Source organism: Saccharibacillus sp. JS10 (assembly GCF_024436065.1).
GTDB lineage: Bacteria > Bacillota > Bacilli > Paenibacillales > Paenibacillaceae > Saccharibacillus.
In genome coordinates this window covers 1-51,917 of sequence record NZ_JANFNS010000011.1, presented here as the reverse complement: position 1 = coordinate 51,917, position 51,917 = coordinate 1, and the positions used below count along the sequence as shown (strand labels likewise).

At 47.0% G+C, this 51,917-nt stretch carries 52 protein-coding genes and 1 riboswitch; of the genes, 5 read left to right on the top strand and 47 right to left on the bottom strand.

Annotation, left to right across the window (positions count from 1 at the left end; translation table 11 throughout):
• Window positions 1–350: 350 nt before the first annotated feature.
• Complete coding sequence (locus NOM90_RS19150) at window positions 351–893, bottom strand: hypothetical protein (protein WP_255944351.1); 543 nt, start codon at window positions 891–893, stop codon at window positions 351–353.
• A gap of 101 nt (window positions 894–994) precedes the next feature.
• Between NOM90_RS19150 and NOM90_RS19145 the strand changes: the two genes are divergently transcribed.
• Window positions 995–1,594 (top strand): TetR/AcrR family transcriptional regulator, encoded by a 600-nt coding sequence (locus tag NOM90_RS19145; protein WP_255944350.1) that lies wholly within the window; start codon window positions 995–997, stop codon window positions 1,592–1,594.
• Between the two features lie 82 nt (window positions 1,595–1,676).
• On the opposite strand, the gene lysS is transcribed toward NOM90_RS19145, so the two are convergent.
• From lysS to cysK, 10 genes are all read right to left on the bottom strand, one after another.
• Entirely contained in the window at window positions 1,677–3,188 is a 1,512-nt protein-coding gene (gene lysS, locus NOM90_RS19140) for a lysine--tRNA ligase (protein ID WP_255944348.1), read from the bottom strand.
• 253 nt (window positions 3,189–3,441) lie between these two features.
• A complete protein-coding gene (gene greA / locus NOM90_RS19135; protein WP_255944347.1) occupies window positions 3,442–3,918 on the bottom strand; it encodes a transcription elongation factor GreA in 477 nt (158 codons plus the stop codon).
• Between the two features lie 497 nt (window positions 3,919–4,415).
• Window positions 4,416–5,408: a tRNA dihydrouridine synthase DusB gene (gene dusB / locus NOM90_RS19130; protein ID WP_255944346.1), complete on the bottom strand. Its 993-nt coding sequence runs from the start codon at window positions 5,406–5,408 to the stop codon at window positions 4,416–4,418.
• Between the two features lie 32 nt (window positions 5,409–5,440).
• Window positions 5,441–5,977, bottom strand: a complete 537-nt coding sequence (gene folK / locus NOM90_RS19125) for a 2-amino-4-hydroxy-6-hydroxymethyldihydropteridine diphosphokinase (RefSeq protein ID WP_255944344.1) — start codon at window positions 5,975–5,977, stop codon at window positions 5,441–5,443.
• Window positions 5,974–6,348, bottom strand: coding sequence for a dihydroneopterin aldolase (gene folB / locus NOM90_RS19120; RefSeq protein WP_255944342.1), 375 nt, complete (start codon window positions 6,346–6,348; stop codon window positions 5,974–5,976). Before folB ends, folK begins: the two co-directional genes overlap by 4 nt.
• Window positions 6,349–6,378: 30 nt before the next feature.
• Window positions 6,379–7,242, bottom strand: a complete 864-nt coding sequence (folP, locus tag NOM90_RS19115; RefSeq protein ID WP_255944340.1) for a dihydropteroate synthase — start codon at window positions 7,240–7,242, stop codon at window positions 6,379–6,381.
• Window positions 7,239–8,132, bottom strand: a complete 894-nt coding sequence (locus NOM90_RS19110; protein WP_255944338.1) for an aminotransferase class IV — start codon at window positions 8,130–8,132, stop codon at window positions 7,239–7,241. The genes folP and NOM90_RS19110 overlap by 4 nt, the downstream gene beginning before the upstream one ends.
• Entirely contained in the window at window positions 8,129–8,728 is a 600-nt protein-coding gene (gene pabA / locus NOM90_RS19105; protein ID WP_255944337.1) for an aminodeoxychorismate/anthranilate synthase component II, read from the bottom strand. Before pabA ends, NOM90_RS19110 begins: the two co-directional genes overlap by 4 nt.
• Window positions 8,725–10,308 carry an anthranilate synthase component I family protein gene (locus NOM90_RS19100; RefSeq protein WP_255944335.1) on the bottom strand — a complete coding sequence of 528 codons (1,584 nt, stop codon included), beginning with the start codon at window positions 10,306–10,308 and terminating at the stop codon, window positions 8,725–8,727. Before NOM90_RS19100 ends, pabA begins: the two co-directional genes overlap by 4 nt.
• Before the next feature lie 158 nt (window positions 10,309–10,466).
• Window positions 10,467–11,405 carry a cysteine synthase A gene (gene cysK / locus NOM90_RS19095; RefSeq protein ID WP_255944333.1) on the bottom strand — a complete coding sequence of 313 codons (939 nt, stop codon included), beginning with the start codon at window positions 11,403–11,405 and terminating at the stop codon, window positions 10,467–10,469.
• A 278-nt stretch (window positions 11,406–11,683) separates the two neighbouring features.
• On the opposite strand from cysK, the gene NOM90_RS19090 reads away from it, so the two are divergent.
• Window positions 11,684–11,836 (top strand): hypothetical protein, encoded by a 153-nt coding sequence (locus NOM90_RS19090; protein WP_255944331.1) that lies wholly within the window; start codon window positions 11,684–11,686, stop codon window positions 11,834–11,836.
• A gap of 105 nt (window positions 11,837–11,941) precedes the next feature.
• On the opposite strand, the gene hslO is transcribed toward NOM90_RS19090, so the two are convergent.
• The 15 genes from hslO to pth all read right to left on the bottom strand — a co-directional run bounded on the left by hslO (window position 11,942) and on the right by pth (window position 29,953).
• On the bottom strand, window positions 11,942–12,823 hold the full coding sequence (hslO, locus tag NOM90_RS19085) for an Hsp33 family molecular chaperone HslO (protein WP_370866647.1): 882 nt from the start codon (window positions 12,821–12,823) through the stop codon (window positions 11,942–11,944).
• 48 nt (window positions 12,824–12,871) lie between these two features.
• Window positions 12,872–13,648, bottom strand: coding sequence for a type III pantothenate kinase (locus NOM90_RS19080; protein ID WP_255944327.1), 777 nt, complete (start codon window positions 13,646–13,648; stop codon window positions 12,872–12,874).
• A gap of 104 nt (window positions 13,649–13,752) precedes the next feature.
• Window positions 13,753–15,783 (bottom strand): ATP-dependent zinc metalloprotease FtsH, encoded by a 2,031-nt coding sequence (ftsH, locus tag NOM90_RS19075; protein ID WP_255944325.1) that lies wholly within the window; start codon window positions 15,781–15,783, stop codon window positions 13,753–13,755.
• A 168-nt stretch (window positions 15,784–15,951) separates the two neighbouring features.
• Window positions 15,952–16,491 (bottom strand): hypoxanthine phosphoribosyltransferase, encoded by a 540-nt coding sequence (hpt, locus tag NOM90_RS19070; protein ID WP_255944324.1) that lies wholly within the window; start codon window positions 16,489–16,491, stop codon window positions 15,952–15,954.
• A 66-nt stretch (window positions 16,492–16,557) separates the two neighbouring features.
• Entirely contained in the window at window positions 16,558–17,988 is a 1,431-nt protein-coding gene (gene tilS, locus NOM90_RS19065) for a tRNA lysidine(34) synthetase TilS (RefSeq protein ID WP_255944322.1), read from the bottom strand.
• 35 nt (window positions 17,989–18,023) lie between these two features.
• Entirely contained in the window at window positions 18,024–18,947 is a 924-nt protein-coding gene (locus tag NOM90_RS19060; RefSeq protein WP_255944321.1) for a protein kinase domain-containing protein, read from the bottom strand.
• Window positions 18,948–19,147: 200 nt separating this feature from the next.
• The gene (locus NOM90_RS19055; protein ID WP_255944319.1) at window positions 19,148–19,702 is read right to left on the bottom strand and encodes a S1 domain-containing RNA-binding protein; all 555 of its coding nucleotides are present in this window, start codon (window positions 19,700–19,702) and stop codon (window positions 19,148–19,150) included.
• Between the two features lie 126 nt (window positions 19,703–19,828).
• On the bottom strand, window positions 19,829–20,221 hold the full coding sequence (locus NOM90_RS19050) for an FtsB family cell division protein (protein ID WP_255944317.1): 393 nt from the start codon (window positions 20,219–20,221) through the stop codon (window positions 19,829–19,831).
• Window positions 20,222–20,567: 346 nt separating this feature from the next.
• Window positions 20,568–20,846 (bottom strand): RNA-binding S4 domain-containing protein, encoded by a 279-nt coding sequence (locus tag NOM90_RS19045; RefSeq protein ID WP_037286016.1) that lies wholly within the window; start codon window positions 20,844–20,846, stop codon window positions 20,568–20,570.
• Window positions 20,847–20,848: 2 nt separating this feature from the next.
• Complete coding sequence (locus NOM90_RS19040) at window positions 20,849–21,121, bottom strand: HU family DNA-binding protein (RefSeq protein ID WP_255944315.1); 273 nt, start codon at window positions 21,119–21,121, stop codon at window positions 20,849–20,851.
• A 204-nt stretch (window positions 21,122–21,325) separates the two neighbouring features.
• On the bottom strand, window positions 21,326–22,819 hold the full coding sequence (yabN, locus tag NOM90_RS19035; RefSeq protein ID WP_255944313.1) for a bifunctional methyltransferase/pyrophosphohydrolase YabN: 1,494 nt from the start codon (window positions 22,817–22,819) through the stop codon (window positions 21,326–21,328).
• A gap of 105 nt (window positions 22,820–22,924) precedes the next feature.
• Window positions 22,925–24,556, bottom strand: coding sequence for a putative polysaccharide biosynthesis protein (locus NOM90_RS19030; protein ID WP_255944311.1), 1,632 nt, complete (start codon window positions 24,554–24,556; stop codon window positions 22,925–22,927).
• A 158-nt stretch (window positions 24,557–24,714) separates the two neighbouring features.
• Entirely contained in the window at window positions 24,715–25,848 is a 1,134-nt protein-coding gene (locus NOM90_RS19025; RefSeq protein WP_255944309.1) for a peptidylprolyl isomerase, read from the bottom strand.
• Window positions 25,829–29,362, bottom strand: a complete 3,534-nt coding sequence (mfd, locus tag NOM90_RS19020; protein ID WP_255944307.1) for a transcription-repair coupling factor — start codon at window positions 29,360–29,362, stop codon at window positions 25,829–25,831. The genes NOM90_RS19025 and mfd overlap by 20 nt, the downstream gene beginning before the upstream one ends.
• A 30-nt stretch (window positions 29,363–29,392) precedes the next feature.
• Window positions 29,393–29,953, bottom strand: a complete 561-nt coding sequence (pth, locus tag NOM90_RS19015; RefSeq protein ID WP_255944305.1) for an aminoacyl-tRNA hydrolase — start codon at window positions 29,951–29,953, stop codon at window positions 29,393–29,395.
• Between the two features lie 120 nt (window positions 29,954–30,073).
• On the opposite strand from pth, the gene NOM90_RS19010 reads away from it, so the two are divergent.
• Complete coding sequence (locus NOM90_RS19010; protein ID WP_255944303.1) at window positions 30,074–30,274, top strand: hypothetical protein; 201 nt, start codon at window positions 30,074–30,076, stop codon at window positions 30,272–30,274.
• 118 nt (window positions 30,275–30,392) lie between these two features.
• Here the strand turns inward: NOM90_RS19010 and NOM90_RS19005 are convergent, their stop codons facing one another.
• From NOM90_RS19005 to NOM90_RS18955, 11 genes are all read right to left on the bottom strand, one after another.
• Window positions 30,393–31,343, bottom strand: a complete 951-nt coding sequence (locus NOM90_RS19005; RefSeq protein ID WP_087801434.1) for a ribose-phosphate diphosphokinase — start codon at window positions 31,341–31,343, stop codon at window positions 30,393–30,395.
• A gap of 137 nt (window positions 31,344–31,480) precedes the next feature.
• Entirely contained in the window at window positions 31,481–32,872 is a 1,392-nt protein-coding gene (gene glmU, locus NOM90_RS19000; protein ID WP_255944352.1) for a bifunctional UDP-N-acetylglucosamine diphosphorylase/glucosamine-1-phosphate N-acetyltransferase GlmU, read from the bottom strand.
• 208 nt (window positions 32,873–33,080) lie between these two features.
• Window positions 33,081–33,377, bottom strand: coding sequence for a septation regulator SpoVG (gene spoVG, locus NOM90_RS18995; RefSeq protein ID WP_255944301.1), 297 nt, complete (start codon window positions 33,375–33,377; stop codon window positions 33,081–33,083).
• A 341-nt stretch (window positions 33,378–33,718) separates the two neighbouring features.
• Window positions 33,719–34,546 (bottom strand): pur operon repressor, encoded by an 828-nt coding sequence (gene purR / locus NOM90_RS18990; RefSeq protein ID WP_255944299.1) that lies wholly within the window; start codon window positions 34,544–34,546, stop codon window positions 33,719–33,721.
• 155 nt (window positions 34,547–34,701) lie between these two features.
• A complete protein-coding gene (gene ispE, locus NOM90_RS18985) occupies window positions 34,702–35,556 on the bottom strand; it encodes a 4-(cytidine 5'-diphospho)-2-C-methyl-D-erythritol kinase (RefSeq protein ID WP_255944297.1) in 855 nt (284 codons plus the stop codon).
• A 164-nt stretch (window positions 35,557–35,720) separates the two neighbouring features.
• On the bottom strand, window positions 35,721–35,999 hold the full coding sequence (locus NOM90_RS18980; RefSeq protein ID WP_255944295.1) for a Veg family protein: 279 nt from the start codon (window positions 35,997–35,999) through the stop codon (window positions 35,721–35,723).
• A 187-nt stretch (window positions 36,000–36,186) separates the two neighbouring features.
• Window positions 36,187–37,071, bottom strand: a complete 885-nt coding sequence (rsmA, locus tag NOM90_RS18975; protein WP_255944293.1) for a 16S rRNA (adenine(1518)-N(6)/adenine(1519)-N(6))-dimethyltransferase RsmA — start codon at window positions 37,069–37,071, stop codon at window positions 36,187–36,189.
• Between the two features lie 4 nt (window positions 37,072–37,075).
• Window positions 37,076–37,621 carry a ribonuclease M5 gene (rnmV, locus tag NOM90_RS18970; protein ID WP_255944291.1) on the bottom strand — a complete coding sequence of 182 codons (546 nt, stop codon included), beginning with the start codon at window positions 37,619–37,621 and terminating at the stop codon, window positions 37,076–37,078.
• A gap of 194 nt (window positions 37,622–37,815) precedes the next feature.
• Window positions 37,816–39,279 carry a ubiquitin-like domain-containing protein gene (locus tag NOM90_RS18965; protein WP_255944290.1) on the bottom strand — a complete coding sequence of 488 codons (1,464 nt, stop codon included), beginning with the start codon at window positions 39,277–39,279 and terminating at the stop codon, window positions 37,816–37,818.
• Window positions 39,280–39,647: 368 nt separating this feature from the next.
• A riboswitch (cyclic di-AMP (ydaO/yuaA leader) is annotated at window positions 39,648–39,885 on the bottom strand.
• Between the two features lie 201 nt (window positions 39,886–40,086).
• A complete protein-coding gene (locus tag NOM90_RS18960) occupies window positions 40,087–40,854 on the bottom strand; it encodes a TatD family hydrolase (RefSeq protein WP_255944289.1) in 768 nt (255 codons plus the stop codon).
• Window positions 40,855–40,993: 139 nt separating this feature from the next.
• Window positions 40,994–42,295: an HD domain-containing protein gene (locus NOM90_RS18955; RefSeq protein WP_255944287.1), complete on the bottom strand. Its 1,302-nt coding sequence runs from the start codon at window positions 42,293–42,295 to the stop codon at window positions 40,994–40,996.
• A 340-nt stretch (window positions 42,296–42,635) separates the two neighbouring features.
• Between NOM90_RS18955 and NOM90_RS18950 the strand changes: the two genes are divergently transcribed.
• A complete protein-coding gene (locus NOM90_RS18950) occupies window positions 42,636–42,890 on the top strand; it encodes an AbrB/MazE/SpoVT family DNA-binding domain-containing protein (RefSeq protein ID WP_018978467.1) in 255 nt (84 codons plus the stop codon).
• A 250-nt stretch (window positions 42,891–43,140) separates the two neighbouring features.
• Here the strand turns inward: NOM90_RS18950 and rsmI are convergent, their stop codons facing one another.
• The 9 genes from rsmI to NOM90_RS18905 form a co-directional block, all read right to left on the bottom strand.
• A complete protein-coding gene (rsmI, locus tag NOM90_RS18945) occupies window positions 43,141–44,019 on the bottom strand; it encodes a 16S rRNA (cytidine(1402)-2'-O)-methyltransferase (protein ID WP_255944283.1) in 879 nt (292 codons plus the stop codon).
• Window position 44,020: 1 nt separating this feature from the next.
• Window positions 44,021–44,788, bottom strand: a complete 768-nt coding sequence (locus NOM90_RS18940; protein WP_255944282.1) for a tRNA1(Val) (adenine(37)-N6)-methyltransferase — start codon at window positions 44,786–44,788, stop codon at window positions 44,021–44,023.
• A gap of 69 nt (window positions 44,789–44,857) precedes the next feature.
• Complete coding sequence (gene yabA / locus NOM90_RS18935) at window positions 44,858–45,226, bottom strand: DNA replication initiation control protein YabA (RefSeq protein WP_255944281.1); 369 nt, start codon at window positions 45,224–45,226, stop codon at window positions 44,858–44,860.
• A gap of 32 nt (window positions 45,227–45,258) precedes the next feature.
• Window positions 45,259–46,059, bottom strand: coding sequence for a PSP1 domain-containing protein (locus tag NOM90_RS18930; RefSeq protein ID WP_255944280.1), 801 nt, complete (start codon window positions 46,057–46,059; stop codon window positions 45,259–45,261).
• Between the two features lie 80 nt (window positions 46,060–46,139).
• Complete coding sequence (holB, locus tag NOM90_RS18925; protein WP_255944278.1) at window positions 46,140–47,120, bottom strand: DNA polymerase III subunit delta'; 981 nt, start codon at window positions 47,118–47,120, stop codon at window positions 46,140–46,142.
• A gap of 76 nt (window positions 47,121–47,196) precedes the next feature.
• On the bottom strand, window positions 47,197–47,640 hold the full coding sequence (locus NOM90_RS18920) for a YaaR family protein (RefSeq protein ID WP_255944276.1): 444 nt from the start codon (window positions 47,638–47,640) through the stop codon (window positions 47,197–47,199).
• Between the two features lie 130 nt (window positions 47,641–47,770).
• A complete protein-coding gene (locus NOM90_RS18915; RefSeq protein WP_018978459.1) occupies window positions 47,771–48,100 on the bottom strand; it encodes a cyclic-di-AMP receptor in 330 nt (109 codons plus the stop codon).
• Window positions 48,101–48,194: 94 nt separating this feature from the next.
• Window positions 48,195–48,848 (bottom strand): dTMP kinase, encoded by a 654-nt coding sequence (tmk, locus tag NOM90_RS18910; protein WP_255944273.1) that lies wholly within the window; start codon window positions 48,846–48,848, stop codon window positions 48,195–48,197.
• 33 nt (window positions 48,849–48,881) lie between these two features.
• On the bottom strand, window positions 48,882–50,393 hold the full coding sequence (locus NOM90_RS18905) for an aminotransferase class I/II-fold pyridoxal phosphate-dependent enzyme (RefSeq protein ID WP_255944271.1): 1,512 nt from the start codon (window positions 50,391–50,393) through the stop codon (window positions 48,882–48,884).
• 194 nt (window positions 50,394–50,587) lie between these two features.
• Here NOM90_RS18905 and NOM90_RS18900 point away from each other — a divergent pair, with 194 nt between their 5' ends.
• Window positions 50,588–51,118 carry a hypothetical protein gene (locus NOM90_RS18900; RefSeq protein ID WP_255944269.1) on the top strand — a complete coding sequence of 177 codons (531 nt, stop codon included), beginning with the start codon at window positions 50,588–50,590 and terminating at the stop codon, window positions 51,116–51,118.
• 83 nt (window positions 51,119–51,201) lie between these two features.
• Here NOM90_RS18900 and NOM90_RS18895 read toward each other — a convergent pair whose 3' ends face one another.
• Window positions 51,202–51,600, bottom strand: a complete 399-nt coding sequence (locus NOM90_RS18895; RefSeq protein ID WP_255944267.1) for a hypothetical protein — start codon at window positions 51,598–51,600, stop codon at window positions 51,202–51,204.
• Window positions 51,601–51,917: the final 317 nt, after the last annotated feature.

Genomic DNA, 51,917 nt, shown 5'->3' with positions numbered 1-51,917 from the left:
TGCATGATCGCGACTCACTTACTGTTCAGTTTTCAAGGAACAAACACTTGATTTTCGTTTCTGCCGCTCAATGTTTCTCTCGCAGCAGCAACTCTTATATATTAGCACGTTCGTTTTCGTTTTGCAAGTCTTTTTTTAAATCTTTTATTTCGCTTTTTTCAAAGCGCAATATCGATCTCAATTAGGCTGGCTCGAAAGTTCGAACGCCACGGTTGCTCTCGCAAGGCCGTTCTTAGAATATATCACGCTGGTTTCAAGAAAGCAAGCATTTTTTGTATAAAAGATTATACATACGCTAATTCCTTTCATTTCTTATCAATTGCATTACCAAATACGAGTTCTGATCTCTTCTACGAGTTAGACGTAGTAGACTTTCTTGGCCATAGCGTGTAGCTAAAGCTAATAACGAAGTCGATGGCTAAGATCAAGCTCCAACGATAAATCCATGACTCTAATGATTCAGACTTATTGGAATCTCCAATCAACCCAATCATTCCTACTAATAGAACAATACCGATTGTCCAAGCCAAAAGATGTCGATACCAATCCTGACGCTGTCTAGTAGCATGTGCTCGTCCGGTTTTAGGTTTTTCGATCGGCTTCGGCCCATTACCATATCGATAAGCAAAACGTTCGTCTGCCCATTTAATCATTCGATGCCCAAATGCTACGGTTGCTCCTAGATAAACGGCTGCTAGCCCGTGAACGAAAGTTGCTTCTCCGCCTTGTCTAATATCGATTACGGTTGCGGCAAGTAAAATAAGATCGACCACGGGAGTCATTAGCAACAAGATTGCTCCTGCTTTGTTTTTCTTCCATATATACCGAGTGAATAGACCCGACAATACAATCACCCAAAACCCGACCTCACAGGCGACAATCAACCACCCCATCTTAAACGCCTCCTTTTTAATACAGTTGTATTTTATAAAATTATAATAACACGATTGTATTAAAAAGAGAAGTATTATATTTATGATGCTATAATCGAGGTATGCCAAAAATTGTCGATCATGAACAACAAAAAATAAAAGTCGCTGAAGCGGCATGGCGAGTCATTCGCCGCGAAGGAATCGAAAACGCTTCGGTACGTAACGTTGCTCAAGAAGCTGGGATTTCGCCAGGATCCATGCGACATTACTTTTCTACTCAAGCAGAGTTGTTTTCTTTCTCTATGGGTTTAGTCTCTGAACGGGTAACGGCTCGGCTCTATTCGTTGTCTTTTGACCGCCCGATGATTGAGGTTGCGAAAGATATATTGAGAGAACTGGTTCCTTTACATGAAGACAGCCGTTCCGAGATGGAAGTGTGGCTCGCATTCGTCTCCAAATCATTATCTGAGCCTTCGCTGCGCGATCATGCCGACCGAGTCTATGAAGAATTACGTTCGGCAATGCTGCTGGTCACAAAAAGGCTGGTTGAACACGGTTACGCTTCGGAACGATTGGATATTGAAGAAGAAGCGAAGCGGATGCATGTCTTTGTAGACGGGGTAGCTTTGCAAGGGCTGACTTATCCAGAGCGAATGCCTTCGAACGAGATGAGAAAGCTGTTGGATGATTATGTAGATTCTTTATGTACAAAGTTGAAGTAGGATAACCCCACTCAAAATAGAAAGGAGTATAAAAAAAAGAGAAGGCGCGATATGCGCCTTCTCTTTTTTATTTGGATATGGATTACAGATTACGCATATGCGGGAATAACAGCACGTCGCGAATCGAAGGAGCATTGGTCAGCAGCATAACCAGACGGTCGATACCGATTCCGAGTCCCCCGGTAGGTGGCATACCGAATTCCAGTGCACGAATAAAATCTTCATCCATTTCGTGCGCTTCATCATTGCCTTGCTCTTTTTCTTGAAGCTGAGCTTCAAAACGCTCGCGCTGATCGATTGGATCGTTCAATTCGCTGAACGCATTGGCATGTTCGCGTGCCACGATAAACAGTTCGAAACGATCGGTGAAGCGTGGATCTTGATCGTTCTTTTTCGCCAGTGGAGAAATTTCGAGCGGGTGCCCGGTTACAAAAGTCGGCTGGATCAACGTTTCTTCTACGAATTGCTCGAAGAATGCGTTCAGGATATGACCGAATGTCATATGTTTTTCGACCGGAACTTTGTGTTCTTTTGCCAGCGCGTGTGCTTCTTCGTCCGTCATCTGAACGCCGAAGTCTACACCCGTTACTTCTTTGACCGCATCAACCATCGATACCCGGCGCCACTCTGGCTTCAGATCGATTTGTTGACCTTGATATTCAATCGTTGTTGTACCCAATACTTCTTGCGCAATGTGTGCGACCATCGTCTCAACCAGACTCATGATGTCTTTGTAATCTGCGTATGCTTCATACAGCTCGATCATTGTAAATTCCGGGTTGTGACGTGTCGATGTTCCTTCATTGCGATAAACGCGGCCAATCTCGTATACTTTTTCCATACCGCCTACAATCAGACGCTTCAAGTGAAGCTCAATCGCGATGCGCATGTACAGTTCCATATCGAGTGCGTTATGGTGCGTCACGAATGGACGTGCTGCTGCACCGCCCGCGATCGAATGCAAAGTTGGCGTCTCGACTTCCAAATAGCCGAGCGAGTCTAAATAACGGCGCATCGACTGGATAATTCTCGAACGCAAAATAAAGGTTTGTTGCACTTCCGGATTTACGATCATGTCCACGTAGCGCTGACGGTAACGCAGCTCAACGTCTTTGAGACCATGATATTTATCTGGCAACGGTTGGAGCGATTTTGTCAAAACAGTCAATTCTGCGACTTTGATCGTCGTCTCGCCTGTCTTCGTCTTGAACACGGTACCGCGAACGCCGACAATATCGCCGAGATCGAGAATCGTGAACGCATCATATTGTTCTTCCGGTACACTGTCTTTACGTACATAAAGTTGAATACGACCGGTCAGGTCTTGAATATGCGCGAAGCTAGCTTTACCCATTGCGCGTTTCGCCATGATGCGACCCGCCAATGTAACTTCAATCGCTTTTTCTTCCAGCTCGTCTTTTTCGAAAGTGTCGTACTTGGACATCACACCGGATGCCGTCTCGTTACGTTCAAACTTTGTACCAAACGGGTCGATCCCGAGAGATTTTAATTCACCTAATTTTTCACGGCGTACTTGAAGTAGTTCACTCAGTTCAACTTCCTGAGTTTCTGGATTTGTATGTTCTTCAGACACTTGTCGTTCAGCTCCTGTCTTTAGCGAGGGTTCGCATGATTGTTCTTTGGCAAACTCCGCTTATCGTCAACCTATATTATCGTTCCAAATCGCCTTATCCGTCAACCGCGAAAGCTTACACCTTGTTGCTTATATCTACGTTTGACAAGCTTTTGAAACAAAAAACTTCCTGCATTCGCTTAGGCACCAGCCAAAACGATTACAGGAAGTTCAGATTCCGAAGATGCCAGGCGGCACCTTGTTTCGAAATAAATTATTTTCTGATGTCGATGATTTCGTATTGCAGAACGCCAGCAGGAACGTTAACGTCTACTTTGTCGCCTTTGGATTTACCGAGAAGGGCACTTCCAACTGGGCTTTCGTTCGAAATACGATTCTCCAATGGGTTCGATTCTGCTGAACCTACGATCGCGTATTCCATCTCGTCTCCGAACTCTACATCTTTTACCACAACTGTGGATCCTACGCTTACGACATCTGTACCGATTTCATCGGCATTGATGATTCGTGCGTTGCGCAGCATTTTTTCTAATGTAATCACTCGGCCTTCGATGAAAGCTTGTTCGTTTTTGGCATCTTCGTATTCGGAGTTTTCGCTGATGTCTCCGTAGCCGATTGCAACTTTAATCCGTTCCGCCACTTCGCGGCGTTTTACAGATTTCAGGTTTTCCAACTCGTCTTCCAGTTTTTTCAGCCCGTCCGGGGTGAGAATAACCTCTTTATCGCTCATCTGTACCGATTCTCCTGTCATGTGAATAGTAGATTTTCGCACACTCACATCCGGTTAATTACGAAATCCCTGCAAAGACGGCAACGTCAAAATAGAAACGACCACGCCTTCAAGACATAGACGTGTACCGCTTCTCGACTTAAGAAATATAGTGACGGGCAGCTATTGCCAGAGCCGTTATATCTCCAAGAACGTCAGTACCTTCGTTGACCGATTGGTCAACTGAAAAGGCGCTTTTCGCGTCTATCAAATGCCGAATCCAGGCAAAGCGTGCATATTCCGCATTTTGGAATTTATGTTGGTGAGGCGAATTTTATACTGACAAATTATATGGGAAGCATTACGAAAAGTCAATGCGTTTCCTTGCTGAATTGAAAACGTTTTATTTCAACAAAAAAAGACTGAATTCGTCAGTCTTTTTTTGTTGAAATATGAAGAATATTCGTGAATTGTCGATAACTTGCTTCATATAGCTTCAATTTGTTTCACGGGAAGCATTAAGCTTCGGCGGCGGCGTATTGGGGAAGGTTGGTTAGGTAATCGTCCAATACATGAACCATCTCGCTGCGCGTGGTACCTTCCATGATATGATCTTTGATACTCGCGGAGCCTTTTAACCCTTTGAGATACCAAGACAAATGCTTGCGCATCTCGCGCACCGCTACATGTTCGCCTCGAAGTGCAATCAAACGATCCATATGAAGAACAGCGATACGAATCTTTTCTTCCGGTGTTGGATCTTCGATCCGTTCGCCGGTTTCCAAATAATGAATCGTACTGTAGAGCATCCACGGATTGCCGAGTGCTCCGCGTCCGATCATGACCCCGTCGCAGCCGGTCGTATCCAGCATACGCTTCGCATCTTCAGGCGTATTCACGTCACCGTTGCCGATCACAGGAATATTCACCGACTCTTTGGCAAGCTTGATCCAGCTCCAATCGGCAGTTCCGGTATACAGCTGCTCGCGTGTACGACCGTGAACGCTGATCGCGCTAGCTCCTGCCGCTTCCGCCGCTTTTGCATTTTGCTCGATAAAAATATGCTCGCTATCCCAGCCGATCCGCATTTTTACCGTGACCGGCTTTTGAACCGCGGCCGTAACCGCCGTGACCATCTCGTAAATCTTTTCCGGATTCAGCAACCAGCGCGCACCTGCATCGCATTTGGTTACTTTGGGAACCGGGCAACCCATATTAATATCGATAATGTCGGCATTCGTTTCTTGATCGACGACTTTTGCCGCTTCGACCAGCGACGCACGATCACCGCCGAAAATTTGCAAACTGAGCGGTTTTTCCCGATCATCGACAAACAACATTTCGCGCGTACGTTTGTTGCCATGCAAAATGGCTTTGTCGCTCACCATCTCCGCACAAACCAAGCCGGTTCCGAATTCTTTGGCGATCAAACGAAAAGCAGGATTACATACACCCGCCATAGGAGCCAATACGACGCGGTTTTTCAATTCAATATTGCCGATCTTAAGCATAAGTCTTCACCTCTTGACTACAAAAATAAAAATTAAGGAAACAAAGGGCCGCTGACGCGAACGATACCGGTTGCTTCGCCAAGTTCAAGCAGCGAATCGTCGACAAGTTTGCGTAATCCAGACGGCTCGTTTGGCGGCGTGACATCATCTAGCGGAATCAAGACAAAAAAGCGTTCTGCCATCCGGGGATGCGGAAGGATTAGATCCGTACTCTCAATCGCCAGACCATTCATCCAAAGCAAATCCAGATCTGCGGTTCGAGGGCCGTAACGAATATCGCGAACTCGACCGAGTTGGTCTTCGACATGTTGCATCACTTGCAGCAAAGCATGCGGAGCAAGTGTGGTCGCAAGTACCGCTGCCATATTCAAAAAGGGCGGCTGATCGGCATAACCGACAGGATCTGTCTCATACGCATCGGAAACGCGAAGCACATCAATATCCGTATGTTCATGAAGCAGACGCAAAGCCTCATGCAGCGTTTCTTCGCGGCGACCCAAGTTTGCGCCCAAAGCAATATAAGCCTCTGACGGTTCAGAGGTCGAATGTAAAGGGTGATCTACGTTCATATCTGATCTCTCTTTCGGCTCCGACGGATTTCGACCGTCACGCCTTCAAAATGAATATCGAATGGTGGATGCGGCTTTGTTACGCGTACCGTGGCTGCATCCACCCTAGTATACGTGCGCAGTACAGCAGACGCAATACGTTCAGCTAACGCTTCGATCAACTGAACCGATTCGCCTTCTACCACGCTTTTGACCGTCTCATGCACTTCCGCGTAATTAACCGCTTGATGAAGATCGTCCGTTAATCCCGCCGCAGATAGATCCATTTCAAGTTCTAACCCTACGTAAAATCGTTGCCCGAGTCGACGTTCTTCTTCGAATACGCCGTGGCGCCCGTAATACTCCATCCGTGAGATAATCATTTTATCCATATCTATTCCACCTTTTTCCCAAAAATTCGTTTATGCCAGACGGTAAGACCGACCGAGTTCCGCATACAGCATCGCGTCGCACATCGCAACGGTTCGCTTGATCGAAGCGACATCGTGAACACGGACAATCTGACAACCTTCAGCGATTCCGAAAGCAACCGTAGCCGCTGTACCTTCTACGACATCATCGATCGGTAAATCTAATACTTCGCGAATAAATCGTTTGCGGGAAGTTCCAAGCAGCATCGGAAATCCAAGTTCGACCAATGTGCTTAGCTGCGTCATCAGGCGCAAATTTTCGTTTCCGTTTTTGGCAAATCCGATACCCGGGTCCAAAATGATATTCTGATCTTCTACCCCGGCTGCGCGTGCAATCTGTACACTCTCCATCAGATCGGTCGCTACGTCGGCATAAAAGTCGGTATAGTTCATGTCGGGTCGATTATGGGTCAAAATAACCGGGCAGCCTGCTTCCGCAGCGACTTGCGCCATGCGCGTATCGGCTTTGCAACCCCAGACATCATTGATGATATGCGCACCTGCCGCCAATGATTGACGAGCAACTTCCGCTTTATATGTATCGACCGATAAAGGAATGCCGGGTAACTTCTGCTTCAAAGCTTCAATCACTGGCAAAATCCGCGACAATTCTTCGTCCAACGATACCGGATCAGCTCCGGGACGTGTTGATTCTCCGCCAATATCGATCAAATCCGCACCGGCAAGTACCATATCGCGTGCATGTTCAACCGCAGCATCGATATCGATATAACGACCTCCATCGGAAAAAGAATCCGGTGTTGTATTTAAAATGCCCATAATACGCGTGGCATGTCCCAATTCCAAACGGACATCGTCCCATTCGTAACGGCGACTATGAAGAGTAGGCATCATGTTGAGTTCCTCGTTTCTTTTGTATAATGATGATACCGTTCTATTAATTTTGTCGTCCACAAACCGGGAGTACCTGCCCCGACTACATGCTCTGAACCATCTACTTCACGCAGCAAGCGAACGGGGACAATCCCTTGCACCGAACCGGTTAAAAAAACTTCGTCGGCGCGAACAAGATCTTCCCATGTATAATGTCCTTCTTGCGTATTTAGATTCAGCTCCGTAGCAAGCTCTTGAACAAAAGCACGTGTGATGCCTGGCAAAATGCCGGTATCGACCGAAGGGGTACACAACTTGCCGGATTGAACAAAAAACAAATTGCTGACGATGCCCTCTGCCAAAAATCCTTCACGCGTCAGCATCATACCTTCTGCTCCTTGCGCTCCTGGAATCTCTCCAAGTTCGCGGCGACCCAAAATTCCGTTCATGTAGTGTAGCGACTTCAGTCGTTCAACGCCTTCCGGCGTATTACGCGGTGTAAGTAAACGCTGAAGGGTACGACCTTCCGTGTACCAATGAGTCGGGGAATTTGGCAAACCTTTGATATAGACGATCCGATTCGGAGATGAATATACGGAGCTAGAAGGTAAGCCGAGATCATCTTCACCTGCCGTTAACGTTAAACGAATATACGCTTCGGTCAACTCATTGGCGCTAAGTAGCGACGAAATTTCTTTTTCTAGCTCACTTTGCTTAAGGTTCCAAGTTATACCGAGCTGCTGTGCCCCGCGCTCCATTCTTTGCAAATGACGATCCAGCAAAAATGGCTTTCCTCCGTAAGTACGAAATGTCTCAAAAAGCCCGATCCCATACATCAATCCATGATCCATCACCGATAAGGATGCCTTATGTTGTGCAATCAATTGCCCATTCAGACCGATGATACTCATACCGTCACACTCCGAGATAAATCCGGTATTGAAGAATGTCCCAAAAACCTTGCGAGCATACGGTGACCATACTGAGTCACAATCGACTCGGGATGAAATTGAACGCCTTCAATCGGATATTCCCGGTGGCGCAATCCCATAATCTCGCCTTCTTCTGTCCAAGCCGTAATTTCCAAGCAGTCCGGTAACGTACTCCGTTCTACAATCAACGAATGATACCTTGCCGCAATAAGCGGTGAAGGCAATTCGGCGAATACAGATGTGCCATCGTGTAAAATCGGAGACGTTTTGCCATGCATCAGACGTTCGGCCCGAATAACATTTCCTCCGAAAGCTTGCCCGATCGCTTGATGACCCAGACACACGCCAAAAATCGGAATTTCTCCTTTGAACACTTCGATCACGCTGAGCGTGATGCCAGCTTCATTCGGTGTGCAAGGTCCCGGCGACAACAAAATATGATCAGGAGCAAGCGAGCGGATTCCGTCAAGATCAATCTCATCGTTACGCTTTACGATCACTTGCTCGCCAAGCTCACCTAGATATTGAACAAGGTTGTAGGTAAACGAATCGTAATTATCGATCACTAAAATCAAGACATTGCCCCTCCTTCGCTTGCCGCATATTCGGCGCACCAGACTGCTCGACCAACCGATCTCGCTTTGTTATGACATTCTCGATATTCCCGATAAGGTTCGGAATCGATCACGATCCCGGCTCCCGCTTGCATATGACCGATACCGTCTTGAACGACTAACGTACGGATAATAATATTCAGTTCCATATTGCCCGAATAATCAATCCAGCCCATCGATCCGGTATAAGGACCGCGACGTACAGGTTCCAATTCTTCGACGATCTGCATCGTGCGGACTTTCGGCGCGCCCGTAATCGTTCCTCCCGGGAAGACGCCAGCAATCACATCGTACGCATTTTTGCCAGGCGCAAGCTTCGCTTCGACTTGAGAAACCAAGTGCATGACATGCGCATAACGTTCAATCGTCATCAGCTCCGGCACATGCACCGAACCGTAAGCGGCGACGCGTCCGAGATCGTTGCGCTGCAAATCGACCAACATAATATGCTCGGCTTTTTCTTTTTCGTTACCGGTCAGTTCTTCAGCCATCCGAGCGTCTTCTTCTTCAGTAGCTCCTCTACGGCGTGTTCCGGCAATCGGTCTGGCTGCCAAGCGACCGTTTTCTAATCTAACAAGAAGTTCCGGCGATCCCGATACTAATTGAAAATCAGGGAAACGCAAAAAGCCCATATAAGGAGAAGGATTAACAAGGCGCATCCATTCGTAGATTTGTTCCGGCGATGCTTGAAGCTTGCGTTGCTTGCGAAGCGATAGATTCACTTGAAAAACGTCTCCGCTGCGAATATATTCTTGAATCCGTTCTACAGCATTTTGGAAAGCCTCTTGCGAAAAACTTGTATCGAATCCATCGACATCATTGCGCCCAGACATTTGCTGCTCGGCTTCGGATACAACATGTGCGCGATGTTCGGGATTCCAAGGTAATGTTGACTGTTCCAAAGCACGCCAACGCTCCAACATTTGCTGCGCTTCTTGTTTGGCTTGCTTATAGGCATCGGCAACATATGAATCATCCAATAAGCTCGGTGTCGATGGGTCAATCGGCACAGATACGCATACATAAATCTGCTGCTCCGCATGATCGATCACCCATAATTGCCGAAGCCGCATAAACGCGTAATCGGGTAATCCGGCTTGCGCCAAATCATTTTTCGCAAGGTTAGGCAATTTCTCAAGCGAACGAGCGACATCATACGACAAATATCCAACGGCGCCCCCAACAAACTTAGGCGCATTTTCGACGCGCGGAGCTTGATAAGGTTCCATCCAGCGACGAATCACTTCAAGCGGATCGCCGGTAGACTTTGTAGAACTAGGTACCTGACTATTCAAATCTTCGATGATTTCGGCATCTTCACCGATTCCTCGAAGTACAGATTCGGCTTCCAACCCGAGAAACGTGTATCGTCCTTCTTTGCCACTCTCCAGCACAAACGCATACGGAGAAGCTTCTTGCCACGCTTGCAACCATGATTCGGGAAGCTGATTTAATTGATCACGCAAAATATAAGGAACACGGGTATACCCTTCGCTTTTCCACTCTGTCCATTGGGCAAAAGAAGTTAGGCTATCGTTCAATCGAGGTGCACTCCTTCAAATATCGGTTTAAAATAATCGGCTTTGATTTTATCCATTATACGATGAAGGTATACGATTCGGTAGCCATAAACGAAAACAGTCAATTAAAAAGCCCTCAACTCATGCAATCGCACGAGCCGAGGGCTAACTGTATCCAATTAAGCTTCGAAGTTGTAGAGCGGTGTGCTGAGGTAACGTTCGCCGTTACTTGGTACGATTACGACAATACGTTTGCCTTTGCCGAGTTCTTTAGCAACTTTAAGCGCGGCGAAGATCGCTGCACCGGATGAAATACCGGACAAAATACCTTCTTCTTTGGCTAAGTTACGTGCCGTCTCGAATGCTTCGTCATTTTCGACATGCAGAATTTCATCGTAGATTTTTTGATTCAAAATATCCGGAACAAAGTTCGCGCCGATCCCTTGGATTTTGTGAGGTCCCGGTTTGCCGCCCGCAAGAATTGGCGAAGCCGCAGGTTCGACTGCATATACTTTCACTTCAGGGAAGTTCGATTTCAGAATTTCGCCTGCACCGGAGATTGTACCGCCTGTACCGATCCCTGCGATAAACGCATCCAGTGTACCGCCGATCGATTGAATCGCTTCAACGATCTCAGGGCCTGTCGTTTCACGGTGGATTTTTACGTTAGCTTCGTTTTTGAATTGCTCTGCCATGAAATAATCTGGATTGTCGTTCAGCAATTCTTCGGCTTTACGTACGGCACCGTTCATCCCTTCGGCTCCAGGTGTAAGAACCAGTTCAGCTCCATAAGCGCGAAGCAAGTTGCGACGCTCCAAGCTCATGGTTTCCGGCATCACGATTACGGATTTATATCCTTTTGCCGCTGCTACCATAGCTAAGCCGATTCCTGTGTTACCGCTGGTCGCTTCGATGATCGTGCCGCCTGGTTTCAGACGTCCGTCTGCTTCGGCTGCTTCGACCATACTGATTGCGATACGGTCTTTAACACTGGAACCCGGATTTTGGTATTCCAATTTTACATAAATTTCAGCGCTGTCTTCCGGTACGATCCGGTTCAGTCGGACAAGCGGTGTATTTCCAATCAGATCCGTAATACTGTTAACGACTTTAGCCATGGTAAATCCTCCTTCGGAATAGGTGAGCTGGTATATATTTTGAAGCTGATATGCCGCTGCCCACTTAATCCGAGTGAAAAAGTAGGCTTTTAACTTTCTTTATCTTAGCAAACTCCAATATCAACTGTCAACGAACGTGAAGGCAGATTGGTCGTACTTTTCAAACTTTATTCCGTTTTGAATTTATTTAGTCAGGTTTCGAAAAAAAATCAGCGGGTAATTTTCCAATAAGAAATGAACATCCATCTTATGATCCCTATCCAAAGGAGGACGACAACATGAAACGGAAAAACACTTGGCTTGGAGTCGCTGTCGGTCTAGGAGCCGCTTACCTGCTGCGCAATAAGGATTCTCGTAATAAGATCATGAATCAGATCCAATCGATGGGTCGCAAAAAAGAAGATAAATTGAGCAACAGCACCGTGATCTAAGATTCATACTTAGATAGGCGCATAAAAAAGCCGTTCCGGCATCGGAACGGCTTTTTTGCTGTTATTCAGAGTTACTCTTTATTCAATCAAACTCAATTCTGATTCTTATCCGCGCGTACGCTCCAAAATGCTTTCCAGATCTTCGCGTTCGAATTGATACGCTTCGTTACAGAAATGGCAGACCACTTCGGCTACGCCTTGCTCTTCAATGATCGCTTCGATCTCTTCCGAACCCAAGCTGACCAAAGTCCGTTCAACGCGCTCACGCGAACATTGACAACGGAAATGAATATCCATCGACTCTTGGACCTGTACATCCGGCAGTACCCATTTGAGCACTTCTTCTGGAGACAGACCTTGATCGATTAACGCAGATACCGGTGGCAATGCAGAAATCGCTTGTTCAATCGCATCGATCTCTTCATCTGATAGTCCCGGTAATAATTGCACGATCAATCCGCCCGAGCTGATCACTGAATTATCAGGAGCAACCAATACGCCGATTCCGACAGCAGAAGGCGTCTGCTCGGAAGCTGCGAAGTAATACGTGAAGTCTTCGCCCAGTTCGCCAGATACGATCGGAACACTACCGCGATAAGGCTCTTTTAACCCGAGGTCTTTAATAACGTACAAGAACCCTTCCGTACCGACTGCGCCTGCGACATCCAATTTGCCCATCGCATTGCTTGGCAAATGAACATGGGGGTGATCGACGTAACCACGCACTTCGCCTTTTGCATTCGCGTCTGCAACGATCTGTCCAAGCGGGCCGTTACCTTTGACTTGAATCGTGAGCTTTTCTTCGCCTTTCAACATTGCCCCCATCATCGCAGCTGTTGTTAACGTACGACCTAATGCCGCTGTTGCCGTTGGGAACGTGTCGTGTCTACGACGCAGTTCTTCCACTAAATTTGTACTCCGCACAGCGAAAGCGCGAACTTTGCCTCCAAGTGCCGTACCTCTGACTAGATAATCTTTTTCTTCAATATGTTCCATGTCTGATTCCTCCATTCCCATCGATCGCTGGGCTGTTTTTTATTTTAAGATCCGATTTCGTTCGTAAATTAAGCGTAAACCTTCTAACGTGAGCAATGGATTTACTTCGTGCGCCGATTCAATCTCTGCGCAAATTAAAGGCGCTAATCCTCCGGTCGCAATTACTTGGAGCGTATCGGTCTCCATTTCATTGCGGATCCGTTTGACGATGCCATCGACTTGACCTGCATATCCATAAATGATGCCGGACTGCATAGCATGAATCGTATTGCGACCGATCACTTTTTTCGGTTTTTCTAATTCGATTCTAGGCAACTTGGATGCTCGCTGATACAAAGCTTCGGTAGAAATTCCGATTCCCGGAACGATCGCACCGCCTAAATAGTTGCCTTGATGGTCGATACAATCAAAAGTAGTCGCAGTTCCAAAATCGACGACAACAAGAGGCCCACCGTAAAGTTCGACCGCAGCTACCGCATTCGCGATTCGATCGGCACCGACTTCGCGCGGATTTTCATAACGTAAATTCAATCCGGTCTTGATACCCGGCCCTACAATCAAAGGCGTTTGTTGCAAATAGGTTCGGCACATCTGATCGATGACACCGACGATCGGCGGCACAACCGAAGAGATCATAACGCCTTCGATTTTTTCGGCATCGACATTCCACATTCGAAACAGATTATAAATCATTACTCCGTATTCGTCACTTGTCGATTGTCGACTGGTACTGATGCGGAAGTGATGAAGCAATTGACGATCTTGATAAATGCCGAGCACGATATTGGTATTACCGATGTCTATAACAAGAATCAACCAATATCCCTCCTTCCTTTCACATACGAAAAGACCGGAAAACGAGGATTCGTTTTCCGGTCTTGCTTGATCACCGCGTTGAGTTAGAGCCAAGAAGAAATCGCTTAAGAACGATTCGATCCATCGTCCGTATCATCGCGCTTATCGAGCGTATTATTCGGAATGTCACCGTCTTTACCCAAGTCTACCGGACCGGATTCATCCAAACGAACGTTGGATTCACCGATGCTGTCGAATGTCGGTTCAGCTGCCGGCTCGGAGCCTTCGCCTTCCGGTTTGTTCGCTACGCCTTCTGGCGCTTCGAGCGAACCGTATTCGATCAAATTACGAATTTGATCAAGTTCCAACGTTTCGACTTCAAGCAGTGTATTGGCAATCAGATGAACTTCTTTTGCACGTTCGGTCAAGATTTGACGCGCGCGTTCGTAAGATTCATTTACGAAGCGCTGCATTTCCTGATCGATCTCATGAGCTACAGCGTCGCTGTAATTCGGTTCGTGTCCAAGATCGCGTCCCAGGAAGACTTGACCTTGACCGGTTCCGAATTGCATCGGTCCGAGTTTTTCACTCATACCGTATTCCATGATCATGCTACGTACAATGCCTGTTGCTTGTTGGAAGTCACTGTATGCGCCTGTACCGATTTCACCGATAAAGATTTCTTCGGATACACGCCCACCGAGAAGCCCGGTTACGCGATCAAGCAATTCTTGCTTCGTCACGAGCATACGATCTTCTTTTGGCATCATGATCACGTATCCGCCTGCGCGGCCACGAGGAATGATGGTTACTTTATGAACCGTATCGGCATGTTCGAGGAAGTAGCCGACGATGGTATGACCCGCTTCGTGGTAAGCGACGATACGCTTCTCACGCTCGCTGATCACGCGGCTTTTCTTCTCTGTACCGACAATAACGCGGTCAATCGCTTCATCGATTTCACTCATCGAAATATCTTTGCGATCTCGGCGAGCGGCGATCAATGCAGCTTCATTCAATAAGTTCTGAAGATCGGCACCGGAGAATCCGGTTGTGCGCTTCGCGATTTTATCAAGCTGAACGTCTTTCGTCAGCGGCTTGTTGCGTGCGTGTACGTGCAGGACAGCTTCGCGTCCTTTTACGTCTGGGCGATCTACCGTAATTTGACGGTCGAAACGTCCCGGACGCAGCAATGCCGGGTCAAGAATGTCTGCGCGGTTAGTCGCCGCGATAATGATAATACCTTCGTTTTCGCCGAAACCGTCCATCTCAACGAGCAATTGGTTGAGCGTTTGCTCGCGTTCGTCGTGTCCGCCGCCAAGGCCTGCGCCCCGTTGACGTCCGACTGCGTCGATTTCGTCGATAAAGATGATACAAGGTGCATTTTTCTTCGCATTCTCGAACAAATCGCGTACCCGAGACGCGCCGACGCCGACAAACATTTCGACGAAGTCGGAACCGGAAATACTGAAGAATGCTACGCCTGCTTCGCCGGCTACTGCTCGTGCCAGCAACGTTTTACCGGTACCCGGAGGACCGACAAGCAGTACGCCTTTTGGAATCCGTGCTCCAAGTGCCGCGAATTTACGCGGATCTTTGAGGAATTCCACGACTTCAACCAGCTCTTGCTTTTCTTCGTCAGCACCCGCAACATCGTTGAAGGTCACTTTTTTCTTTTCTTCGTTATACAGTTTGGCTTTGCTCTTGCCAAAGTTCATCACTTTGCCGCCGCCACCCTGAGATTGATTAAAGAGGAAGAAGAACAAGACGAACATCAAAATGAGTGGAATAAACGAAGTGAACAGCGTTACCCAAATGCTCTGCCCCTTCATCGGCTTCCAAGATACCTCTACGTTGTTCGTTTGCATTTTAGCCGTTAGATTGTCAACCACGTTTTCCGTGGATGGAATATACGTCGAGAACGTTTTTGGACCATCTGCTTTCAACGGTTCCTTATACGTACCAGTGACTAAATAAGCATAGTTTTCGAATTGGAACGTGGCTTCTTCCACGTTATTCGCATCAACTTGCTGCACCAGTTCGTCGTATCTTGGAGCTTGGGCCGTATCCCGACCGCCGTTCAAAAATTGAATGATGCCTACCACAACAAGAAAAAGGATTAAATAAAAGCCAGAATTCCGGATGAACCGATTCATCCCCAACCTCCTCTCAAGACACTGAAGTTATTTTAACATAGTCGGTTCACACATCACAAATTCAGACGCGGAGCGGACTTCAAAGCCAAAACTCTTCAATTCAGATGTCTTGCTTCATTTTGCATGTTGCCTGTGAATGTACGTTCGATTTCGTTGTGAAATCTCAGCTTACTTGGTATAAACTTCCGGCTTGAGCACGCCAATATACGGCAGGTTGCGGTAGTGTTCCGCGTAATCCAGACCGTACCCTACAACGAAAGCATCCGGCAAAACAAAACCGGTATAGTCGGCTTCCATATTGACCGAACGGCCCGAAGGCTTATCGAACAACGTGACAACCTTCACGCTTTTGGCGTTACGGTTTTTGAGAAGCTCGATCAGATGGCTAAGGGTAAGCCCGCTGTCGATAATATCTTCGACAATCAGTACATCGCGTCCTTCTACTGTTGTATCCAAATCTTTGATGATTTTAACAACGCCGGAAGACTTTGTCGCGGCGCCGTAACTCGATACGGCCATAAAATCAAGTTCGATCGGTACCGTAATGCGTTTTACCAAATCTGCCATAAAAATAAAAGCGCCTTTGAGTACGCAGATCACAAGCGGATCGCGATCTGTGTATTCAAGACTTAGGGTTTCGCCCAACTCTTTGATTTTAGCCTGAAGTTCTTCTTCACTAATCAGTATTTCTTGAATGTCATTTTGCAACGTGCATGACCCTCCCATAATTATAATCTAAATTCTTTTTCTTTCTATTCTTATAAACCAAAACCGTCAACAAAGAGTCCGATCTATCCGAATATATAGAATCTTTTCACTTTGCTCGTCAATCCACGCCTGATTTGAACGTTTTAGACCCGCGAGCCAAATGATTCGACCTTGCGCATCACACAAAACGGGAATCAAATCTCGTTCAGATGGAGCGACTTTTGCGTCGATAAGCAAATCTTTGACTTTTTTCGTACCGGCTCCGCGAGGAAGCTCAATCCGATCTCCCGGCAGACGCGAACGCACTGTAAGTGGGTAGGCTAAACGATCCGCATCGAAAACGACCTCTTCCGTACCGAGCTTCATAAGCGCTGAAGAGTCTGGAATTGCTGCATCTTCTCGAAAAGTCAGCTCAACATTCCCAAAAGACAATTGGCGCATCCCAAGTTTTCGATCTACCCGTTCAGAAGGAACAGGGCTAACTTGAATAACGCCAAGATGGAAAAACGCACGAGCATATTCGCGCGTACACATTCGCCTATATCCGAGATCCAGCGTCCACGTCGAAGCATCAGAAGCAAGAAGATGTCGACAAACTTGATCCACCTTCGCAAAATCGGTCTCTGCTCCCGGTTCCGACAGGTAATTTAATATTAATTTAATGAGCCTGCGTTGTAAAGCGAAGGGCTGTACGGAAAAAGCGTCTATGTCCAGTTCGATTGTTTCTTCTTTGCGTTTGCATACTTGATCAAAAGCAAACAGCGTCTGTTGATGCAAATAATCGTCTTCCGCGCCTAGCGTATCCGCCAATCGATTTAGGGCTTCTGTCAATCTTCCGTTGTAGCTTTCTAGATGCGGAATCGTCTCTAACCGTAAGCGATTCCGCGTATAATCGGTAGACGAATTGCTGCTATCGACGGCATAAGCCAGGTTACGTTCTTGGCAAAAAGCAATCAACGTTTCTTTGTTCAATGACAGCAGCGGTCGCACAAACTTAATCCCGTCTTGCAGACGAACACGGCGCATGCCTCGAATCCCGCTTGTACCGCTACCGCGAAGCAGATGCAGCATGACTGTCTCTGCTTGATCATCTGCATGGTGCGCAAGCACGACTGCCGACGCCTGATGACGCTGCGCAACTTCCGCCAGAAATCGGTATCGGAGTTCGCGAGCCGCAACTTGCGTACCTAGTTTATGGGCTTTTTTATGACCGGTGACATCCAGTTCTCCTAGCTCGAACGGAATGTTCAGTTGCGTCGATACCGCTTGTACAAGCTGAGCTTCCAACATCGATTCTTCCGGTCTTAGTCCATGATTGATATGCGCACATATCAAATGAAAAGGATATTCCTGAGCCAACTTATGCAGGATATGAAGAAGCGCAATCGAATCCGGTCCGCCGGATACCGCTGCCACTACCGTATCACCGGCGCTCCACATTCTATGCTCTTCAACTTCTTTTTGAATATCTTGAAGCCATGCAGGTCGGTCCTTCAACAAAGCAAGCCTCCATTTCTTTTCGCCTTCAAGCGTTATATTGAGAGCCCTGTATACAATACAATCCCCAGCAATATTAACGAGCCGAAAAAAGCGGTAGCAAGCAACTTTGAAGCACCTTTTTTGCTGGACGTTGGATATAACCGACAAAGAACTTTCCACTGCGCATGTGCTTCTCTAGCGTTATGGAAACCACCCCGAAGCGCACGTGCAAGCCAGGGTTCAAAAGGCTTCAAAGCCGGAATACGTCCGGCAAGCTGAATCAGGTCTTCGACACTTCGAGTCTGCGGCAGCAGTGCCGCATCTACCCGTCGCAAAGCTCGCTCGTCGAACACATGTAAACACAATACGGCAAAAGCAAACAGGTCGTAGCCGGGATCGGCGGTTCGCGTGCCTGCATTCCAATATTTACGATCGTACCAGCCGCTATATTGCTTCACGTTCGCTCCGATCACGGTCGCGCCGCCGTAATCGACCAACTCCACTCCGCCGCTTTCTTCGACCAGCACGTGACAAGGCTTCAAATCACCGAATGCAAAGCCAGCACGATGTAGACCGGATAACCGTTCTAACAATCCTAGACCCGCTGTGCCGATATGACGATAACCGTATTTTCGTATATACGCATCGATCGGCACGCCGCGAACAAATTTCATCACATAAAAAGGAACTGATCGGTCCTCTGTCTGGTAACGGTCAGCATCCAGCAAAAAAGAGCGATGGTCGCCGTTTTTCAGCTCGCTTTTTTTCAGCTGAGCCAGCACTTCAACTTCCGCTTTAAGTTCCGGCTTTTCCGGCCCTACTTTTAATGCGGCTTGTTGACCTCCCGCTGTTCGAACCAGATAGACATTGCCGTTGGCGCCTTTGCCAATTAGAGACTGAATCGTATATTGCCCGCCATGAGACGCGCCGGTTACGACCGTTCCCGGTCTAAATCCGGGTAGATCTGGTGCAGCCACTTCGCATCCCATCCTTTCGGGTACAATCTCTTCCAATTTCCGGAACCTGTATTGATATCCAGTGTACCATAACGATTGCTGGCAAACACTCCAAATTCCCTCTGTCTTTTATCGGATAACGATCGCTTTTTGTTGAAATGCAGCAAAGCAAAAAACCGCGAGTGACTGAATTCAGCCATTCGCGGTATGCTATGTGATCATTACGATCTTTTGGCGCCACGGCCTCCACGTTTGGATTCCGTATTTTTCTTGATCGAAGAAATTCGTTCTTCACTGTCCTTAAGGAAACGGGTCAATTTATCATCGAACGAAGGCTTACCAAAAGCGGGCTTACCACCAAATGCAGGTTTACCGCCGCCTGGAGGTCTGGAAGGTCTTCCACCGCCACTACCGCCGCCTCGGTTAAATCCACCGCCGCCACCACTGCCACCGCCGCTAAAGCGCTCACCGCTACCGCCGCTGCTTGGACGATCCGGTCTAGGTGGACGTGAAGATGGTGCAGGTGCAGAACCGGCTGGTCTGTCGACGGTTTGCTTGATCGACAATCCAATCTTTCCGTCTTTGTCGACATTGATGACTTTAACTGTCACTGTGTCGCCAATTTTCAGGTGATCATTCACATCTTTTACATAGTTGTCAGCGATCTCCGAGATATGAACAAGACCCGTGACACCTCCGGACAAATCCACAAATGCTCCGAAATGCGTAATGCCTGTCACTTTGCCCTCTAATTTGGTGCCTACTTCAATTGCCATAGAATAAAATGATCCTCCCTTAAAAATATCCAGCCGAAATAGTCAAATTCCGGTCTGCGGTGATTTGATTATAACGGAAGCGGAAACGCCGGTCAACAAACAAAACCGCGTCAACCCGCGTGAAATCTACTCTCCGCCGCCTTCTCCAGACACGCGAATCGGGATTTCTTCCGGTTTAAACATGTTGTATTCTTTGCGCGCAAGTTGCGAAATGTATTCCGGATCTTTCAGACGGGTGATCTCGGCTTTTACTTCGTTTAGCGCGGTCTCGCTTTTCACTTTCACGGCTTGGCTGCTCTCAAGTCGTGCAGCTTTGTCTGCGATCACAGAACTTTGTTGAAACAGCGTATATCCAGCCCAAACAAATAAAACAATCATCAAGGCGGCCCATAAGCGAAGACGCTTCTTGCCGCTCTGCTGTCGATTAGACGATGTACGTCGAACCTCAGTTCGAGTCGTTTTGGGTGATTGCTCAGGCTGTTGTCTGTTCGGTTTTGTTGCTGCGGAAGTCGCTCTCATGGAATCCTCCTTCACCGAACAAATTCATTACTTTTCAATTAAAAAGCAAATGATCATGTCGGCTATTATATAAAATGGTTACAACTGCCCGATGTATTTTCAAAAAAAGGGGGTTATCGACTAATTCATTATGTATTATCGGAAAAAATCGTGCTTTACTCGATAGAGCAGCGGAACTATTCTTTATCCAGATAAAACCAGGTCAATAGTCTGTCTAGCCCAACTTCTACATCTCCCTTAAACATTAACACAGAAAAAAGCGAAATGACGCGAAAAACGATAAAAATAGCCGAAAAAGGCGCTTTCGCACTATGCGAAAACGCCTTTTTCCTTTTTCAAACAACAATCAGAAGTTTAAACCTTCTTCACGAGGAATCGGTTCTTCTTTGACAACGGTATACATGCCTGCGGCTTCATCTTTACGCGTCGTGTCGGCAATACGTTCGACGCGAACCGTAACGAGCTTTTGCCCGAACTGAACCGTAATTTCGTCGCCGACTTTCACCGAAGCGCTGGGCTTGGCCTCGCGGCCATTGATCAGCACGCGACCTTGCTCAGATACGTCTTTCGCTACAGTGCGACGTTTGATGAGCCTGGACACCTTCAGGAATTTATCGACACGCATAATTACTTAACCGCTTCTTTAAGTTTGTTACCTGCTTTGAATGCAGGAACGCTGGATTCAGGAATTGTGATTGGCTCGCCTGTTTGCGGGTTGCGGCCTGTGCGACCTGCACGCTTACGAGTTTCGAATGTACCGAAACCGATCAGTTGAACTTTATCGCCACCTGCCAGCGCTTCGGTTACACCGTCCATAAAGCCGTTCAATACCGCTTCGACTTCTTTTTTGCCTACGCCGCTTTTTTCCGCGATGCTGTTAATCAGTTCTGTTTTATTCATTCGTTTCATTCCTCCCGAAATTTTAAAGTTGCGTTGGCTATTCTTCATATGTAAGAAAGCAACGCTTGATGAATTGCTATAATGATAAGCGGTGTATCGGAACAAGCCCTTACTGCCGCGGTTATCCAATCTGGTCATCGCCTACACCGCATCTTTTGTATTCTGGATACAAAGCTGGATTCCTTGTTGCGTAGACGACAAATTTTAAGACGAAGAAGATGATTCCGCTGTTTTGGCTTCGTTCCAAAGGGTATCCATTTCATCCAGCGTACTGCTTTGAGGAGAACTTCCTCGCTCACGCAGACGATCTTCGATATAACGGAAACGGCGACGGAACTTGTCGTTGACGAGCGATAAAGCTTCTTCGGGATCGAGATCTAAAAAACGAGCGACATTGACGGTCGAAAATAGTAAATCGCCAAGTTCAAGCTTCATTTTCTCAGAACTTGCTCCCTGATTCAGCGCTTCTTTCAACTCGTCCAACTCTTCTTCGATTTTAGCGAATGCACTGGAGACTTCATCCCAGTCAAAACCGACTTTCGCCGCTTTTTTCTGGATTTTGTAAGCTTTCATCAATGAAGGAAGGTCTTTAGGAACGCCGTCGAGCAGTGAAGCCTCCGGCGAAGCCAGACCTTTACGCTTTTTCTCTTCGACTTTCATCGCATCCCAATTGTTCAACGCTTCTTGGGCATCGCCAGCGGCGAGATCGCCGAACACATGCGGATGACGGAAGATTAACTTCTCATTCAACTCACGAATCACGTCGTAAACGTTAAAAGTTCCGACTTCTTCTTCCATTTGAGAATGAAGCATAATTTGCAGAAGCAAATCACCTAATTCTTCTCGCATATGATCAGGGTCGTCTTCGTCGATTGTCTCGATCACTTCATAAGTCTCTTCGATCAAGTTTTTGCGAATCGACGCATGCGTCTGCTCCATATCCCACGGGCAACCGCCTGGGCTGCGCAAAATACGGACAATCTCATGCAGACGAGCAAAGCTGCTCGCTCGGAGCGAATCGTCTTCGCTGCGTGGAACATAGATGAGCGATAGATTGCCGTAGCCTTCCAAACGATCTAATTCGTATAAAGGCACGTGCAAAATACGTTCTTCTCCTTCTACGCCGAGTGCATGTCCCACAACAACCGGATGGTCATCCGGATAGACATCCATCAATCCGAGTTTAACCTCGGAAGCGGTCAGCGAATCGTACACTTGACCAATCAGCGTATGTAGCGAAGGTTGGATCAGCTCGGATGTGACAGCGGAAGAGTCCAACAGTTGAAATCCTTCGATCGGATCGAAGCCAAGACGGACAAATGCCTGATCAAGGAAACTTTCTCCGCCCAGTACCTGTAAAGGAATACCCGCGGCGTCCGCGTACTCGCGTAGCAACAGCACCGTCTTCTCAGCAACCATGGGATGCCCGGGAACGGCATAGACCAAAGCTTCGTTTTGCGATAGCTCCAAAATTCGACGAGCGATACTCTCGTATACTTCTCCGAACGAATCATTTGCCTCATAAACGGAGTCGAACGATTCAAACTTGATGCCTTCTTCTGCGATCCGGTTCATGACCGGATGTTCTTGGGTTCGCACATAAACGCGATTCGCATTCTGAAGGATCTTCCATATCCCCAGGGTGAGTTGATCTGGGTCGCCCGAACCCAGTCCCACCACTGTAATTCCTTGACTCATTACGTGTTCCTCTCCTTCCGCTGCACCTCGCATTTTACCACTATATCACGGGTTCCGGCGAATTGCGAATCTAAAATGCGTACAGACGTTCCCCGAAGAGAACGACTAACTTTGACGCCGAAGTTTGCGCGCCAAAGCGACAAGCTTCGCGCCGCCAGGAAGCGCAGCCAGTTCCGCGTCCGACACGGCGCGGGTATACACCAGCGCAGCGACGAAAACGAGCACGCCGGCAGCTACGCCGGCTCCACTCGTCAGCAGCGCGCCCAGGCGGCCGCCGAGTTCCGCGGCGGACAGCAGTCCGCTCGCCAGTAAGCGGACAAGATAAGCAGCAAGCGCCGTCAGCCCGGCGAGTAGCAAGGGCTGAAGCAGGCTGCGGAGCTTGATGCCGCGCAGCCCTGTCAACCGGGCAAGCAGCAGTACGCCGAGCAGCGCGGCGACCATATACGACAGCGCGCCGGCAAGCGCGGCGCCGGAAATGCCCATCAGCGGAACGAGAATTACGTTCAGCAGCAGTTTGAGCGTCGCGGAGATCAGCAAGAACAAGGCTGGGGCGCGCACAGCGCCCATGCCTTGCAGCAAAGCCGCCGAGACGATGCCAAGCGTACCTCCGGCAGCGGAGAGCGCTGTCCATCGCAGCGCGTCTGTGCCTTCAGAATCGGCATACAGCATAATATTTACAGGCTCAGCGAGTACGGCTAGCCCGCCTGCGGCGGTTAAGCCAAGTAGCCAGAGCCAACGCAGTGCAATACTTGCCGAAGACGAAATCCGTTTTTCTTCGCCGCGGGCTTTGGCTTCCGCAATTGCGGGCAGCAGCAGTAGCGACAGCGACGTCGCCAACATGAAGACAAGCTGCACGATCGGAATCCCCCGGTTATAGATCCCGAACTGCTCCATAGCAGACAGATCGCTCCAGCCCGTATTTTGCAAAATACGCGGTACTGTTAACGTATCGACCAATCCAAGTAGCGGCTGTGACAATGAGCCGATAAACACAGGAACGGCGTAAATTAACAAACGCTTGATCCATAGACGGGAAGGGTCGTTTTTTTCATGCAGGGTAGCTGTATTATCGCCTAGCTGCCGATCACGACGATAACGCCGCCAAAACCACAACATAGCGCCTAATCCGGCTAAACCTCCGGCAAATGAACCTAACGCTGCGCCAGCCGCAATCTTTTCATCCGAAGCTCCAGCCGCGTTTAAAGACAATAGCAACGCAATCATCACTGCGACGCGTATGATCTGTTCGGCAACTTGCGATACCGCTGTCGGCAAAGCTTGTTGTAGTCCTTGAAAAAAACCTCGAAGCGCAGCCATAGGCGGCACAATCAGCAAAGCGAGTGATACCGCTCTTAACGGAAGCAGCGTATGGTCGCTACCAATCCAATCCGAGATATGCGGAGCGAATAACCACATCGCCGCAGACAGGATTATGCCAGCCGAGCATGCGGTCCACAAGCCCGCGCGAAGCACGCGGCGAACGCCTTGCTCGTCTGCGCTTGCTGTACGCTCTGCGACATACTTAGAGATCGCTGCGGGTAAAGCGGCCGTTATAAAAACAGCAAGAAACGCATAAAACGAATACACGGTCGTGTAGATCCCAAATACACGGTCTCCGCCAATATTTTGCAGCGGGATTTTTTGCAAGGTGCCGATTAATTTAGACAGGATTGCCGCGGCTCCGAGAATAAACGCACCTCTGAGCAACCCTGATCCCGGCGACTTGGAGGTATTCATGCCGCGACCTCCTTTCCTAAAAACCAATAGTTAACATGATTTTGGATTTTGATATTTTTGAGCGAAAAAAATAGCGCGTGATTTCGCGCTATTTGATCTTGTCCATCTAGCAAAAGAAGGCGGATCGATAATCCGCCGCCTTTTACGTTTCACTTGTTTTATTTACCGTCAGTGTTGGTTTCAGTCGATGTGCCGGCTTCACCGGATTTGTCCGTAGACGTTCCTTGTTCGGTCGCTGCACCTTGATCCGCACCTTCGGTTACAGCTCCGTCTGTACCTGTCGCAGGAGCGCTGTCTGTACCTTCTTCTGTTGCAGCTGGTTGCTCGTCTTTGAACTCTTCTTTGCTTTTTGTGATGCCTTCAAGTTCTTTTTCCATAAACTCGTTCAGCTTCGTCGAAGCCAAAGTGCGACGCACTTCGTCTTTCACTTTATCCGTCAACGTATCTGTACGGGATTCGACGCGAATAATGTGGTAACCGAACTGGGTTTTAACAGGATCTCCGATTTCGCCGACTTTTTGGTCGATCGAAGCTTGTTTGAACTCTTCGACATACCCGTTAACCGGAGCTTCTTCTTCAGCTAACAAGCCGCCATTCGCACCGGAACCGTCATCGGAGTATTCTTTAGCAAGCTTTGCGAAATCTTCGCCTTTATCCAGCTTCGCTTTCACTTCGTCAGCCAATTTTTTCGCTTGCGCATCTGTGCGTTCTTTGCCGTCTTTGTCAGTCAGACCGATCAAGATATGACTGATTTTCGCTGTGATATACGCATCTTTGTTTGCATCGTATTCTTTTTGCACGTCTTCGTCTTTCACTTGATCGGACATATATTGTACGGCTGTCATGACTTGCGTCATGTACGTCGTTAGATCCGCTTCTGTGATATTTTGATCTTTGAGCATCGTATCCAGTTGCTCTTGATCGACTTGACCTTTAAGCTGATTGATTTGCTCGGTTGCCATTTCGGCACCTTTTTTCTTTTCTTCGTCAGTCGCTTTACCTTCCAGGTAGTTGTAAGCGATCTGTTGATCCAGCATATAGTTCTTGATTTCGCTCGAATCCATCATCGAAGCGTAAGTCGGTTGTAAAAATTTCATTACGTTGAGCTCGGTATTGAATTGGTCTTCCGTTACGGTTCCCCCGTCGTAAGTCGCCAATACTTTACTGTCGTCTGTTTTTGCGGTGTCGTTATCGGCTTTGTCCCCGCAAGCGGCAAGCACTGAGAAAGAAAGTACCGCTACTGCGCCGAGCGACGCCAATTTGCCCCATTTTTTATGACTTAACTGCATCATGAAGTTCTCCCTTCGATTTGAAAGCTTGTTGGAGAGCATCCAAAACCTGTTCTAACGTTTCTAGACGCTTTGCCTCCGGCACGTTTTTACCTTTGATCTGCAATGCAAAAGGTGTGCCCTGCTTAAATTGTACACTGCTTTCGAACTGATTTCCAATCTGCGCAAGTTTTTTGGAATCTACTGCTTTTTCTTGCCCTTCGTAGAAGGTTACAAGCAAGTCATCGCCTTTGCGGGCAATACTTTCGATCCCGTATGTTTTGCCGTAAATTTTGAATCTCGCGACTTGCATCAGACGTGTTACCGCTTCTGGCATATCGCCAAAACGATCCAGCAGTTCATCTTCCAATTCAAGCACATCTTCGAACGTAGTCGCAGAAGCGACCTTTTTGTAAATTTCGATTTTTTGAATACTGTCGTAAATATAATCCGAAGGCAGATACGCATCGATCGACAGATCGATCATCGTGCTCCAGTTCTGATCTTCCGACGGCGCTTCGCCCAACATCGAAATTTTACGTTTTTGAATTTCTTCGGCAAGCATTTGCGAATAGAGATCAAAGCCGACCGACGCGATAAAGCCGGATTGTTCGGCGCCAAGTAGATTGCCTGCTCCGCGAATCGACAAATCGCGCATCGCGATTTTGAAGCCGGAACCGAGTTCCGTAAATTCTTTGATCGATTGCAGACGTTTTTCTGCAACTTCGGTTAGCACTTTATCTTTTTGATAAGAGAAATACGCGTATGCGATTCGGTTCGACCGCCCTACTCGGCCTCTCATCTGATAAAGCTGCGAAAGCCCCATTTTATCCGCATCGTGCACGATCAACGTATTCACGTTCGGAATGTCTACGCCAGTCTCGATAATACTCGTGCTGACTAAAACGTCGGATTCGCCTTCCAAGAAGTCGAGAATGGTACGTTCCAGCTCTTGCTCGCTCATCTGACCGTGACCGACGCTTACGCGCGCATCCGGTACAAGATCCGAGATTTCGGCTGCTTTTTCATGAATCCCTTGTACACGGTTGTACAGATAGTAGACTTGACCGCCGCGAGCCAGTTCGCGTTCGATCGCTTCCCGAACCAGTGTCGGGCTATATTCGACGACATACGTCTGTACCGGGAAACGGTTCTCTGGCGGCGTCTCGATGACCGACAGATCGCGCACGCCGAGCATCGACATATGAAGAGTACGCGGAATCGGCGTTGCCGTCAGCGTCAACACGTCTACGTTCGTTTTGAGGCGTTTGAGTTTTTCTTTGTGCGTAACGCCGAATCGTTGTTCTTCATCGACGATCAGCAGACCTAAATCTTTGAAAACAAGATCTTGGGACAAAATGCGGTGCGTACCGATGATGACATCGATCGTCCCTTGCTTCACGCCTTTAATCGTTTCGTTTTGCTCTTTGCGCGAACGGAAACGACTGAGCACGCCAATATTAAACGGATAGCCTTCAAAACGTTCTTTGAACGTCTCATAGTGTTGCTGCGCCAAAATAGTGGTTGGAACAAGGATCGCTACTTGTTTGCCTTCGATCGCGGCTTTGAACGCTGCACGAATCGCGACTTCTGTTTTGCCATAACCAACGTCTCCGCATAGCAGTCGATCCATCGGACGCGTCATTTCCATATCGCCTTTGATTTCTTGAATCGCTCGCAATTGGTCGCGCGTTTCGTCATAAGGGAATGTATTTTCGAATTCATTTTGATCCGGTGTATCTTTGTCGAAACTATAACCTGCCGAAGCTTGGCGCTCCGCATACAATTTGATCAGATCATCGGCAATATCTTGAACCGAAGAACGGACTTTCGTTTTGACGCGTGTCCATTCGTTGCCGCCAAGCTTATACACTTTGGGTTCTTTATCTTCAGCACCGACATACTTTTGAATCAGATCGATCTGCTCGATCGGAACCGAAAGTTTGTCTCCGCCCGCATACATGATGTGCATGTAGTCTTTATGAATACCGCCCACTTCAAGCGTGCCGATACCGAGATATTTACCGATACCGTGATTTTGGTGAACGACATAATCGCCGACTTTCAGTTCGGTATAGCTTTTGATTCGTTCCGCGTTATCGATCTGCTTGGTCGTCGTACTTTTGCGGGCTTTACGCTGCTTCTGCGCAAACAGTTCGCCTTCGGTGATGACCACTAGATGTGCAGACGGAAGCTCAAAGCCACCTTGCAGATGTCCACGCATAATTTCCGGCGTCTCAATCTCGTAATCTTCGAGCACGCGGCGAATACGCTCGGCACGTTCATCGTCGCCCGCCAGCATAATGATGCGCATATTGGATTTTTTCCAGCGCTCCATCTCCGCTTTGAGCACATTCATCTGACCGTGGAAATCTTGCATCGTACGGCTTACCACATTCACGACTTGCCCCGGATGCGTGCGAGGAATCTGACGAACAAAAAGGGACAAGAACAAAGTCTGGAACGGACGTTGGTAAGCGGCTGTATCTCCTTCGGACGCTAAAGGCAGATCGGGAAGACTTTTGCCGCTTTGTAATAGATGCAGATTCCACTCTGCTTCGTCTCGTTCAAGCTGTGCAGCCGTGTCGAGCAGACGCGCAGGTTCGTCCATCAGCAGCAATGTGTTTTCCGGCATATAGTCGTATAGCGTACACTGCTCCGGATAGATCAGAGATACGTATTTGTACATTTCCGGGAAATGAATTTGTTGACGCAACCAATCGATCTCGCGGCCGATTTCTTGCTGCATCGCGGCTTTTGCTTTACGATCGGTCATTTTCTCAAGCTGCTTCTCCAGCAATACGGTCGCGGCTTCTGCCGCTTGACGCATCCTCTCGCCGCTTGCAACCAGTTCACGGCTTGGCTTGATGTCTACTTGTTTGACTTTGTCGATCGAACGTTGGTCTTCCGGGTCAAAGGTTCGAATCGAATCGATTTCGTCATCGAATAATTCAACTCGGTAAGCAAGCTGAGCAGTCATCGGGAAAAAGTCGATGATTCCTCCGCGGACACTCATTTCCCCGCGTGTCTCGACTCGCTCGACGCGCGCGTAACCGAGTTCGACCATCTGCGACAAAAACGTATCCAGATTCAGGGTGCCGCCTTCTTTTAGCGTAAACTGAGCTTCACGAATCGCGACCGGATCCGGTACAAAACGACGCAATCCAGAAAAAGGTACGACTAATACCCCGTTAAATCCATTGGCACAGCGAGTCAGTACTTCGATCCGTTGCGCAATCGTTTCCGGGCTAGAGATCGCGGATTCCGCGGCAACCAGTTCGTTCGCCGGGTAAAATAAAACCTGGCCTTCGGGAAGCGCTTCCTGCAAATCATCTGCGATTTTTTGAGCTGAAAAGATATTATGGGTGACAATCAGCAGCGGACGATCCAGCTCCTGATGTAGACCTGCCATCATTAATTGACGTGCAGAACCCGATAAGCCTGCAACCAATTGTTCTTTCATTCCGGCGGATACGGCATCCTTGATCAATATAAAGTCTTGATCCCGGGCAACTTCTTTGATAAGCGCGTTTAACAAATCGGCACCTCTCTTATGCTTGTGTTGTTTCTATCCGTTAAACCGAGCCATCGTTTGTTCAAACGTATGGTCGAGACTATGTTCAAGTGCATCGCACGTTTTTTCGATCATTTCGTCTAATAGCGTCTGTTCCGCTTTGGTAAAAGGAGCTAATACGTAATCGACGATTGCCATTCCGTTTTGCGGTCTGGAAATGCCCATTCGAATCCGGTCGAACGTCTGCGTACCGGTATGTTGAATAATCGACTTGATTCCGTTATGGCCTCCTGCGCTGCCTTGATACCGCAAACGCACTTTACCTACTTCTGTATCCAAATCATCGTAAACGACGATCAGGTCTTTCAATTCAACTTTGTAGTAATCCATATAGGCGCGTACCGATTCACCGGATAAATTCATAAACGTCATCGGTTTGATCAACGCTACCTTTTCTCTGCCGATCATGCCTTCTCCAACCAGCGCTTTGCATTTGCTTTGCGTAATCGGGATATTGTATTTTTGCGCCAAACGGTCCAATGCCATGAAGCCGACATTATGACGCGTTTTTTCGTAATTTTTGCCGGGATTACCCAGCCCTACGATCCATTTCATCCGATGTACCTCCTCATCTGCAATACTTATGGTACTGATGATTATTTTTGTTACAATATAAGGATAAAGTCTGACATCACGCGCTACGCAGTGCGTTCGCCAAAGGAGCTGTAACGTGACATGTACGAATTTGGAGCCTTGCTAAAAGATAATCGTCATTTTTATGATCATATGAACGCCGGCATTCCTGTTGAAATTTATCATCAAGACGTACCGGTCGATATTGGCTTGGTTACAGGGATTCACGAAAGCTTTATCGAAATCGGCCAAGCGCTTTATCATCGCGGACGATACGTCTTTTTATCTCGTCCGGGGTATTAAAAGCGGCGACTGCTTTCGAATGTAAAAGCAGAAACGTTCACGCCGAGAAGGGTTACGCCTTCTCCCTTCCCGGAAGGAGGCGTAACCCGCAATAAACATGTGCGTGATCGAACGTGACTTAGATTTCAAAAAGCTTACTGATCGACAATTCTTCGTGAACGCGAATAATCGCTTCGCCAAGCAAAGGAGCAACCGACAACACTTTCAATTTGTTTGTCGGATTCGGATGCGTAATCGGAATGGTATCCGTCACGATCACTTCTTTAAGCGGCGAATTTTCCAAACGATCCATCGCAGGTCCCGACAATACCGGGTGCGTACAACAAGCGTATACTTCTTTAGCGCCGCCTTCGACCAAAGCATTAGCGCCCAGCACGATCGTACCCGCTGTGTCGATAATATCATCGATCAAAATCGCAGTCTTGCCTTCGATGTTCCCGATAATGTTCATGACTTCGCTGACGTTCGGTTCCGGACGGCGCTTGTCGATGATCGCCAGCGGAGCATTGAGCAAGTCTGCCAATTTGCGTGCGCGTACCACGCCGCCGTGGTCAGGCGACACGACAATCGGATTTTCGATTTGCTTCGAACGGAAATATTGCGCCAAAATCGGTACGCCGAGCAAATGATCGACCGGAATATCGAAAAATCCTTGAATTTGCATCGCATGCAAATCCATAGCGATCACGCGGTGCGCGCCTGCTTTTTCGATCAAATCCGCAACCAGCTTCGCTGTAATCGGATCGCGGGAACGAGCTTTGCGGTCTTGACGCGCATAGCCGTAATACGGAATCACGACGTTGATACTTTTTGCCGAAGCACGTTTGAGCGCATCGACCATCACGAGCAGCTCCATCAGATTATCGTTAACTGGAGCACAAGTCGATTGGATAATATAGACGTGGCTGCCGCGAACACTTTCAGACAATTTAACCTGAATTTCGCCGTCGCTAAAGCTCGTCGTATGCGATTCGCCCATCGGGATACCGATATAGTCGGCGATTTGGTTCGCCAGTTTAGGATTCGAATTGCACGTGAATATTTTCAGCTTTGAATCGCAATAAGTCATGTTTTGTAAACCCTCCGTGCTGGTCATTAGTGGTTAGGCACGCCGAAAGCGCTCCTGAGGATAGGGACTCACGATAGTTGATTGGTTATATGCCAGCGTACAATACCGGAACTTATGCCGGGCTGCACGCTGGTTTTTTATTTATTTGAATTCGCTTCTTTTTTGGCTTTGGCGCGAGCTTTGATTTTGTCTGCATAGCCCACTTTATTTTCTTGTCTCGCTCTGCCGATTGCAAGGTCGCCTTCGGACACTTCTTTCGTAATGGTCGAACCCGCTACGACGTAAGCTCCTTTTCCGACATGCACAGGTGCAATCAGGTTGACGTTACTGCCGATAAACGCATCGTCTTCGATCTCGGTCAACGATTTGTTAAATCCATCGTAATTGACAGTAATCGCTCCGCAGCCGATATTGACGCGGTCACCGACTTTGGCATCGCCCACGTAACTCAAGTGCGAAACTTTAGAGTTCTGGCCGATCTCGGCGTTTTTCACTTCAACGAAGTTTCCTACTTTAACGCCTTCAGCCAAACTTGAACCCGGACGAAGATGAGCAAAAGGTCCAACGGATACGTGATCGCCAATTTTCGCATCGCGAACGACAGAATGAGCTACTGTTGTACCGTCTCCGATCACAGCATTCTCGATCTCACTGTTCGGTCCGATTTTGCAATCTTCACCGATCGTCGTTTGACCGGAAATAAATGTTCCCGGATACAGAACCGTATCGGAACCGATCGTAACGTCAGCTCCAATATAGGTCGAAGCCGGATCAATGATCGTCACGCCGCCCAGCATATGCTCGCGTACAATACGAGCACGCATTGCGGTCTCGGCTTGAGACAATACGACGCGATCGTTGACGCCGATCGATTCGTCCAGATCGTTTGTCGCGTAAGCGGCAATTTTCTCACCGTCTCCGCGCAAAATGCCGATCACGTCGGTGATGTAATATTCACCTTGAGCATTGTTATTCGTTACTCGGGACAGCGCATCGAACAATTTACGATTGTCGAAGCAATACGTACCGGTATTAATCTCGTTCACAGCCGCTTCTTCAGGCGTACAATCTTTTTGCTCGACAATTCGCACGACGCCTCCGTCTTCACCGCGAATAATACGTCCAAGACCTGTAGGATCTTCAGGAATCGCAGTCAATATCGTCGCTGCCGCACCTTCGCTTTCGTGCAAAGCAATCATCGCTTCGATCGTTTCTGCGCGAACGAGCGGCGTGTCGCCGCAAATCAGAATCGTCGTTCCTTCTTCTTTACCCAGAAGTGCTTCTGCCTGTTGCACAGCATGACCTGTACCCAGTTGCTCCGCTTGAAGCGCATATTCCGCTTCATTGCCCAAATAAGCTTGTACGTCTTCAGCGCCGTGGCCTACGATAACTACTGTACGTTCACTGTGGGTAAGACGAACCGTATTCACGACATGACCAACCATTGGTTTGCCGCATACGGGATGCAATACCTTGTACAGCTTCGACTTCATTCGCTTGCCCTTGCCGGCGGCAAGAACAATCGCCATCCTTTTCAATGCTCTGCCTCCTCTTCGTTTACCCGGAAATAACCGTTGCCTCTGGAGGCGACGGTTAATAGGGTTCGGCCTTCGGCCGCTATTTTTACATATACGGTTAGGTCTTTATCAATTTACTATACTGAATATATCGTATTCCGGGCAAAAAGAAAAGGGAGCCGAATCCTCCGGCTCCCTGCTCTGCGTCATTATGTGTGACTTACGCGCCTTCTTCGATTACTTCTTCGACTTCCGTACCTTCTACGCCAACACGTTCGTATTCTTCAAGAACGGCAGCCTGAATTTTTTCACGTGTGCCGGAAGAAATCGGGTGGGCGATATCCCGGAACTCACCGTCCGGTGTACGCTTGCTTGGCATCGCAACAAACATGCCATTATTTCCGTCGATTACCCGAATATCGTGAACGACAAACTCCTCGTCAATCGTAATCGAAGCAATTGCTTTCATTCTACCTTCCGAGTTCACTCGGCGGAGTCTCACAGCCGTAATTTCCATCTAGGTTCACCACCTTTATCATTAGAAGACTTGGTGTATTATTCCACACTGACTTTCAAAATCCTTCTTTTTCACTAACTTAAATTTGAGATTTTCGTATTTTTTTTGATTTTCTTCGCGAAATCTTCGAATAGCGCCGTTTTACGTTGAGATTAATTCTCAATTAAAATCAATAACTAATTCATATATTATATTTAGAAGATGTTTTAATAATTTGACCTGCATTTCGAAGGGTAAAGATTCTTCATACATTCAAATCGCCTAATTTATATAAAAAAAGCGTCTTCCTTTATAAGGAAAACGCCTAAAGTAGAAATTTTTTTAAATCTCGCTTTTTTGACTTATTTTTCGAAATAATTGCCCGGTTTCACTCCGACCACTCGGTTTTTCGAATCAACGGTCTCTAGCGTAACCAACGAAATATAATCTTCGACTTGCCTTTCTTCCGAATCGACCGAGCCCGAATCCAGCAATACGCCAACTCCTGCAACTTCGGCATCAAACTCTGCAAGCAGATCGATCATGCCGCGTACGGTACCGCCCGCTTTCATAAAGTCATCGACAATCAATACACGTGACTTTTCTTTGAGCGCTCGGCGCGACAGGCTCATCGTATGGATACTTTTGTTGGAGCCCGATACATAATTGATACTTACTGCCGAACCTTCAGTCACCTGATGGTCGCGTCGTACCAATACAACCGGCAGATTCAACTTGGCACCGGTCGCATACGCAATCGGAATCCCTTTCGTTTCTACCGTCATGACAACGTCGATATTTTTACCTCCGAAAATAGTAGCAAAAATATCGCCGATCTCATTGACCAAATGCGGCTGCCCCAACAAATCGGACATATACAAATATCCACCTGGCAAAATACGTCCGGGTTCTTCTAACTTGGCGCACACATTCTGAATAATGTCTTGGGCACGCTCTTCGGACACACGCGGAATATACTTCACACCGCCAGCGGCACCCGCCAGCGTCTGAAGCTCTCCCATTCCTTCTTCTTCAAATACTTCTTTGATAATCGCCAGATCTTCGCTGATCGACGACTTCGCCGCTCCATAACGTTCGGCAAATGTAGTCAATGGAATCAAAGAATGAGGTCTGGCAAGCAAAAACTGGGTTAACTCTACTAATCGAGCACTGCGTTTTAATTTTTTCACGAAAGTTTCCTCGCTAAATCCGAATATTTTATAAAAAATATAACATCTTTGTACGTGTTTGTACAAGTGAGTCTTTTAAGGTTTTATAAATTTTCCAAAAAAGCGAGAAGATAAGCAAAAAAAATTAGCCAGAAACATGCACTGGCTAATCTCGTTTATCCTAATGTCCGTACGGCATAGACTTCTTCACAGAACCCTCTTAACCCGTTGCAGATGCGTCTAGCTTTCTCTTCTTTGTTCACTAGCCCGAACACCGTAGGCCCGCTACCCGACATTAATACGCCGTCTGCGCCTAGACTTTCCATCACTTGCTTCAAACGAGCTACGCCCGGATACAGCTTCAAGGTTACGTCTTCGAGCACATTGCCTAAAGTGCCGCATACATCTGTAAAAGAGCCTTGCTCCAATGCTGCTTGCATCGCAGAAGCCGAAGGATGTTGCTGAATCTCCGCAGCCTTCAAATTTCCGTACACATCTGCTGTCGATACATTGATCGGCGGCTTCGCCAAGATCACCCAGCTATGAGGCGGGCTAGGAATCTTCTCTAGCTTTTCTCCGCGTCCCGTAGCAAGCGCTGTTCCTCCGCTTACGCAAAACGGTACATCGGAACCCAGCTCTGCTCCCAGCTCTTCTAGCTCGCTAATGGACAATCCTAGCTCCCATAAGCGATTTAATCCGCGTAGAGCGGCTGCCGCATCGCTGCTGCCGCCAGCAAGCCCTGCTGCTACCGGAATACGCTTTTCGAGCACCATATGTACGCCGCGCTGAATACCGAACCGCTGACGCAGCAGACGCGCTGCGCGAACCGCAAGGTTTTTATCATCGAGCGGAATATAACCGGATTGGCTCGAAAGCGTAATACGGTTTGTTTCCGTTTCTTGCAACGTCAGCCGATCGGCAAGATCGACCATCGTCATCACCATTTCGACTTCATGAAATCCATCGTTACGTTTATGTAGAACATCCAGCATCAAATTAATTTTTGCCGGTGCTTTCTCGTAAATGATCATACTATCCACCGCCCCTGCATTGTGACCGGAATCCCGGTTGCTTTCTCCGAAAGAACTCCAATTATTATATGCAAAATCGAACACGAAGTCTATTCGCGGCCTCTGAGCATAAACAAAGGCGACCTTCACGAATGCGAAGGTCGCCTTTCAAAATAACGAATCAATCAGACACTTGCGTAAGCGATCGGAACTTCCGAATCGTCTTCCATTAGCGAAAGCTCAACCGTTTCTGTCAAAACATCAGCGTAACTATAAGAGACTCGGCCCGAAGCATGTTCGGCTTCTTCTTCAAGCATGACGGTAAATACCGCCGGGTAAGTTCCTTCAAGGACTCCCGTCTGCTCAACCGTCTTGCGTCGTCCTCCATTGGCACGAAGCATGATGCGGTGTCCTACATGAGCTTCGAGACTGCGTTTGATATCCGATAGCGTTTGATTTGCCATTCTTCTCAACCACCTCTCTCAATACAACTAATTGTAACATTTTGAGAGTTCGTTGTCAACCAAATATTTTATTATATCAGTATCATTTTAAGCCTGTCAACGGGGATTTTTTGGGAAAAATCAGCTTTTTTTCGATTCCTCTTTATGGGTTCTGGCTTGAGCAAAGTACAGCTTCTGATCCCTTCGTTTAACGCAATCCTTCTCGTAAGAAAATCCCGCTAAGACGTGCATATTCTTCAATCGATACCGTCTCTGCCCGGCGTGAAGGCAGTATGCCTGCTTCATTCAGCAAACTTTCCATCCGTTCTCGACCTTCTTGCGAAAAATAGCGCGCACGCAGATTGTTGGCGATCGTTTTGCGGCGTTGCGCAAATGAAGCTTGCACCAAAGTAAAGAAGTGTTCCTCATCCGCAACTTCAACCGGAGGCTTCTCGCGCACTTTAAGACGGATTACCGCCGACTCTACATTCGGTTGCGGAATAAATACCGTACGCGGCACGATGCAGACCAGTTCTGGCTCACTATAATACTGAACGGCGATACTGAGACTTCCGTACTCTTTGCCTCCAGGCGATGCCGACATCCGCTCTGCGACTTCTTTTTGGATCATAACAACGATATTTTCAAGCGGCAACTTTTCTTCCAGCAGCTTCATCAAAATCGGTGTCGTCACGTAATACGGCAAATTCGCGACGACGCTGACTTTTTCGCTATTTGCGAACTGTTCAGCGAATAAAGCTTTTAAATCAACCTTGAGCACGTCAGCTTCGCGTACCGTGACGTTGTCATAAGGGCTTAAAACGTCTTTCAAAATCGGAATCAGCCTACGGTCGATCTCCACCGCTACGACTTCGCCTGCGCCAAGCGCTAGCTTTTCTGTCAATGCTCCGATACCCGGTCCGATTTCTAAAGCACCTTTGGTTGAATCAAGATCAGCTGCCGCTACGATTTTGCCTAAAATATTTTGATCGATCAAAAAGTTTTGACCGAGACTTTTTTTGAAAGAAAAACGGTGTTTGTCGATAATTTCTTTGGTTCGCTTAGGCGAAGCAATACTTTCTTTTTCGTTCATGTCTTCACGTTCCTTCATTTTCGATTTGAGCCAAAGCGTTTACGAATTCTTCGGGTGAAATCTGAAACATTCGCAACCGATTATAAAATTGTTTGCCGTTTCCGTAACCGATCCCAAGCAGATTCCCCATTGCCATACGACGAGCCGCTGCATTTTGATGGACGATTAATCCTGCTTCGATCAGGTCTTGCCAATCAATCATGCTTTCTTTGCCAGGCATCTCCGTATGCACATGTGCAAGCGCATGACGAATCGCTTCTGGCGACGCGTTCTCGACTCCGATATCTCCTTTACGCGTTGCGTCCGCTTCGGGAATAAAAGCATGTTTGCAACCCGGAACTTTTTGCGCCACAATCTTGCGAATCCGTTCACCTGCGAAATCGGGATCCGTCAAAATGATAACGCCTCTTCGCTCCATCGCAAGTTGTACACGCCGAATCACAGCAGGCCCGATCGCTGAACCGCCTGTCTCGATCGTATCCGCTTCGACCGCACGCTTCACCGCCACGGTATCGTCGCGTCCTTCTACGACAATCACTTCTTTTATCATCCTGTTCTCTCCTTACGGCGACTTACGTCTTTCATAACAAAAAGAAGAGGAGATTCTCCTCTTCTTTGTTTTTCGATTCTGTATCGTTACGGTTGATTATAGCACTTGTTAGGCGCAAGCGTAAACGCAAGCTTTCCATCAAAAAAACCGACAGAGCCTAATAAGGTCTGTCGGTTTTTCTAAACGTAAAAGAATTAAGGCTTGTTCGGTCCGATCACGTAGATCGTCAGACCGGATTTACGGCCAAAGTTCAGCGCCGTTCCCAAGCTGTCATAATACATATCGATCTTTTTGCCTTTAATCGCACTACCTGTGTCTTCAGCTTTGCGGTAGCCATATCCTTCGATATAAACCCACCAGCCGAGAGGAATCACATTCGGATCGACTGCGATCGTGCGACCTTCTGTTACCGTCGTACCGGATGCTGTGCGTGTACCCATTCCCGGTTGCTGCGAAGAATAAGCGGTAGCCGCAACACCAGTCAATACGGTTTTATATTCAAACCCTTTAGCAGACTTCGAAGAAGATGCAGAAGTTGTTTTAGCGGCAGCAGCCGGAGCAAACGTCTTCTCTACAACCGGCTCTTTCGTGCCGACTGCAATCACTTCATCCTGCTTTTTGGTTTTCACTTTTTTATCAACGACGTATTTCGTTACGAACTCGCCATCTTGGTAAACTTTCTCGATCGTTTGAACCGTTACGCCATCGACGCCGGCTTGAATCGTTTTGGTTTTACCTTTCAGCAAAGTCGAATCGTCTTTTTTCGTCGTGCCGTGTGGAACTTTAACTTCGACATCGGCTTGGAACTTGTTGATGCGATATACCGCAACATTCATGTTCTCTGTCAAAGGAGTCGTAGTACCTGGATATACTTTGTCGTTATTGCCAAGTTCGATGCCTTTGTCAGCAAGAACGGCTTCAACCGTTCTAGCCGTCGTGTACGTCGCGCTCTCGTTGCCGCCCACTTTCAAGTTCACTGGAATCGCCGTAGTAATTTTGATCTTGCTACCCGCTTCCACTTCTGAACTTAACGGTACAGAGATTTCATCATGTGCTCCGAAATCGATGTTCCAATCTTCCAGTGCATCGGCAACTGTCGATTCGGCAGTATACGCTTTTTTCGTGCTTCCATTCACTGTTAGGTTAACTGGAACAGCCGAAGTGATCTCAACTTCACTACCGCCTTTTACAGCCGAGCTAACCGGTACGGAAATCTTGTCGAACTTTCCAAGTTCCACATCCCAGTCTTGCAATGCTGCACCGACTGTTTTTTCAGTCGTGTAACGCTGCTCGCTTTTACCGTCAACCGTCAAAGTCACCGGTAATGCTGTTGTCGCAGTAATGCGATCTCCGTCCTGAATCGAAGCACCTAGCGACATCGATACATCATCTTGTGGCTTAAAGCTAAGCGAATGCTCATCCAAAAGCTCTTGAAAGCTGCCTTTGTGCGTGGTCAGCGTTTGTTCTTTCCCGTCAACGATCAGCACGATCTGTTTCTCGGCTTTTGCATACAATCCGAGAAGTACCATCGTTACAACCGCAACGACGAATAATGCAACACCCAAAATTTGAAGGCCGTTCTGGCGCTTCCAACGCAAAGCGTAAGTCATGCTGGATGATCGTGAACCATGGGTGTCTTCTTTCGTGAAAATGCCCACTCTTCCGTCCTCCTCCATAGCCCCGCCGTCAAGTACGAACATGAAAAAATTGACGTGACTACTTGCTATTTTTTCGTAGAAATGTGCAGCACAAAAATCGATAAAAACTTTTGCGAGGATTGCACCATCTCTACGTTCATCCCGTTCTAAAAGCTCAACCCAATCTTGTTAAATCCCTTCAAGCATCGTTGCCGAAGTCTTAACCGATCTTGCGCTTATGTACGCCATTCCTTGAGGTAACTGCCGGAAAACAAAAGAAGCCTGTGGAAAGAGGACTTAAAGAATCTTTAAGAGGTCTCTTCCGCGGGCTTCCCTCTTAAAAAATCGACAAGTTGACGATCTGAGGAAAACATAAGGCGCGTGGCTGCCTCTCTCTTATTTTGCGCTTACGAGGTTAGCTGTCGGGTTCGAACGAAGAGAGTCGTTCTATGGCGATTCTTCCGCTCATGGCGAGAAGATCTCCAATTCACCCCGTAGACCCAATGTTAAAGGAATCGACCACGACTGCTTTCTCCTGAACATCGTCGTTCAGATTTCGATCCAGCATATCGCTTCCGGTTCCCCCGTTCTTCGTTATGTATGACGAAGATTCAGCGAGACGGTTTATGAATAAGTGAGATTAAGCGAATGTAAGCTTCGTTTAATCACTGACAAGATAATAGCGTTTTTCGAAGGAGTTTGTAAAGCGGCGCAATTTCTCGTGTGATCGATTAAAAGGTTAAAACTTTGTAACATTCTTTGTTTTTTTCGGGCAAAAAGATTAATTTCTCGTAAATACTCTCGATTTCGCCCGATTTGCTCGCTTTCTTAGCTGATACCAAAAAGCTTATTTGCGTTTTTCATCGTCTGTTTGGCAATCTCTTCCAAAGAAACACCTTTAAGTTCAGCTGCCTTTTCTGCGACAAGACGAACATAAGAAGTCTCATTTCGTTTTCCTCGGTAAGGATGTGGAGTCAAATAAGGAGCATCCGTTTCGATCAATAAACGATCCATCGGCGTCTTTTCGAGCACTTCTTTGGGCTGTTTGGCATTTTTGAAAGTAACAGGCCCTCCGAACGAAAGATAAAAGCCCATATCGAGGCAAATTTGCGCCGTTTCCCAACTTCCCGAGAACGCGTGCATAATTCCGCCTACTTCAGATGCGTTTTCTTCTTTCAAAATTCGGATCGTATCTTCATGAGCTTCGCGGTTATGAATCACAATCGGCAGCTTCACTCTTTTTGCCAAAGCGATCTGTTCGCGCAATACCCGATGTTGAACGTCTTTAGGCGATTTATCCCAATGGTAATCCAGACCGATCTCGCCGATCGCGACAACTTTTTCATGACTGCACAGCGATTCGATCCATTCCAGATCTCCTTCTTGCATATCGATCGCATCAACAGGGTGCCAACCAATTGCCGCATACACAAAAGGATACTTTTCAGCTAATGCCAAAGTGGTCGGAATCGTCTCTCGGTTGAACCCGATATTAACGATTCGGCTGACTCCTGCTTCGAGTGCGCGATTCATCGCTTCGTCTCGATCTTCTGCGAATTCAATAGCGTCCATATGAGTATGAGTATCGAATAACATCTTGTTCTCTCCTTTTCATAAACATACCGACAATAATCAAAGTATTGCCGGCATGTTACATAACGTATGGGATTGTTTTTCTATCGTGATTGATCTTTGCATCTTGTCCATATTTTACACAAAAAGCGTTAAAACGCGTTTAATCGGCTGAAAACGGGAAAATCGCAGCAATATCTGCCGGAAGAAGCGAGATCACTTCAGCAACTTTATGGTGCGGATAATACAGATGATATTTCCCCCGATGCAAACCGGTAATCGATCTGACAATATCGGAAACTTCGGAAATTTCTCTCAATTCATCCTTTTTATTCAGTAATAAAATCTGACTTCCGCGCTTCGAATTGTTCGGCAACAAAACATCGTAAGGCAAGTCGGTTGGAAAGTCGATTTCGAAGTCATACTCCGGATTCAATCCTGCATTTTTGAAGCTGCTACGAATCCGTTCGACGGTCTCTTGGTCAATCGATTCGACTTCTACATATTTATACAGTCTGCGATGAAGGAATCGACAACAAAGCTCGCTAAGAATAGAATCTTGTTCTTCGCTCCACTGCATAAATGTCGTCTGAATCAGAGATTCGTCGAGTTTCAAATATTCTTTAACCGTTAATTCGTTTTTGAACAATTGAGGTAGTGGATTCGGTAAAAATTCAAAAGTATACCCTTGATGATACAACTCGCCAGCTCGTCTAAATATCTGTCTTAAAATAATTTCCGAACTGCGCGTCACCGGGTGGAAGTAGACTTGCCAATACATCTGGTAGCGTGACATCAGATAGTCTTCGACCGCGTGCATTCCCGACTCTTTCACCACAATTCTTCCATTATAAGGACGCAGCATACGTAAAATACGATCAATATCGATTGTGCCATAATTGACTCCGGTAAAATACGCATCTCTAAGCAGATAATCCATCCGATCCGCATCGAGCGGGCTTGTAATCAGATTGACGACAATTTCCTGCTCATAGTCTTTGCGAATGACAGAAGCTACCCGCTCCGGCATATCTTCCGATACTTCTCGTAAAATCCGATTGACGTCCGTATCGCCCAAAATAATTTTACAAGTCCAATCTTCGTGATCCATTTCGAAAGCTTCTTCTATTGAATGTGAAAAAGGGCCATGCCCCAAATCATGTAATAGAGCTGCGCACATCGCGACCATATTTTCTTCGACCGGCCAATCTGGATAATTGTTGCGCTCGAATTGAGAAATGATACGGCGGGTGATCTCGTACACACCTAACGAATGAGAAAATCGACTATGCTCGGCTCCATGAAACGTTAGATAGGTTGTCCCCAATTGCCGAATCCGCCGTAAACGCTGAAATTCCGACGTATTGATCAACGACCATATCGTTCGATCTTGCACGTGTACATAATTATGGACAGGATCTTTGAATACTTTTTCTTCACGTAAGGGCTTGATGTGGTTCGACATCCTTTCACTCCTTTAAATTAAAATATTAAAAAAACAGGATCGAATTTTGTCGGATAAGGTTTTATCGATTTCCAAACGTTTTTATTCTCATTATTCTTTGATAAAAAAATATTTATACCGGTTATTGTTCATATATTTTATACATTTTTCATTTTTTATCAAATTTTAAGGTGATCTTAAGCCTTCTTGGGTTGACTGTTCTGGGAAACATTGTTATTATGAGGAACATAAAAGCTAGAACAATGTCGAAAAATGACACCAGTTGTAGAAATCAACAGCTTTACCATGAATACATTCAATGAACACCCAGCAACATTTATATTTTGGGAGGTAATAAATCATGATGAAATCAACAGGTATTGTGAGAAAAGTAGACGAACTAGGTCGCGTTGTTATTCCAATCGAATTGCGCCGTACTTTGGGCATCGGTGAAAAAGACGCTTTGGAAATTTACGTGGACGGCGAACGCATTATGCTGAAAAAATACGAGCCAGCTTGTATCTTCTGCGGCAATGCTGACAACGTAACGTATTTCAAAGGCAAGATCGTATGCTACGATTGCGTATCGGAAATTCCTGCACCCGTTGCAAAGTAAATGGAGTGATCTCCTCCATTCACTCTGCAACATCAGATCCAAAACAAAAGGAACGCTCCAATCCTTTTATTTTGGATCTGTACCGCTAGAAGTTAAATCTTTAAATGCTTTTAAATCTTTAAAATTTCCAATCCTACCTCCACTATAATGGAGGTTTTTTTGTACCTGATGTTTTTTCGTGCCGAATATTTTTATTTGATGTTTTTTCGTGCCGAATATTTTTATTTGATGTTTTTTCGTGCCGAAAAAACTACAATAACGCGTTATAAACATCCCGCTTCGAAATCCCGCGATCGCCCGCAACCTTCTTCATCGCATCTTTGCGCGAGATTCCTTCTTGCTCTTCATAATGCGCTACATGATCCTCTAGCTCCAGTTCTTGCCACCAAGCATCTTTCCGTTCTTGAGCCTGCTCTCGGCTTTCGCCTTCTACCGCAATACAATATTCCCCGATCGGCGGATACTCTTGAAGACGCGACACCAATTCGTCTAATGTACCGCGTGCAATCTCTTCATGCCGCTTCGTCAGTTCCCGTGCCAGCACCGCTTTACGCGAACCCCATGCTTCGAACATCGCTTCAATCGTTTTGAGTACCCGATGCGGGGATTCGTAAAAAAGCAATGTACCTTCGATGTGTCCAAGCGACTCCAAAGCTTCTCGGCGGTCTTTGTTTTCACGCGGCAAAAATCCGGCAAACGTAAATTGATCTGTCGATAAGCCGGATACGATCAAAGCACTCAAAGCAGCGTTCGCACCGGGGATCGGAACGACTGAAATTCCGGCTTCGATCGCGAGTTTGACAAGATCGGTTCCAGGGTCGGAAATCGCCGGTAGACCGGCATCGCTGACGATCGCTAAATTTTTTCCTTCTATTATATAGCGTATCAATTCAGGCCCGCTTGCCGCTTTATTATGCTCATGATAACTGAACAATTTTTGCGGTACGATCTCAAAATGAGTGAGAAGTTTACGAGTCTGCCTGGTATCTTCTGCGGCGATCAATTCACATTCTCGCAATGTCCGTATTGCTCGGTAGGTCATATCTTCCAGATTGCCGATCGGCGTTGCGACCAAGTATAAGGTTCCTGCTCCTTCAGCATGTGATTCGAAGCTTTTTTGCACCTGCATATTACGCTTCGCCTCCCGGCTTGCCATAATAGATTTCCATAAATTCGTCGCCATATTTCCCTTGATCGTTATAGACAATCAGCGGCGGCATAATACGCATTTCCGGCTTGGCATCGCGTATTCCTTCTACCAATACCATATTTGCTTCCATGCCCGCCCGCGGATGTACAAAGCGAACGCGTTTCGGCTCAATTCGATATTGACGCATCAGTGTCAGAATATCCGCTAAGCGATGCGGACGATGTACCATCGATACTTTCCCGCCTTGCTTTACAAGCTTACCGCAAGCTTTCACAACGTCTTCTAACGTACAATGAATTTCATGCCGTGCGATCGCTTCGTATTGATTCGCTTTAATATCGCTGCCTGTAAGCGCCGCATAAGGCGGATTAACGGTTACGGCATCGTACATCCCATGCCCTGCCACTTCGTGGTAATTTTTCAGGTCAGCATTATGGATTATGATCCGATCTTGAAGACCATTCATCTCAACGCTACGCTCCGCCATTTTTGCCAGTCTTTCTTGGATCTCTACGCCTTCGATTGTCGCTTTGGTACGCGTAGATAGCAGTATCGGAATTACCCCATTGCCTGTGCACAGATCAAGGACTTTTCCACGTGCCGGGACAGAAGCAAATCGTGCTAACAATACAGCATCCATGGAGAAGCTAAATACTTCCCTGCTTTGAATAATATGCAAATTTTGCGTCAGCAGATCATCGATCCGCTCGCCTTCATATAAAGGGATATCACTCCGCGATTTTTCCATCTTAATTAACGCTCCTCTTAAAAAAAAGCCGCAGGCAAAAAACGCCGCGGCTCTCAGACTGGTACCGGATTATTTATTCAAAAAAGACAAGCAGAACAAGCAATCGCCTTCCATACGCAAATGACCGTAGTACACATTACAGATATGGAATCCTTCATGGTACAACCGCGCCAAATTATCGTATCCTTCCCCGACCGTATCACTAATGTTCTCATTTTTTTGCGTCGATTGTTGCAGAACATGAAACGGTTCGGATTTCGATTCAGCTTGGACTTCCCTTTTCAAAATTTCTCGCAGACGTTCGTTTTCCGTTAGAAGCCTATGGTTATCCTCCATGAGCTCTTTTACCGTCTGCTTGATGTTGCTAAGCTCGTTTTTAAAGTTTTCCATTTGCGCTTCCATCTCGTGTATTTGCACGAAAACATTTTTCTTCTCCAAGTAAACTCCACCCCAGAGCGGTTCCGATTGACTTACTTGACGACAATGTCGTCCATGGACAATTCTTTTACTTTGCTGATCTCAAACAACTGCACATGCACCATTCGCTTGCCGGCATTCAGTCCTACGACCTTGCCTTCCCCAAGCGATGTGACAACCATTTTGCCGACAGCCGGAAGTTCTTCTTTCGAACTTTCGTAATTGTCATGCTCAAACTTCAGACAACACATCAATCTGCCGCAAAGCCCGGAAATTTTCGTCGGATTCAGCGACAGGTTCTGGTCTTTTGCCATCTTGATCGATACCGGTTCGAAATCGCCCAACCACGACGAGCAGCATAGTACCCGTCCACAAGGTCCGATTCCTCCAAGCATCTTGGCTTCATCCCGAACCCCAATCTGCCGAAGCTCGATTCGTGTCCGAAAAATGCTAGCTAAATCTTTGACAAGCTCACGGAAATCGACCCGACCTTCCGCCGTGAAGTAGAAAATGATTTTGTTCCGATCAAACGTGTATTCCACGTCAACCAGCTTCATTTTCAAACCGTGATCTTTAATTTTATTCAAACAGGTTGCAAACGCCTTACGGGCTGCGTCCTTGTTCTCCTCGACTACACGCGCATCGGTGTCACCTGCGATACGAATCACTCGCTTAAGCGGTAACACAACATCGCTTTCTTGCACTTGCTTTTTACCGACAACAACTTTGCCATACTCGACGCCTCTAGCCGTTTCTACGATTACGCATTGTTCCTGCTCAATCGGAAACTCCAAAGGATCGAAATAATACACTTTGCCCGCTTTTTTAAAGCGAACGCCGACTACACTGTACAAAGCTAAACCTCCCTTGCGCGCATTCAAAAACGCTAGATCCTCGCTAGCCGACCTACATCCTTCATCTACCGGCTGCCCGCTTAAGGGCCGAGTCTCACTAAAAATTGCTCAAAACAAAGCTGGGTATTCATGTTGGATTTGAGCTTTTTTTTGCTCTCTGCGGCAATAGACATGCATCCTATCCAATACTCCGTACTGCGGGAATTTGCCACTTGGGAGATGAACTCCAGCTGATCTATGAAAACGATGTGCTCGCGCCGTTCGGAAAGAACGTAAATCATATCTCTAAACCACAAATGGAAAAGATCGAACAGACTATCGAGGTGCTCGCCAAGCCCCGCTTTGAAAACTTGCTGCTGAGCGGTAACCAGACTTGCGCCACTTCGACCGATCGACTCCTTCCCTAATTGTATCACTACATTTCTTATTTCTGCAAACCAATTCTCTGCTGCAAGTGCTTTGCATTCCTCTACGCCGGGCGTAAGTTGAGCCGCACATCTCGCTGCCGGTGTTGCTAATCCTTCTACAGCTAGCTGACTTAAAATAGACTCCGCACCCATTGCGGTAAAAGGAACCAGCTGAACGCGTGAACGAATCGTCGGCAGTAGTGTTTGCGCATTTTCCGATAACAATATCGCGACAGCCGGAGCTGGAGGTTCTTCCAAAAACTTCAATAGACTGTTCGAAGCTTGTACCGTCATTTTGTCGGCTTCATCGATAATATAGACTTTACGTCCGCTTGAACCCGAACGATACGAAAACATCTTTTGCAACTCCCGAATTTGCTCGATCTTGATCGAAGCTCCATCGGGTGCGATGGCTTGTAGATCGGGATGGTTGCCATGCTCGACTTTTCGGCAGCTTAGACATTCGCCGCAAGCATCGCCAAGCTCTGTTCCGCGTTCGCACAGTAGCGCTTGGGCAAAAGCATTCGCTGCTTGACGACGGGCACCACCGCCGGGTCCACTGAACAAATACGCATGTGAGACACGTTCGCTACGCAAACTGTTGCTTAACATTTGCTTGGCAATCTCTTGTCCACTGATTGTTTGTAACGACATATAAAAAGGGTCTCCTAACTAAAAGAATAACGCCGCAGAGCGGCGTCGGAGTACAAGACTTATGATTTCGACAGAATCAGAACAGCAAATTCATCAGCAGACCACGCACTTCGCCCAATTGCTCAAGCAAGCTGATCCGACCTTCTTCACTGGCAAGCAATTCATCAGCCATCGCCAGTAATTTGCTATCGACTTCGTCGATCAATTTGTAACGTTTGGTTCTGCCTAGGCGATCCCAGCCTTTGGTATCTTTCATCCCTACACCGCGGCGTACCGTATCTTCCAAAAAACGCTTAACCATCGTGCGATACATTTTCAGTTCACGAATCGTCATCGAACGAGCAAGACGGTCGCCCTGCTTGTTGATCTCCAACATCCGGCGTCCTAATTCGTCTTGCGTCGCTTGCGCTTCATGATTTCGAATCGTATCGGCAAAGCTGCGTTGTTCAATCGGACGCGCTCCGGTATCTGGCGTAATCGGCGTATTGTTTAAAGGGCGAAAGCCTGGATTAATTTTCATGATTTATCCCTACCTTTGTATCCGTGAAAATGAGAGGTCTCCAACTTTGGAGACTCCTCTCTTTTTCGCGCCGGCTGTCCGCCGGTGAATGGGTCGTACCAACAGCCGACAGGACAGCACAAGCTTTCGATTAGAAGTGTTCGAAACGGTCAACCGGAAGCACGAATACCGTTGCGCCGCCGACTTGAACTTCTACAGGAAGCGGGAGATACGAATCTGTCGTTCCGCTCATAGGTGTCACTGGCGTAACAAGTTGCTCGCGAACTTTACAGCTGTTGCGAATCACGCTCATAACGTTCTCGACCTGACTGTCATCTACACCAATCAAAAAAGTCGTATTTCCCGCACGCAGGAAGCCGCCCGTACTTGCCAGCTTCGTTGCCCGGAAATTCGATTTCACAAGCTCGCCGGACAGGCGGTTGCTGTCTTTATCTTGTACGATCGCAATAATCAGTTTCATCCGTGGTTCCTCCTTTTTGATTGGCGTTTTGTCTGTTTTATTCAAAACGACCATAGTTCATTTTGTTCGACATAAGTATGCGTATTTCCTGCTATTATACACGGTTTGACAGCAGAAGGTTGTCTATCACTTCTTTTATATCGGCAAAAACAGCGTCTTCGTTTTGCGAAGCGTCGATTTTTTTGAATTGTTCGGCATATTCTTGTTCCAATTTCAAATATCCGTCACGAACCCGGTGATGAAAATCGTTACTTTCTAGATCCAAACGATTGATTTCACGATCTGCATGTTTGGCATGAATCCGCTGAAGACCAATCTCAGGCGTCACATCCAAATAAATATTCATGTCTGCCCAGTACTGTTTGCCTTCCACGTCGATCGCACGTTTGTTTACTTCAAGTACAACTTCCCCCAGTCTACGTCCATACCCTTGATAACTAAGCGAAGACATCACGTAGCGATCGCAAATAACGACTTTGCCTTCATTCAGCGCTGGAATCACCTTTTGGATCAAATGTTCCCGACGTGCCGCTGCATACAGCAGACATTCCGTAAGACCACTCATATCATTTTCTACATCCAAAATGACGCTACGGATCTTTTCGGCAACTTGGACGCCGCCCGGTTCGCGCGTAGACACAAAATCGATTCCGCGTTCGCGAAGATAGTCTTCGATCTTTGCGATTTGTGTCGTTTTCCCGCTACCGTCTGGGCCTTCCAATACTATAAATTTACCCGAATCTTTCATGTTTGGTTACCGCCTTGTCTCTTTTTTCTTTCTTTATTTCGTTTTGCGTACTCGAATCGTTTGCAGCGAAGGATCGGATGATCCTTGAAAGCGAGCTCCAGCACTGCGAAGTTTAAGCAAATGGGTTACCGCAGCCCGACTTACGATTTCTCCAGCATACACCAGCGGAATACCCGGCGGGTAAGGAACGATCATTTCTGCACAAATTTCTCCGATTGCTTGCTCGATTTTGACGGATTGTACGTCTTGAGCTTGATGCAGGTGAAAAGATACCGGTTCAGAAATCAGGAGCGCTTCATCAGTAGAAAAGGTTTCGGCAGCCGCCGACACCTTATTTTGCTGATCGCGTCGTAAACCACTTTTCAAAAGATCAGGATCAGATTCATCTTGTATCTGTTTCAAGGTTTTCATCAATCTTATTGCATCGCTCATTGTCGTTCCGGGTCCAAGTGCCAATACCGTCCGATGCTCGTCACTCATTTCCGCTACGCAACCTTGATGTTGCAGCTTTCGCTGAAGCTCATAACCGTTTAAGTTGTGCTCCACATCGTAAATCACGATTTTAAAAGGATCTTGCTCCGTATAGCTCTTCTCATCGGTCGGTCCCAAGATTTCGAATCTATTCAGCTTCCGAATTTCGTTACGAATATATGCCGCGGCTTCCAAAGCTTCTTTCCAAGTATCTTCACCTTGCTGCTCCGCTACACTGCGCGCCATATCTAGCGAAGCCATGATGGGATAAGACGGGCTTGAACTTTGCACCATCGCTAGACGTGTCTTTAACAGATCGCGATCTATTCGATCACCTCGCACATGCAGCATTGCGCCCATCGTCATCGCGGTCAGCATTTTATGAGTCGATTGCACGACGCCGTCCGCTCCCGCTTGAATCGCCGAAGTCGGAAAATGAGGATGCAATCCGTAATGCGCACCATGCGCTTCATCCACTAATAGCGGAACTCCGTATTGATGGCATAGTTCCGACGTTTGGCGAATATCGCGTCCCATCCCATAGTAATTAGGTCGAGTGATGAATACTCCTTTGGCTTGCGGATATCGCTTCAAAGCTTGCTCTAGCGACACATCGTGAGGTGTAACGGGAAGTTGACTTGACGGCTCATGATCCGAAGACACAAATACCGCTTGTGCTCCCGCCAGCATCAGACCGTTAATGATCGACTTATGCACATTCCGCTGTACGATCAACAGAGATCCAGGCTCTGAGCAGACCGTTAACAATAAAGCCAAATTTCCAACCGTACTGCCTCCCACCAAAAAGAAAGATTCTTCCGCATCCCAGAAAGCCGCTGCTTTTTGCTGAGCTTCTTTTATGACCCCTTCTGGATCATGCAGATCGTCGGTTCCTTCAATTTCAGTGACATCGATCGAAAGCATTTCCGAAAAACCGTAAGGCATCGACCCTTGCTTATGTGTATAAAAGTTCCCGTCTTTGTGACCAGGCACATGAAAAGAAACGTCTCTACGTGAGGCGTAACGAAGCAGCTCTGTATAGAGCGGAGCATCGTCTGTATTCCAATTTCTCATTTCATGCCTCCCGTAACCCGCATTTTTTCCTTATTCATTGTACCTGATTTCAAGCTTACGCTGAACTATCTTTTATAAATTGTCACGACCTTCCTTTTTCATCCTTTTGATTCCGTCTGCTTTGCGTTATGATAAAAACAGCCTTATTCCCGAATCCGGGAATGCTGGATCTGGAATAGGAAGGAAGATCGGGTATGCTGGAGCAACAACGTGAAAATGATAACGCCACAATTTATCAGTATCAGCTTATTCGCAAGTTTCATGTTCCGCGACTTTTACAGATAAGCTATTGGATCGTGCCGATTCCTATTTTGCTTGTCGGTCTGTTTTTATATTCTTGGTATACGCTTTTGTATATGTCTGCTGCTTTTTTGATCGTGCTGTGGATTCATTTTGTCGTATCCCATGCGGTATTATTGATTCGAGGATCGATCTATCGTAAAAAGTGGAAACTCCGTTTCTCCGGGATCTGGTTTGGATTTTTGCCTGACCAGCACACCGGATTTTCGATTTTGCAACAAGTATTGCTGCAAAGTTTGTGGATCGGATTTATTTTTATCGGCGTCCTCGTCGCTTGGATTCCGCTTCCGTTTACGCTAGCGCTGCTATTTTGGCATTTTTGGTTTATGGCTCCGCGTATTTCAATCCTTTTGAGTATGAAAGGACAGCGGAGAGATGTGATGATCAAGCTCAATCCCCAAGACGTCTCGTATTATATCCAGTAAATCCAAATTAGATCACATCAAAAAGACCGGATTCGACATTTTTGTCGAGATTCCGGTCTTTTTTGTACATGTTTATAACGTCTTTAATTTTCTTTTGGAACGAGCACGGTCAGATAATTGCCTTCCCGCGATAAATGCACCGTTGTTCTACCTTTTGAAAAAATAAAGATCGGATTAGGTCCTTCTACATTTTCCTGATCTTTTTCTTCGGTCCAGCCCCAAGCTTTAATGGCTTCTAAGTAAGCTTCCGGCATTTCTTGCAAACGTTCTAATCCCGGCACCGAATAGCGTACATAGCTCATCTTTGCGTTATCGGCTTTCACCTCTGTTTTGCTTGCTTCTTTAGGCACAGGAAAACTTTCTTCAACCGTTGCACCATCGTAGACTGCCCAAGACGAAGGCTCCTCCGCTGTACATGCCGTTAGAAGAAGAAGTGAAGTGCAGAATAGGCAAAAGGCAAAAGACATCACCTTCCGCTTCATATTCAATTCCCCCTTACATCGTTTCTGCGCAATGCTATAACATGCTTATCTCGTTTTCTCTTTCGATCCTATTCGTTTAAAAAACCGAAAAACTTTAGTATCGAAAGTCCCCTAGGAAAACGATGATTGTATGCAGGTTTTTTTTAAAAGCTTTTAAACCCATTTCATCATTATACCGAGGATGGAATAGGGAACGGTTACAAAAATGTTACCGGGGGGAGCGAGCCTGCTTTCGACCTTCGCTTCGTTGTCCTTTCCCCCTTTCATTTGAAATAGAGCTTTAGAGGTGAGGGGAAAGGGCAAAGGCGCTTCGGTTC

Excerpts from the sequence above, each read along its gene's own strand:
- NOM90_RS19150 (WP_255944351.1), bottom strand. The coding sequence starts at position 893 with ATGGGGTGGTTGATTGTCGCCTGTGAGGTCGGGTTTTGGGTGATTGTA.
- NOM90_RS19090 (WP_255944331.1), top strand. The coding sequence starts at position 11,684 with ATGAAACGGAAAAACACTTGGCTTGGAGTCGCTGTCGGTCTAGGAGCC.
- glmU (WP_255944352.1), bottom strand. The coding sequence starts at position 32,872 with ATGGCGATTGTTCTTGCCGCCGGCAAGGGCAAGCGAATGAAGTCGAAG.
- NOM90_RS19050 (WP_255944317.1), bottom strand. The coding sequence starts at position 20,221 with ATGAGAGCGACTTCCGCAGCAACAAAACCGAACAGACAACAGCCTGAG.
- rsmI (WP_255944283.1), bottom strand. The coding sequence starts at position 44,019 with ATGCAGGTGCAAAAAAGCTTCGAATCACATGCTGAAGGAGCAGGAACC.
- ftsH (WP_255944325.1), bottom strand. The coding sequence starts at position 15,783 with ATGAATCGGTTCATCCGGAATTCTGGCTTTTATTTAATCCTTTTTCTT.
- NOM90_RS18900 (WP_255944269.1), top strand. The coding sequence starts at position 50,588 with ATGCTGGAGCAACAACGTGAAAATGATAACGCCACAATTTATCAGTAT.
- NOM90_RS18950 (WP_018978467.1), top strand. The coding sequence starts at position 42,636 with ATGATGAAATCAACAGGTATTGTGAGAAAAGTAGACGAACTAGGTCGC.
- rsmA (WP_255944293.1), bottom strand. The coding sequence starts at position 37,071 with ATGAACGAAAAAGAAAGTATTGCTTCGCCTAAGCGAACCAAAGAAATT.
- NOM90_RS19145 (WP_255944350.1), top strand. The coding sequence starts at position 995 with ATGCCAAAAATTGTCGATCATGAACAACAAAAAATAAAAGTCGCTGAA.
- spoVG (WP_255944301.1), bottom strand. The coding sequence starts at position 33,377 with ATGGAAATTACGGCTGTGAGACTCCGCCGAGTGAACTCGGAAGGTAGA.
- NOM90_RS19025 (WP_255944309.1), bottom strand. The coding sequence starts at position 25,848 with ATGATGCAGTTAAGTCATAAAAAATGGGGCAAATTGGCGTCGCTCGGC.
- NOM90_RS19005 (WP_087801434.1), bottom strand. The coding sequence starts at position 31,343 with ATGACTTATTGCGATTCAAAGCTGAAAATATTCACGTGCAATTCGAAT.
- NOM90_RS18905 (WP_255944271.1), bottom strand. The coding sequence starts at position 50,393 with ATGAGAAATTGGAATACAGACGATGCTCCGCTCTATACAGAGCTGCTT.
- NOM90_RS18955 (WP_255944287.1), bottom strand. The coding sequence starts at position 42,295 with ATGTCGAACCACATCAAGCCCTTACGTGAAGAAAAAGTATTCAAAGAT.
- cysK (WP_255944333.1), bottom strand. The coding sequence starts at position 11,405 with ATGGCTAAAGTCGTTAACAGTATTACGGATCTGATTGGAAATACACCG.
- NOM90_RS18940 (WP_255944282.1), bottom strand. The coding sequence starts at position 44,788 with ATGGAAAAATCGCGGAGTGATATCCCTTTATATGAAGGCGAGCGGATC.
- NOM90_RS19045 (WP_037286016.1), bottom strand. The coding sequence starts at position 20,846 with ATGCGTGTCGATAAATTCCTGAAGGTGTCCAGGCTCATCAAACGTCGC.
- dusB (WP_255944346.1), bottom strand. The coding sequence starts at position 5,408 with ATGCTTAAGATCGGCAATATTGAATTGAAAAACCGCGTCGTATTGGCT.
- NOM90_RS19030 (WP_255944311.1), bottom strand. The coding sequence starts at position 24,556 with ATGAATACCTCCAAGTCGCCGGGATCAGGGTTGCTCAGAGGTGCGTTT.
- NOM90_RS18915 (WP_018978459.1), bottom strand. The coding sequence starts at position 48,100 with ATGAAACTGATTATTGCGATCGTACAAGATAAAGACAGCAACCGCCTG.
- NOM90_RS18960 (WP_255944289.1), bottom strand. The coding sequence starts at position 40,854 with ATGTTATTCGATACTCATACTCATATGGACGCTATTGAATTCGCAGAA.
- yabN (WP_255944313.1), bottom strand. The coding sequence starts at position 22,819 with ATGAGTCAAGGAATTACAGTGGTGGGACTGGGTTCGGGCGACCCAGAT.
- NOM90_RS19055 (WP_255944319.1), bottom strand. The coding sequence starts at position 19,702 with ATGGCAATTGAAGTAGGCACCAAATTAGAGGGCAAAGTGACAGGCATT.
- NOM90_RS18980 (WP_255944295.1), bottom strand. The coding sequence starts at position 35,999 with ATGGCAAATCAAACGCTATCGGATATCAAACGCAGTCTCGAAGCTCAT.
- pth (WP_255944305.1), bottom strand. The coding sequence starts at position 29,953 with ATGAAATGGATCGTAGGGCTGGGTAATCCCGGCAAAAATTACGAAAAA.
- folB (WP_255944342.1), bottom strand. The coding sequence starts at position 6,348 with ATGGATAAAATGATTATCTCACGGATGGAGTATTACGGGCGCCACGGC.
- folP (WP_255944340.1), bottom strand. The coding sequence starts at position 7,242 with ATGATGCCTACTCTTCATAGTCGCCGTTACGAATGGGACGATGTCCGT.
- tmk (WP_255944273.1), bottom strand. The coding sequence starts at position 48,848 with ATGAAAGATTCGGGTAAATTTATAGTATTGGAAGGCCCAGACGGTAGC.
- greA (WP_255944347.1), bottom strand. The coding sequence starts at position 3,918 with ATGAGCGATAAAGAGGTTATTCTCACCCCGGACGGGCTGAAAAAACTG.
- holB (WP_255944278.1), bottom strand. The coding sequence starts at position 47,120 with ATGTCGTTACAAACAATCAGTGGACAAGAGATTGCCAAGCAAATGTTA.
- folK (WP_255944344.1), bottom strand. The coding sequence starts at position 5,977 with ATGAACGTAGATCACCCTTTACATTCGACCTCTGAACCGTCAGAGGCT.
- NOM90_RS18920 (WP_255944276.1), bottom strand. The coding sequence starts at position 47,640 with ATGAAAATTAATCCAGGCTTTCGCCCTTTAAACAATACGCCGATTACG.
- NOM90_RS19110 (WP_255944338.1), bottom strand. The coding sequence starts at position 8,132 with ATGAGTATCATCGGTCTGAATGGGCAATTGATTGCACAACATAAGGCA.
- NOM90_RS19040 (WP_255944315.1), bottom strand. The coding sequence starts at position 21,121 with ATGAATAAAACAGAACTGATTAACAGCATCGCGGAAAAAAGCGGCGTA.
- ispE (WP_255944297.1), bottom strand. The coding sequence starts at position 35,556 with ATGATCATTTACGAGAAAGCACCGGCAAAAATTAATTTGATGCTGGAT.
- NOM90_RS19010 (WP_255944303.1), top strand. The coding sequence starts at position 30,074 with ATGTACGAATTTGGAGCCTTGCTAAAAGATAATCGTCATTTTTATGAT.
- rnmV (WP_255944291.1), bottom strand. The coding sequence starts at position 37,621 with ATGATAAAAGAAGTGATTGTCGTAGAAGGACGCGACGATACCGTGGCG.
- NOM90_RS18895 (WP_255944267.1), bottom strand. The coding sequence starts at position 51,600 with ATGAAGCGGAAGGTGATGTCTTTTGCCTTTTGCCTATTCTGCACTTCA.